Genomic DNA, 57,671 nt, shown 5'->3' with positions numbered 1-57,671 from the left:
GTACAGCCGCGGATCGGGCACATTGTCGCCGAAGCCGGGAACGGGTTTGACCCACAGCAGCACCACCGGCCGCGCGATGAACGACAGCGACCAGTGCGCGGTCTGCGCGATGAGGAACACCCGGGCCACCCCGGGCAGGAACATCGCGGCCACAACGATTGTCGCCAGCGCGGCGGCGACCAGGAATACGGCGAACTGAGCGGAGGCCATCACTCTCCCATCACCCCCTTATGTCCGCCGGTCGGCCCGCGGCGTTACCCGGTTCATGCCAGGGCGTCGACGATCTCGCGGGCGCGGTCGGCGTAGCTGTGCGCGCCCGCGACGATCCGGTGATGCCCGGCCTCGGCGACCTTGGCGGCCTGCTCGGGATACTTGGTGCAGCGCCGCAGGATCTCGCGCAGTTCGGCGGGGCCGGAGAAGAGGTAGCACTCGGCGTCGTCCTGGAGCAGTTCGGCGTGCTCGTCGGTGCGCTCGCCGACGAAAAGCCCACCGGCGGCCGGGACTTCGAAGGTGCGGCAGGTGTGGGTGTCGCGGTTGTCGGAGTTCAGCAGCACCAGGTTGGCGGTGACGGCGGCGACGGCCGCGGAAAAGTGCTCGCCGTAGACCGCGCCGCCGACGTCCGCCCCGGTCTGCCACAGCGCGCGCACCCGCCGCCAGCCGGGGCCGCGCAGCAGCATGTCCCCGTGGTGTTCACGGGCCAGCGAGACCAGGAGGTCTTCGCGATCGGGCCGGACCGCGCCGATGAACCCGAGCAGGAATCGGCGCACCGTGCGGCGGGCGGTGACGTGGTGCAGCGCCGGATCATATGCACTACGAACGAATTTCACGTGCTGCGCCCCACGGGCGGTGAGCTCGGGCACGTTGTGCCACTTGGTGGTGACGATGAGGTCCCATGCGGACTCGTGTGCCAGGTATTCCGGGCTGGTGTTGTACGGATTGGAAACGTCATCGGGGCTGTAGTGCACATGCAGACCGGCGCGGGCGCCCAGCAGCCGCTGCTGATCCAGGTGCACGGACTTGAACGCGAACAGCATGTCCGGCGCGAATGCCTGTGCGGCGCTGTCGATCTCGCGGTGCAGGGCCTCCACATCCCAGGGCGCGCGGCGGTGCGCGAACTTCGAGTACACCCACGGCGGCGACAGGCGTGCGGGCAGCGTCACCGCGGTGGTGTCGATGACGACCACCTCGTGCCCGGCCTGCCGGAATCCGTCGGCGAGCGAGCGCGCGTTGCTGCCCACCCAGTCATCCCCGACGAAGAGCACCTTCACGCCACATCCCCTTTGGTCAGCAGTGGGGTGGCCGGTTCGACCGGCCCGTCCCGCCGGGTCCGTTCCCGGACCATGAGCCAGCGCACCCGGATGATGTACCACAGCGCGACACCGAATTCCGCGGAAACGGTGCCATAGACCAGGCTCCACACCGAGCCGGTGCGCATGGCCACCACCAAGGCCGTCGCCGCGACGCAGGTGCCGATGATCGCGCCGATCAGCACGCCCATGGTGTCCTGCTTGACCGGCAGGACGGCGGTGGTCACATACGAGGTGATGGTGGTGGCGGGCAGAATCAGGATCTCCACGCGCAGCAGCGAGATCGCGCCGGTGAAATCGTCGGTGTAGATCAGGTGGATCAGGGTCGGCGCCATGATCCAGACCGCCACCACCGCCAGGCAGGCCAGGGTCACGCAGCCGACGATCATCTGAATCTGATTGCGCCAGAACTGATCGTCGCCGCTGCGCCGGGCCATGCGCGGCAACAGCGCGAAACCGATCGGGTCCAGGGTGGACTGGATGGCGCGGACCAGGCGGTCGCCTGCGGAGTACAGGCCCAGCGACGCCGCCTCGAGCACCGCGCCGTAGACCGCGGCCGAACCCTGGCCGTAGCCGGTGACCAGCAGCCGGGAGGTGAAAATCGGTGCGGCCATCCGCAGTACGGCCGTCACGCCGTAGGGCCGGGCGGGCGGGCCGAACCGGCGGAAGGAATCCCACCAGGTCAGCGAGACGGTGGCGATCGAGGAGATGAGCAGGCACAGCACGGCCATGGACGCGCTCGGGAAACGGGGTAGCAGCCCGACCAGCAGCGCCAGATAGCCGATCCGGCCCACGCCCTGATACATGGTGGAGGTCCCGAACCTGCCCTGGCCGATCAGCAGCCAGTCCTCCGAGACCGACCAGAAGCCGCCGGCGAACAGCCCCAGCAGCACCATGTGCAGTTTGGGGGAGACCCCGACGGTCATGGTGGCCAGCAGGGCCGCGCCGATGATGGTCAGGGTGGTGGCGCGGATGGCGAGATAGGTGCCGCGCAGGCGGTTCACCTCGCGGTGGCCCGGATCGTCCTCGGGGACCTTGGCGGCCAGGAACGAGGTGACGCCGAGGTCGACCACCAGCGAGCCGATGAAGTACGAGGATATGCCGATGGCCAGCAGGCCGGTGCCGTGCGGGCCGAGCATGCGCGCCAGCAGCGGGACCGTCACCAGGGTGATGACGTATTGACCGTACTTGCCGAAGGTCACCAGACCGATGTCGCGGATGATGCCGCCGATGCCGCCCAAGCCCGAGGACTGTTGTTTCCGGTGTTTCCCGGTGTCGGTGGAATGATCCGCGGCGGAATCGGATTCGCCGTCGGCGGGGCGGTACGCGCCCGAGGCGTCGCGCTGCGGGACGATGACGGGCAGCCGGACGGTCGGCGGTTCGACCGGGTCGCCGTAGAAGGTGGGGAGCACCGGTCCCCGCGAGGGGGCCGCGTAGCGGGCGGCGCGGGTCTCCTCGAACGACGCCCGGCCGAACGCGGGCCCGCGGTCGAATCCGCCCGGGCCGCGACCGGTTCCGCTCTCGTACCCGGGCGCGCCGGCGCGGGCGGGCCGGTGCGCGGCCGGCCCGTGGTCGCGGCGTGATTCGTCATGTTCGAAGGCGGTGGCCTGGTGATCGACCTCGGGGATGCGGTGGCGCAGGTGGCGGCGCTGCCGCAACCGGCCCAGCGTGCCGAGACCCTCGATCTGCACGGTGGGCGGGTCGTAGGGGAACGGGTCGGTCGGATCATCCACGACGCCACCGCTTTCCGGGCAGGCCGTTGAGGAAGTCGGTGACGGTCCGGGCCGAGGCGGCCACGTCGAAGTCCCGCGACCGCAGTCGCGCGGCGTCGGCCAGCGTGGTGCGCAGTTCCCGATCGGCGATCAGGCGGTCCAGGGCGCGGGTCAGTTCGGCGCGGTTCCCGGCGGTCACCAGCAGGCCGTTCACGCCCGGGTCGACGATCTCCTCCGGGCCGCCCGGCCGGGTCGCGATGACGGCGCAGCCCGCCCGCATGCCCTCGACCACGACCTGCCCGAACGGCTCGGGCAGCACCGAGCAGTGCACGAGGATATCGGCGTGGCGCAGATAGGATTCCGGGTCGTCCACGTGGCCGGTGAAGGTCACCGGCAAGCCGAGAGCGGTGGCGTGCGTCTCGAGTTCGGCGCGGTAGGACTGCTCGTCGAAGAAGGTGCCGCCGACCAGGAACACTTCGCGCGGAAGGGTTTTCGCATCGGCGAGGGCGCGCAGGAACAGGTCTTGGCCCTTCCACGGGGCGAGGCGGCCGACCACGGCGATGACGGTCTCGGTGGCGGGACGCTGACCCTGCGGGCGCGCGTCGCCGGCGATCCCGGAATCGGCAGCGAATTGCGCTGATTCGTCGCCGACGGGAAATTCGACGCCTGGGTAGGCGACCACGGCCCGGCGGCGCCAGGTGTAGAGCGAGGCCAGGGTGCCGCGGCTGTTGGCGATGACGCCGCGGGCCACCACCCAGCCCAGCACCCGGATGATCAGTGCCAGCGCGCGGCCGAAGTAGTCGCGGGAGATCCGGTCGTGCACATGCCACACCAGCGGCACCCCCGCCCGGCGCGCGGCCACCGCGCCCATGAGCATCGCCTTGGTGCTGCCCGCGACCAGGACCGTGGCCTCCAGTTCGCGCACGGTCGCGCCCAGGGTCCAGCCCAGGCGCAGCAGGCCCGTCGCGCCGACCAGCAGGCTGCGCACCCCGGCCTTGTCGATGGTCATGGCGCGGGAGTCGAAACCATTGCGCACGACGCGGGTTTCGATACCGCGCTCGGCCATCAGCCGCAGCATCGGACCGTCCTCGGTGTACACCACGGCGGTGCGACCGGCCGGCATGGCCGAGACCAGGCGCAGGGTCGCCAGTTCGGCCCCGGACGGGGCCGCGGTGTGTGCCAGGAAGACGGCCGGCGCGTTCATCGAGCGGTGAGCTCCGTATACAGGTCACGGTGTCGCCGAGCCGCGACGGCCCAGGAGAACGTCTCGGCATGGGCGCGGCACTGTTTCGGATCCGGCCGCACACCGTCCAGGGCCGCGACCAGCCGGGCGGCGAGCGCTTCGGCATCGCCCGGCGGGACGATGAGCGAGGGATCCAGGCTCCGGACCGAATCCGGCAGGCCGCCACAGTCGGAGACGACGGGCGGGCGTCCGGCGGCGAGGGATTCGAGGGCGATGAGGCCGAAGCCCTCCAGGGCCAGCGACGGCACCACGGTGAGATCGGCCCGGGTGTAGAGGTCGGTGAGCTCCGCGTCCGACACCGTGCCGGTGAACCGGACGGGGGAGTGCGCGTCGTCACCGAACAGGCGCGTCGCCAGTTCCCGCAATTCGGCCTCGGCGGTACCGGTTCCGACGATCACCAGCCGCGCGTCCGGCTGCCGGGCGGCGACCGCGGACCAGGCGCGGATCAGGACGTCGATGCCCATGCGCCGCTCCAGCCGCCGCACGCACAGCACGATCCCGGAGTTCGCCTCCGGCTCGGTGGCGGTGAAGCGGTCCAGATCGACGCCCGGCGGAATCACCCGGACCCGGTCCGCGCGGATACCGTAGTCGCCGACCAGTAGACGCCGGAAATGGTCGGACAGCACGATGAATCGGTCGGCGCGGGCGTAGCGCAAACGCTCGACGAGATACTTGGCCCGGACCGCGCGCGGACCCTCGCCCGCCATGCGACTCTCGGCGGCCCACGGTCCGTGGAAATGGACCACCAGCGGGTTCCGCACCGCGGCCGGACCGTACAGGCAGAAGTGCCGGTCGATCACGGTGTCGCGGGTGAGCGCGTCCCGATCCAGGAACGCGGTGCGGGCGCGATCGAGGGTGGAGCCGCCCGTCGGTCCCCAGGATCCCGCCCCGGCGGGAGCGTCGCCGAAAGCTCGTGCGCTGAGCGCTATTCCGCGGTCGCGGGCGAGCGCCTCGGCGAGATCGGTGAAGTACCGGTTCAGTCCCCCGTGAGCGGCCGTGAACCACTCCGACCCCGTCATGAACACCCGAATGGGCCGTGTCAAAACCCTCACCCCCGGGTCCGTCACCACCATTCGGACCGACATCCCGATCCGAACGCCCTTGCAGCGCAAGTGTATGCCAATCCGAGGGTGGAGGAGGGCTAACGGACGGCAATCATGCGACTGACCAGTCTAATAGGCAGGAAAGATCAAATCCTGCCGGGGTGGACCGGAACGAATTCCGAATTACGTTGTGACAGAAAATAAGTAATTCGCTTCCATTCGGAAAAGCATCCCGGGTGATTGACGTCCGCGTCGCCGAACGGGATCTGGGTTACGGTGATCGGCGGGAATGATGTGGTCGGAGAGGGCAGGCAGGCTGTGGGGCGCACACTCGCGCAAGGGCAGGTATTCGCGGGGTACACCATCGAACGGCTGCTCGGCGTCGGCGGGATGGGCGAGGTGTACCTCGCCAAGGACCGCGATCTGCCCCGATCGGTCGCACTGAAACTGCTGGCCGCGGGCAAGGCCGACGATCCCGAGGTGCGGGCCCGCTTCCTGCGGGAAGCCGATACCGCCGCGCGGCTGTCGCATCCGAACATCGTCGCGGTGTACGCGCGTGGCAATGACGATCACCGGCTCTGGATGGCCATGCAGTACGTCGAGGGCACCGACGCGGCGGCGATCCTGCGCGACGGCCCGGTGCGCCCGGACCACGCGGTGCGGATCATCGGCGAGACCGCGCGGGCGCTGGACCACGCGCACCGGTCCGGCGTGCTGCACCGCGATGTGAAGCCGGCCAACATCCTGCTGGCCTGGGGGACCGAACAGCAGGTCTTCCTGGCCGATTTCGGGATCGCGAAAGCGGTCGACCACACCAGCACGCTCACCCGCACCGGTGAGATGTACGCCAGCTTCCAGTACGCCGCCCCCGAACAGTTCGAGCTGCGCGGCGACACCGACCACCGCGCGGACGTGTACGCGTTGGGCTGCACGCTGTTCCACATGCTCACCGGGCAGCTGCCGTATCCGGGGGAGAGCACGGCGCAGCTGGTCGCGGCCCACCTGGGCGCGCCGATTCCGCGGCCGAGCCAGGTGCACGGCACCGTGCCCCCGGCCTTCGACGCGGTCATCGAGCGCGCGCTGGCGAAGAACCGCGACCACCGCTTCGGCAGCTGCGGCGAACTGGCCGCGGCGGCCGAGGCGGCGCTCACCGCCACCGACCGGGGGCACGGGCCGTGGGTGCGGCAGGAGGTCCCCGTCACCTTCACCGGGGCGACGACCCAGCCGAGCCCGGCCGGGCAGCCCGGGTCGACGCGGGAGCGGTTCGAGCAGATGCCGACCCAGCTCGGTGCGCGGTCGGGACCGCGCTATCCGGTCGTGGGCGGCAGTGGACCGCACGAAATGGATGGCGCCGCACATCGGTTCGCGACGGGTGCGCCCGCCTCCGGTCGCGGTCGCAAGCGGCTGATCGCGGCCTTCGCGGTCGCGCTCGTGGTGGCCGGTGGCGTCGGCCTCGGATTCGGCACCGGCGCGTTCCGTGCCGTGGTCACCGGCGGTGGCACCTCGATCGGCCGGACGCCGGTGCCCGCGGCCGCGGCCGAGGAGGCCGCGGTCCAAGCCGCCTGTGACTACGGCAAGCTCATGAGCTCCTACGACTACAGCAATGGCGACGGCTGGCAGGCCAAGGTGATCGCCGGGGCGACCGGCCAGTGGAAGTCGCAGGCCCAGACGCTGTTGCCGACCATCCGGCTGCTGCTCGAGAACGACGCCGAGCACACCTGGTCCGACACCGCGGCGTGCACGGTGACCTCCGGCGGCGGAACCCATTACGAGCTGGCGGTGGACATCACCGAGCTGACCGCCGCCACCAAGAACACCCCCGACAAGGCCAAGCATCAGAACATCACCATGTCGATGGATTACGTCGACGGAAAGTGGCTGTGCAGCAAGTGGGTCAGCCCCTTGTTTCCGAGCTGACCGAAATGGTCGTGTGCCCAGTTATGATCTTGCGGGCGAATCGATTTCGCGCTGCGCGGGCCCTTCGTTCGTGTAGCGCGAAGAGCTGGTCGTGCGATAGATTCGCACCGGATTCGTGCTCGGAACGAGCGTCGGAAGGAATCGCGTGGGGAACTCTGGCGCGGGGGATGGTGCCGGGACGTTGAAGGTGCTCGTCGACAACGGCGAGTACTGGCTCCGCAATCGCGGTGACATCGCCATGATGGTGATGACCGTGGAACGACTGCGGGAACAGTGGCCGCACGCCCGCATCGGCATGCTGACCGACGAGCCGCACATCCTGCGCGGGGTGCTGCCGCACGCCGAGCCGGTGGTGGCGCACGCGGGCGGGCCGTGGGGACGCGACGGGCTCGCGGGACGGCTCGAGGAGACCGCCGGGGTGCACGTACTCGGCCCGGCGGCGCTGCGCTGGCGATCGGCCACCGAGGTGCCCAAACACTATCTGCGCGGCGTGAAGAACTGGGCGCGCAAGGAAGTTCACGCGCTCGCCACCGGAACACCCGAGCCCGAACCGGCCGGCATTCCGGAACTACCGCCGGTTCCGGCGGCGCTCGCCGGGGCGGACCTGGTCATCGCCCAGGGCGGCGGGTACATGACCGATGTCGACCTGTATCAGGCGCATCGCACCCTCAACCTGCTCGAAGCCGCTCAGCGCCACGGCATTCCGAATGTCATGATCGGGCAGGGACTGGGCCCCATGCGCGATGCCGACCTGCTGCGCCGCGCGGCCGAGGTGCTGCCGGGAGCGGACCTCATCGCCCTGCGCGAGGGTCGGCGCGGGCCCAAACTGCTGGCCGAGCTCGGTGTGCCCGAGGACAAGATCCTCGTCACCGGCGACGACGCGGTGGAGTTCTCCTACCGGCTGCGCCGCCCGGGCATCGGCACCGATCTGGGCCTGTGCCTGCGGATCTCGGACTACTCCAAGGTGACCGACTCGGCCCGCGACACCCTCGGCGAGGTGTTGCGTCGCGAGGCCGCCGCCCTGAACACCGCGCTCGCCCCGCTCATCATCTCCGAATACGACGACGAGGACCGCCGCCACACGCTGCCGCTGCTCGAGGGCGCCGCCCGGACCCGGCCCGTCATCGGCCGCGCGGGCACCGCCCAGGACGTGGCGCGACAGGTCTCGCGCTGCCGGGTCCTGGTGACCAGCGCCTACCACCTCGCGGTTTTCGCGCTCTCCCAGGGTATTCCGGCCGTGGCTGTAACGGCCTCGCAGTACTACGACGACAAATTCTATGGGTTGGCCGACATGTTCGACGCCGGCACCGACGCCGGGCTGCGCATCGTGCACCTGGACGTGGACAATCTCGACGCCGAATTGACTCGTGCGATTCGCCAGTTGTGGGAGTCCGCGCCCGAGCTGCGGGATACTCTGCAGCAGAAAGCAGTTGAGCAGATCGACGCCGGCCGTGCGGGCCTGGATCGGGTGTTCCGGCTCGTGGCGGGAGGTGAGGGCTCACCCGGCGAACCGGCCGAACCAATTCAGGGGGAATGATGAAGAACCTTTCGGTGTGCGTCCCGGCCTACAACTCCGGCCGCACCCTGGAGACCACGCTGCGCTCGATTCTGGACCAGGACACCGACATCGAGGTCGTCGTCCTGGACAATGCCAGCACCGACGACACCGGCGCCATCGCGAAGTCCTTCGACGACCCGCGGGTGGTCATCCACCGCAATCAGGAAACCCTGCCCATCGGCGAGAACTGGAACAAGGCCGTCTCGCTGACCTCGGGCCGCTTCGTCAAGGTCGTCTGCGCCGACGACATCCTGCTGCCCGGCGCGCTGGACAGGCAACTGGAGATCATGGGCGACAACGGCATCGCCATCTGCTCCTCGAAATTCCAGGTCATCGACGAGCACGGCCTCGTGGAGGAGAGCGATTTGGGCCTGCCCGACCTGCTGGGCCGCCGCGACGCCCGCGCCCTCATGCGCACCATCGTGCACCGCGGCCCCGCCGACTTCGGACCCACCGCCGCCGCCGTCTTCCGCCGCCAGGACTTCGACCGGGTGGGCGGCTTCCGCGGCGACCTGGTCTTCCCCATGGACGTGGACCTGTTCGCCCGCGTCTGCGCCTTCGGCGACTTCATCGGCATGCCGGAAATCCTGGCGGCCTGGCGCAATTCGAGCTTCAACCTGTGCAGCCGGACCTCGACGGTCAGCAAGCTCACCGAGATGCTGCGCTTCCATCACCGGCTGGGGTCGGAGTACCCCGAATACGTCGGCCGCGGCGCGGTGCTCGGTGGGGACTGGCGGCTGGCCCGCGCCGCCGCCGAACGCGTCCGCGTGCGCACCGTCGCCACCGCGCTGCGCCGCCCCGATCTCCTGCACTGAGCGGGGCGAGGCACGCGGACAACGCTGCGCCGCATCATGATCCGATCCGCGGGCCCGGGCGGTCGCGAGGTGCGAGACCGCCCGGACCCGGGGCATCAGATGCGGGCCAGCGGGCCGTAGGCCACCACGGTGTCACCGGCACTGCTCACCAGGCGTACGAACGGGCGGATGGTGGTGGTGCCCAGCACGCCGGTCACGGTGCCGTGGAAGCCGGACATCATGATGCAGCCGTCGGCGCCGGAGACATCGCCGCCCGCCACGTCGACCGACTGGATGCCCGGGCCGAAACCGACGTCGAGCTGCACGCCCAGCGTCGGGATCAGGTTGTAGATGTCGACCTTGGGGCCGTCCCCGCCGATCTCGAGCTCGAGGCCCGGGGTCTGGTACTGGAACGAGATCTTGCCCGACAGCGTGGCCGGGTAGCCCACCTGGTAGCCCATGGTGAGGTGACCGCTCCACGGATCACCGGCGGGCAGGGCCACCGTGAAACAGGCCTTGCCGCTGTGGAACCACTCGCGGGTGAGCGGATTGCCGTCGAGGGGCGGCACGAAATCGATACGGGTGTCCGCCGACAGGGCCTCGACGGTCCGGCCCCGCTGATCGACGATGGAGTTGCTGCCGTCGACGGCCGCGTCGGACGCGCCGCCGCTCAGGACGACGCCGATGGTGCCGGCGATCGCGACGGCCGCCGTGCGCGAGAGCACGGTCTTGGTGTTGCGCATGATAATTCCCATTCCCTCATCAGGTGTTGCTGCGTAATTGCGTACGCTCGCTTGATGATTCCCCTGTGTACTCAGGGCACGGATGAACGTCCACCCGTCCCCCTCGACCGGTGATCTACCCCACGCTGAGACTATCCCACTCGATTACCCTGCGTGTGGCCGCAATCGCATGATCGCGCTCACCGGCCGACGAGTCGCGTGCCCGGCGCCGTCATGCCGCCGCCGGACGAGAGTTGCTGGGTTTCATAGCGATTCCCGCACGTCGATCACCCACTTCCCGTCGAGTTCGGGCCACCGGGAGGAAACCTCGGGGAACAGGTCCGGTAGCGTCAGCAGAACCCGATCCGGCTGCGCCGCAACGAGTTCCGCGGGCGAGATGATCGGGATGTCGGTTCCGGGCATGCGGCGGCCCTGCTTGCCCGGGGAGGCGTCGGCCACCCCGGCCAGCAGCCCGCGGTGCGCGCCCGCGAGATGGAGCAGGGCGACCGCGCGGGAGGCCGCTCCGTAGGCGTAAACGGTGCTGCCGGAAGCATTCTCGGAATCCAGCCAGGCACGCAGGGTGTGCGCCTGGTGGTCGGCGGCCGACTGGAGTCCGCGTACCACGGCCGGGTCCGCGACAGCCGCCTCCGCGACGCGAATTCGGGCGATGGCCGGATCGGCGTCGGCGGGGGCGTGGACCGCGGCCACCAGGACGGTGCCGCCGTAGAGCTCGAAATCCCACGCCGTGACCGCGGCCAAGCCCGCCGACCGCAGCAGGGTACGCAGCGAGTCCATCGAGTAGTAGGCGAAATGCCCGTGCCGCAACGCGTTCCACTGCCCCTGCTCGACGATCGCGCGCAGCGAGTGGAACTGCACCAGCAGCACCCCGCCCGGCGCCGTGGCCGCCGCCCGCCGCGCGAAGGCCGCGCGCTGATCGGGTTCGTGCATGATGCCGAAGCAGTCGATCACCACGTCGGCGGGGTCCGCGGTGACGGAGTAGCCGCGGTCGGTCAGCAGCGGCAGCCAGCTGCCGCCGTGCGGGCTGCCGAACTCGCGCACGGTGCCGCCGCCGGGCAGCCAGCCCCCGGCGGCCACCCGGGACACCGCGTCCGCGGCCTGATCCCGTAGCGCCTGGGGTTCCACGCCGCGCGGTTCGGCGGTGACCGTGTCGTCCTCGGCCAGCTGCGCCAGCCCGCAGCCGGCGCACAGGTCCATGGCCAGCGGATACGCCGCCTCGTCGCCGCCGGACATCGAGTCCAGACTCGGAAAGTCGTCCGCCGCAGGCATTTTCCCGAGATCGAGCACCCGGACCAGTGGGCCGTGCCCGCAGCCGCGGCATCCCCGGGCCGGATCCGTCCGCACGGCCTCCTCCTCCGCCCCGCTCATGGCAGCATGGCCTGGTGCGTATCGAAGCGACCGACCTCGCCGACGTCCTGCTGCTGATCCCGCAACCCTTCCGCGACGATCGCGGCCTGTTCACCCGCACCTTCGACGCCGAGGAGTTCGACGAGCACCTGGGCCGGCCGGGCTCGGCCGCGAGCTTCGTGCAGGACTCGCAGTCGCGCTCGCGCCGGGGCGTGGTGCGCGGAATGCACGGGCGCTCCGGCCGCGGCGAGGCCAAGCTGGTGCGGTGTGCGCACGGCGCCGTGCACGACGTGCTCGTCGATATCCGGCCCGAGTCGCCGACCTTCGGTGTGCGGCAGGCCTTCTTGCTGGACGACGACGACTTCCGGCACCTCTACGTGCCGCCGGGCTTCCTGCACGGCTTCCAGGCCCTCACCGAGGTCGCCGACGTCTGCTACCGGATCGACCGCCCGCACGACCCGGCCGAGGACCTGGGTGTCGCCTATGACGATCCCGACCTGGCCATCGCCTGGCCGCAGCCGGTCACGGTGGTGTCGGAGCGGGACGCGGGTGCGGGATCGTGGCGCGAGCTGCTCGCCGCCCATCACCTCACACCCCGGTCCTGATCCGGCGCAGTTCGTCGTCGAGCACCCCGGCCTCCTTGAGCGACGTCAGGTGCGCCAGGCGGGTGAAGCGCTGGAAGAAGCCCTCCGAGGTGAGCCCGCGCGCGGTGTACTCGCGATACAGCTCGGCCGCGCCGTCGGGAATGCTCCACGCGGCCTCGAAGCCCAGTTCCCTACGGGCGTAACCGAAATCGACGCGGTAGGAACGCGGATCCGCGCCGCTCTCGCCGGTGATGGCCAGCGTGGACTCCGGGACCACGTCGACCACCGCCCGCGCGATCTCCGCGACCGTCAGATTGTTCGTCTCGGCGCCCACGTTGTAGGCACGGCAGTGCACGGCCTCGATCGGGGCGTCCAGGCAGGTGGCGAAGGCGAGCGCGATGTCCTGCGCGTGCACCAGCGGCCGCCACGGCGTGCCGTCGGAGAGGACCTTGACTTCGCCGGTCAGCACCGCGTACCCGACCAGGTTGTTGAGCACGATGTCGGCCCGCAGTCGTGGCGAGAAGCCGAAGGCGGTGGCATTGCGCAGGAACACCGGGGAGAAGCCGGAGTCGGCGATGGCGGCCACATCGTCCTCGACCCGCACCTTGGACTCCGCGTACGGGGTGAGCGGACGCAGCGGCGCGTCCTCGGTCACCAGGCCGTCACCGGCCGCGCCGTACACCGAACACGTCGAGGCGTAGAGGAACCGGCGCACCCCGGCCTCCTTGGCCAGCCGGGCCAGCCGCACCGAGGCGTGATGGTTGATGTCGTAGGTGATCCGGGGCGCCAGCGCGCCCAGCGGATCGTTCGACAGCGCCGCCAGATGCACCACCGCGTCGAACCCGGCGAGCTGATCGACGGTCACCTCGCGCAGATCCACCTCGATGGCGGGCGGCGGGGGCGGAGCGTCGCCCAGCACGCAGTCCGCGAAATAGCCGGTGTCCAAACCGGTTACCTCGTGCCCGGCCTGCTGCAGGAACGGCACCATGACCGTCCCCAGATACCCCTGATGTCCGGTGACGAGCACCCGCATGACTACGCACCTCCGAAAGTGATGACGGCCTTCTCGAGCAGAAACGCCTCGGCGTGCCGGGCGCGGCACTGCACCCCGCGCAGCCGCGAAAGGGCCAGGAAGGACTGCTCATCGAACCAGTCCCGATTGTGTTGCGAGGGATAGTGTTTCAGCAACAGGGCGGCCTTGGTCTCGGCCAGCCCCTCGGCGAGCGGATGGAACACCGCGGGCTGCGGAGTGTCGGTCTCCCACTTGAGTATTTCGTAGCCGAGCACCAGATGGTCGCGAAATTCCCCGGGGGCCAGCTCGGCCAGCAGCCGGTGGTCCTGGTGGGCGTCGCCGCGATGTGGGGCGAAGACCACCTGCGCCGCGCCGTGGCGGGCCAGCGCGGCGACCGCCTGCTTGGCCCGCGCCCAATGCGCGGGGGCGTAGCCGTCGGGGATGTCGAGAATGGTGAGATCGAGTTCCGCTCCCGGACAGAAGGATTCGAGCGCCGCGTGCTCCTCGTCGGCCCGCTCGGTGCCCGCGCCGGTCAGCACCAGCGCCCGCACCCGCAGACCGGGGCGCGCCCGCGCCAGCGTCAGCAGGGTGCCACCCATTCCGATGGCCAGATCATCGCAATGGGCGGCCAGTAGCGCGATCTCGGTGATCGCGCCGGTGTCGAAACCGATCATGCGCCGGGACGCTCCCACACCATCCACGGGCGATCGCCCTGCTGATAGCCGGTGTCGAGCTCGGCGCGCTCCTTGAAGGTGTCGGCGGGCTTCCAGAAGCCGTGATGCTGATACCCGAACAGCCGGCCCTGTCCGGCCAGCGCGCCGCAGGCGTCCTCCACCAGGTCCCCGCCGGGCGGCAGGTGGTCGAAGATCTCCTGGGTCAGCACGAAGTAGCCGCCGTTCTCCCAGATCGGCAGCTGCGAGACCGGGGTGATGTTCTTGACCTCGCCCGCGGAGTTCACGTCCACACAGTGGAAGGAGGACTGCGGCGGCACGATCATCATCGACGCCGCCGCCCCGGAATCCTGGAACTGTTCGATCATCTCGTCCAGTGGGGCATCGGTCAGCACATCGGCGTAGTTGGCCAGGAAGTACGGTTCGCCCTCGAGGTGGCCGCGCACCCGGCGCAGCCGCTCACCGATCGGCGACTCCACCCCGGTGTCGACGAAGGTGATGGTCCAGTCGCTGATGTCGGACTGCAGCAGCTCCACCGTGCCGCCGCGGATGACGAAGTCGTTGGACACCGACTCCTGATAGGTGAGGAAGAAGTTCTTGATGTGGGTGGCCCCGTAGCCCAGGCACAGGACGAAGTCCTTGTGCCCGAAGTGCGCGTAGTAGCGCATCACGTGCCAGATCAGCGGGCGCGGGCCCACCATCTGCATGGGCTTGGGGATGACGTCCTCGGTTCCGTTGCGCATGCGCATGCCGTAACCGCCGCAGAACAGTACGACCTTCACGAGCTTTACCTTTCGGCAGGTGTGGATGCGGCGGCGTCGTCGAGCGTCGCATGATGGAGATGGGGGAGCGGGTAGACGATCTCGCCGCCCCGCTCGAGGACGTGACGCAGTTGCGCGGTGATCTCGCGCTCGAGATTCCACGGCAGCACCAGCACCACCTCGGGGCGATCGGCGTCGATCCGCTCCGGTTCGTGTATCGGGATGCGGGTGCCGGGCGTGAACCGCCCGTGCTTGTAGGGGTTGCGGTCGACCGTGTACTCCAGCAGGTCGGTCCGGATGCCGCAGTAGTTGAGGAGGGTGTTGCCTTTTCCGGGGGCGCCGTAGCCGACCACCCGCTTGCCGGAGGCCTTGGCGTCCAACAGGAATCGCAGCAGATCCTGGCGCACCCGCTCGGTGTCGGGGCGCAGCTCCAGGTAGCCGGCGACCTCGTGCAGCCCGGCGTCGGCCTCGAGGCGCAGGACCTCGGCGACCCGATCGGTGGGGGTGCCCACGCCCTGCGGTCGAGCCCAGATGCGCAGGGAGCCACCGTGTGTGCCGATCAGCTCGCAGTCGACCACCTCGAGTCCCGCGGTGGCCAGGGCGCGCTGGGCGGACAGCAGTGTGTAGTACTGGAAGTGCTCGTGATAGATGGTGTCGAACTGTGCCAGCGCCACCAGGTTCAGGGCATGGTGCACCTCGATCGACAGCCAGCCGTCGTCGGCCATGAGCGCGCGCAGCGAGCGGGTGAAGCCGAGCAGATCCGGGATATGGGCATAGACATTATTGGCTACCACCAGATTTGCCGGTCCGCGCTCGGCCGCCACCCGGGCGGCCAGCTCCTCGTCGAGGAAGCCCGTTTCGGTTGGTACGCCTTTGTTCCGTGCTGCCGCACCGACATTCACCGACGGCTCGATACCCAGGCAGGGGATACCGGCGGCCACCGCGTGCTGCAGGAGATAGCCGTCGTTGCTCGCCACCTCAATTATGAAACAATTGTCGTTCAGTTTTAGCTGTTCGATTGCTTGGTCGACGAAGAGTTTTGCGTGCCGGACCCAGCTGTCCGAGAATGACGAAAAGTAGGCATATTCGGTGAATGTCTCTTCCGGAGTGATCAGAGCCGGAATCTGTAGCAGCAGACAGTTTTCGCAGAGCCGCAGGTGCAGCGGATATGTCGCTTCTGGCAGATCCAGCTCGTCGGCGGTGAGAAACTTCTCGCAGGGCGGCGTGGCGCCTAGATCAAGAACGCTGAGCAATCGATTCGAATCGCAAAGACGGCATTGCACGAAGTTTCCCCACCTTTCACCGAGCCCGGGCTGCCCGCGCAGCGCCGGGTGACCAGTGGGTCGGCTCGGTTCGGCCATACGTTACAACAGGATTGCGCGGCGCTCCGGGGGCCCGACGACGGACCGATAGTGCCAAAACAACTGTAAATTTGCGACCCGCAGAACCCGGCGTCCGGGCGGCAACCCGTCGAGCCTTGCGCCGCAAGGGTTTCGACCAGCTCACACGGTGTGGCTTGCGTAGTTCAACCTGCGATTTTGCGAATAGGGGAAATAGGGGGATCGGTGGGGGGAACCGGTCAGGTTCCTATCCGTTACTTTCCGGAAACGTTGAGGCCGTACGAGATTGGGGGTGTATGACATCCGGGGTGTGTAACATTCGCCTTCTGGCCGCCGAAAGACTCGGCGGCATCATCGGTTGTCATGGTCTGAAAGCCCTTGGGAAACCGGCGTCAGCCTGGTCGTGGAACTGATCAGCGGGGATCGGAACCGAGTTCTCCCGTGGGGGAGGTGCGTTCGTTTCATGTCGTATGAAATTTCTGCCGGTCGCGCCGTGCGCGTGCACCGGCCACCGCGTCCCGAGCCGCGCTCGGATCGTGAACGCTGGCAAGCGGATTACGCCAGTCGGCTATTTATCAGCGACCTGTGCGTACTAATCCTATCCGTCGGTTTCGCCCAGTGGATTCGTTTCGGCGGATCCGGCGCCGAGCCCCCGTTGGCGTCCCAACTTCCACTCGAGGTTCGCTACACGATGGTGTCCGCCGTGCTGGCGCTGGCATGGTCGGTGACGCTGGCCCTCAGCGGCACCCGCTCGCCGCGCGTGATCGGTAGTGGCACAGAGGAATACCGGCGCGTGGTGTCCGCGTCGCTCAAGCTCTTCGGCGGAATAGCTATTGCTTCGCTACTGCTGCGCGTGGATATCGCTCGCGGGTACCTCGCGATCGCCCTGCCGCTCGGCATGGTGTTGCTCATGGTGGAACGGCGGATCTGGCGGCGCTGGGTCGCGGGCCGGCGCGCCCGCGGCGCCTACCGCACCGCCATGCTGGTGGTCGGCAGTCCCGAGGCGGCGCGAGCGATGGTGTCGGCCTTCTCGCTGGACCGCGACTCCGGCTATCAGGTGATCGGGGTCTGCACCCGCGCCGAGGGAGCGCTGGCGGAATCGGTGCTCGAGGTCGGCGGCCGGGAAGTCCCGGTGGTCGCAGGCGATCACGATGTCATCGACGCCGTGCGGCGCACCGGGGCGGACACCGTCGCGGTGACCGCTACGGACAATCTCGGGCCCGCCGACTTCCGCCGCATGGCGTGGGAACTCGACGAACTCGGGGCCGAGCTGATCGTGACGCCCGGCCTGGTCGACATCGCGGGCACCCGGCTCACCCACCGGGTCGTCGCGTCCATGCCGATGCTGCACGTGGAGAAGCCGCAATACGACCGGGCGAAGTCGATTCGCAAGGGCGTGTTCGACTTCTGCTTCGCCGTCACCGCCCTGCTGGCCATCGCGCCCGCGCTGGCCATGATCGCGCTCGCGGTGAAGCTGTCCAGCCGCGGCCCGATCTTCTACCTGTCCGAGCGGATCGGCCGGGACGGGCAACCGTTCCGGATGATCAAGTTCCGCAGCATGTACGCCGACGCCGAATCACACATCACCGCCCTCATCGACAGCAATGGCGGCAACCCGCTGTTCTTCAAGGTCCGCGACGATCCGCGCGTCACCGCCGTCGGCAAGGTGATCCGCAAGTACTCCCTCGACGAACTGCCGCAGTTCTTCAATGTGCTGCGCGGTGAGATGAGCATCGTCGGCCCCCGGCCCCAGGTGCAGCGGGAGGTCGACTCCTACGACGGCGTCATGCGACGGCGTCTGCTGGTGAAGCCGGGCGTCACCGGGCTGTGGCAGGTGAGCGGTCGCTCCGACCTCACGCCCGAGGACGCCATGCGCCTGGATCTGTCCTATGTCGAGAACTGGTCCATGGTGCTGGATCTCCTGCTGATCGCGAAGACGATCGGCGCGGTGACCCGCGGCGAGGGCGCGTACTGAGGCAAGCGACCAATACGTAAGGCGCGCATCGCATCCAGCGGTGCGCGCCTTTCGATTCGTCCCATGGCAGACTCTCTGGAACAGTGACGTACGGGGGAAGGACACGGGAGGATGACGCTTCCAGATCCGGAAGCCGCGCGCGCGATCCTCATCGGAACCGCGCGCTACGCCCCGGATTCCGGCTTCGAATCCTTCCCCGCGGTGGAGCGCAGTCTGCTCGACTTCGCCGAATTCCTGCGTGGCGAAACGGGACTGCCGGCGGATCACATCGATGTGGTTCTCGACCCCGGCGACAGCACGACCATCGCGGCCCGGGTCACCGCCGCCGCTCGCGCCGCGACCGGGCTGCTGCTCGTCTACTACGTCGGCCACGGCGTCGCGGTCGACAACCAGTTGCATCTGACCCACACGGGTTCCCGCTCGGCCGACGCCGATGTCACCGCGCTGCCGTATCCGGTGCTGCGGTCGCGGATCAAGTCCCACGCGCGCGGCCCCGTCGTCGTGATTCTCGACTGCTGCCACAGCGGAAGAGCCTTCGGCCGCGACGTTCTCGCCGGTGAGGGCGAGCCGTTGCGGGAGGCCACCGATATCGACGGCGCGTTCGTCCTCACCGCCACCGACGAGAAGACCAAGTTCGCGCGGGCCACCGGGGGCGGCGGCCGCACCGCCTTCACCGGCATGATGCTCGACACCCTGCGCGCCGGGGTGCCGACGGCCGACCGGTACCTCACCATGACCGTCCTGTTTCGCGAACTTCGCACTCGGCTGCCGGCTGCGAGCATGCCGAAACCGAAGGCGCTGGAACGAGGCACGGCGGGACGAATCGCGCTGGTCGCCAATGCCGGATGGACCGGCCGCACCGAACCCGCCACTCTGCCCGGCATCGGCGATACCCCGTATCGGGCCACCATCCGCGACATCGCGCCCGCGGAGGGCCTGTCCGATCGCGACGCGGAGTTGGCCGAACTCGCCGACTTCTGCGCCGGCGACGAGGCCTACCTGTGGTGGCGGGCCGGACCGTGGGCGGGCAAGACGGCCCTGATGTCCTGGTTCGCCCTGAATCCGCCGCCGGGGGTGCGGGTGGTGGCCTTCTTCATCACCTCGCGCATGGCAGATCAGGACGATCATCGGGCGTTCACCGACGCTGTGCTGGAACAGCTCTCGGCACTGCTGCCGGATCAGGCCGCCACCGTGGCCAGCGCGACCGGGAGCCGGGACGGGCTGCGCCGCCACATGCTCGCGCTGGCCGGCGAACGGGCGGCGGAGGTCGGGCATCGGATCGTGCTGCTGGTCGACGGGCTCGACGAGGATCGCGGCCGGACCAGCATCGCCTCGCTGCTACCGAAGAATCCCGGACCCGGACTCCGGGTCCTCGTCTCCGGGCGGCCCAATCCCGCACTCCCGCTGGATGTTCCCGCTACCCATCCGCTCCGGCACTGCCGCCGCCGCGAACTCGGACCCTCGGCCAAAGCCTTCGACATCCGTGACGCCGCGCAGCTGGAACTGCGGGGGATTCTCGAACGCTCCGACGCCGACCAGCAGATTCTCGGACTGGTGACCGCGGCGCGCGGACTGACCCGCGCCGAGCTCGAGGATCTGACCGGGTGGCCGCCGTTCCGTATCGAGACCATCCTGTCGGGCGTGACCGGGCGCACCTTCCGGGTCCGGTCCAGCCGGTTCGGGTCCGACCACGTGTACCTGCTCGCGCACGAGACCTTGCAACGCGAGGCCGAAGCGACGCTGGGCCGCGCGCTCCTCGCGGACTATCGAAACCGGTTCCACGCCTGGGCCGACCGCTTCCGCGACCGCGGGTGGCCGGTGGAGACGCCGACGTATCTGCTGACGCGATACTTCTCGATGCTGCGCAGGCACGGCGATATGGTGCGGATGACCGAACTCGCCCTCGACACCGCCCGCCACGATCGGCTCCTGCTGCTGTCCGGCAGCGACCAGATCGCGCGGACCGAGATCGCGACCGTGTCGGGTGTCTGGCTCGAACAGCGGGATCCGGACCTGGTCGCGGTCGGCGAACTCGCCCTGCGGCGGCACCGGCTGACTCGGCGCGGGCGCGACATTCCCGCGAAATTGCCTGCCGCACTGGCCGGCATGGGTGAAGTCGTCCGCGCGCGGAGCCTGGCGGACGGCCTGCTGGACCCGCACCGCCGCCTGCGCGCCCGGATCGGCGTCGCCTCGACTCGGTTTCGCCGGGACGATCCGCCGCACAATCGGGCCGTGATCGACTCGCTGCGGGAGTCGGAGACCGCTGTGGTGCGAGACGCGGATCTCGCTCGCCTCGTCGACGCCCTGATCGCCGTCCCCGATATCGAGAGCGCCGAACTACTGGCCGACGAGATCACCACTCCCGTGGAACGGGTTCGGATACTCGCGCAACTGATTCCGGCCTGGCGAGCACTGGGCCGTGAGGACGCGATCTCGGCGGCGAAGACCGAGATCGACCGCCACGTGGTGTGGGCGCGCACCGCGGAACGCGACGAGGTGCTGCGGCCCGCGGTGCGCGCCTACGCGGCGCTGGACGAGCACGACCGCGTCGAGGAGCTGAGCGGAGCCACCGAATCCGTCGGGGTGCGGGTGGTCGCCCTGGCGGCGATCACGCGTTCCCTCGTCTCGCAGGGCGACGCCGAATCCGCTGCCCGCCACATGCGGTCGATCCGGTCCGAGCTTGCGCCGATCAGCAGCAAAGTGGTCCGGTCGCACACGCTGGCCGCCATCGCCGAGGATCTCGTCGCGGCCGGATTCGCCGAAGTGCTGCGTGCGGAGGCCGATGCCGTGCTGATCGACATCGAGGCCTGGCAGGCCCAGCTGGAGGCGTCGGACACCGGGTTCGACGCCGCGTTCAACGACGCGATCAGCGGAATCGCCGACTATCCCTGGGGTCATATCGAGGCCGCGGTCGTGCAGCTGGCCGAGTGCCTCGTCGCGCTCGGGAACGCCGACCGCGTGCTCGCGCTGGCGCGTCGATTCACCCGGGGGACAGGCGGACTCGAGGTGGCGGTCCGAGCGGTGACCGCCCTGCTCGCGGCGGATCGGACGGCCGACGCCCGGCGGCTGGCCGCGGAGATCGAACTCCGCGCGTACCAGAGCATCGACCCGCGCGAGCGTGACCTGGTCCTGTACACGATGGTGCGGGCGCTGGCGGTCGCCGGGGAATGGACGCGCGCTGTCGCGGTGGCCGATCGGATCGATGGCGACGACCACCGGATCCTGGCCTTCACCTATCTCGGGACGCGGTCCGCCGAATCCGCGCCCAGCGGAGGCGTTTTCCTCGAACGAGCGATGAGTGCGATGCGCGTCGGGACCGCGTTGCCGAACGGCGGCTACCTGAGGACCGACCGGTCATTTCTCACCGTGCTCTTCGCCACCGACTGGCTCGGCTCGGCGGCGCCGGAGTCGAGCACCCCGCTGGCCGACGTGGTCCGCGCGCTGCTGGCCGGGGCGGCGGTCGAGCGGGTGCGCGAGCTGACCGACCACCTCATCCTGATGTACCACGGCTCGCTCGATCCGGTGGACGGGCTGGCTCCGGGGCTGGGCCGCCTCGCGGTGCTGCTGGCCGAGACCGGTCAGCTCGCCATGGCCCGCGAGCTGATCGACGGAATCACCCTGCTCCCGGTGTGGTTGACCTCGCGGATGAGCGCGGGCGCGGGCATCTGGAGCGAACCCGCCACCGTCGCGGAGCTGATCGACGATGCCGAGCAGATCGCGGTGGCGCTGCGGATCATGGTCGAGGAAGGCGGCAGCGAACTCGCCGCCCTGGTCGCCGCGCTGGTGCGCCAGGACGCCGACCGGGCCGCGGCCGCACGCGATTCACCGGACCTGCTGACAAATCGTGTGGTGAGCGCTCTGTTCTCGGCGGCGCTCAGCGATGCCGACGCCGTGACCAGACTGCTGACGAGCCGATGGATGACCCCCCTCGGCGAACAACGCGTGCTGTCGATGCTCGCGAGCTCGACTGCCCGCGCCGGCGCGGTGGACCGGGCGCTGGCGGTCGCCGAACAACTCACCGACGACCTCGCCCGATCCGTCGCGTACCGGGAGATCCTGGCCGCGCAGGTGAAGGCGGGACGCGAGCCCAACGTGCTGACCCGCCGCCATTCGATTCCGGTGATCGGAGAACGCATTCATGCCATGGCGCAGGTGATTCCGGCGCTGACCGACGGTGGCCGATCGGAGCGCTCGAAGACGGCGCTGGCCGCCGCCACCCAGCTGCTCGCGCAGCTGCCCCCGGACGAGGTACGGGACCGCGCGGCCGCCCGGCTGGTCGATGCCGCGCTCGCCATCGGCGAACTCGACCAGGCCGTCGAACTCGCCCGGGGCACCACCCGCGATCTGCGCGGCGAACTCCTCACCCGGATCGCCGACGGTCTGGTCCGCGCCTACCCCGACGTGCCGCCCGCCGACCAGGGCTTCGCCCGTCGCCGTATCCGCCGCCTCCTCGCCGAGGCGTGGAGCGTGGCCCCCTGGTCCTCGGTGCTGGACACCGTGGCCCGGTTCGATCCGGTCCTGCTGGTCGGCATCACCGACGAGGCGCTGCGACTGGACTCGCTGGAACGCATGACCACTCGGTGAACGGCGATCAGTATCCGGCGCGCGGGGTCAGTTCGACGACGGGAATCACTCGGGCCGTGCGCTTCTGGTAGGTGGCGTACCCGGGGTAGGCCTCCAGGATCTGGGGCCAGCGGGCCTCGCGTTCGGCGGCGGACAGGACACGAGCCGTCATGGACTGCGAAGGACCGTGCTGGAAGGACACTTCCACCGACGGGTTGGCGGACAGGTTGTGGAACCAGGCCGGCGAGATGTCGTCGCCGCCGCGTGAGGCCACGAGCAGGTAGCGGGGTCCGTCCACGATCGGGACGGTCAGCACGACGGTGTGCGAGCGGCCGGTGCGCCGGCCGGTGGTGGTGAGGGTCAGGGTGGGCATGTTCTTGAAGCGGGTGCCGAACCGGCCGCCGCTGAGGTCGAGCAGGCGGCGGTGCAGCGTGGTCGAGGTCTTCAGGAACAGTTCGGTGGCGGTGCGGTGGAGGTCGGGCACGGCGGGCTCCTCGGTCGGTGGGACGGTCGGGAACAACGATCGAGCCACCCACTAGTAGACGACCAGTGACCGGTCAGTGGCCGAGGCGCGCCCGGGCGACGGTCATCCACCCGGGGTTTCCGCACGCCTGCGCGATTGCGAGGGCGGCGCGGTGGTGCTCGGCGGCCAGGGCGGCCTCGCCGCGCCGCGCCGCCAGATCGCCGAGCACGGTATCGACAGGACCGACGACATACGCGCCGGTGTCGGCGCCGCCCAGTCGACCCCGGTAGACCAGCAGGTCGGTGTAGGTCTCCGCCACCTCGCGCGGCGTGCCCAACTCCGCGACCACCATGCCGCGCAAGGTGAGGAAGAACGAGCGGAACCGGTCGTGGCGGACCGGTTGCGCTCGGCGCCACATCGATTCGGCGGCCGAGCGCTCACCGGCGGCGAGCAGCACGAGCACATGGAAATCCACGACGGCGTCCAACGACACCGCGTCGGCCTGCTCGATGAACGTCGTGATCGCCGGCGCCAGCTCACCCAGCCGCCCGCGGCCCAGATAGACCGTGAAAATGGCCATCAGCACGATGCCGTCCGCATTGAGAATGCCCGCGCCGGTGAGCAATTCACCGGCACGGAAATACTGGCGCTCGGCGTCGTCGGGGTCACCGGCGGCCAGCGCCAACAGCCCGCGGGCCATCGTGTTGGCCAGCTGGGCCTGCCGCCATTGATAGCGGTCGGCCGTCACCGTGGTCGCCCCGAGATGCTCGCGGGCCGCGGCCAGGTCTCCGACGGAGGCGGCGGCTTGCAGCGCGATGGTGTGGCCCAGCAGCTGATACGTGTGGTCGCCGGTGCGCTGCCCGACCTCGATCAGCTCGGCGCCCAGCGCGCCGCGATCCGGGGTGTCGTACAACGAGGCCCGGGCCTGAAGCACCGGTGCGAGCAGGGTGTCGTCGCCCAGTTCACGGGCGATCGCCTCGGCCTCGGCCGCCGCCGGGCTCGCCTGTTCGCCTGCCTCGCCACCGATCTCGTCGACCAGCGCCACCAGCAATCGGCAGCGGTCGGCCGGGGACAGGCCGGGTAGACGCAGCGCGTTCTCCAACCTGGCGACGATCGGGTGCTCGACCACGCCGTATTGCCGGTTCATCCACGGGGTCGGCGCGTCCCAGGCGGTGAAGGCCCGCACCACCAGGTCCGGACGATCGGCATCCTCGGCCAGGCGCACCGCGTGGTCACGGGCGGCGCGCGCGGCGAGCGCGGACCCGGCGGAGAGGTGATCGTGACCGGCTCTGCCCAGCAAGGCGATTCGCTCGTCGACGGTCTCGTGGCGGGGGAGTCGCTCCAGCGCGGCGACCGCGCGTTCGTAACCGGTCGCGGCGACGTCGTAGGCGAAACGCCGCTCGGCTCGTTCGGCGGCGGCCACCGCGTAGCGGGCGGCCCGCCGCGCCGTCTCCGGGGTCACCGATTCGCCGAAGTGGTGGGCCAGGGCGGTCAGATCGTCCGGGGCGATCTCCTCGAGGGCGGCCCCGATCCGGCGATGCCAGCGGTCGCGGCGTACCCGCGACAGGTCCCCGAGCAGGGTGTCGCGGACCAGGACGTGGGTGAAACGGGCACGGCCACTGGCGGGTTCGTCGAGCAGACCGGCCACGCTGCCCGCCTCGACCGCGTTGAGCACGTCCTCCTCACCCACCTCCGCGGCCCGCAACAGCACCGCGAGATCGAACTCCCGGCCGATCACCGCGGCCAGGCGCAGCAGCGCCACATCGGTCTCCGGTAGGCGGGACAGTCTGCGGCGCAGCACATCTCGCACGCCCTCGGGCACCTCGGACGCGGCGACCAGTTCGCCTTCGCTGCGCAGCAGGCGTGCCGTCTCGGTGAGGTAGAACGGGTTGCCGCCGGTGCGTTCGTGCAGCGTCGCCAGCACCGAGTCCGCCGGGGCGCTGCCGGTCAGCGCGGTGACGAGCCGGGCGCTGTCCGCGATATCCAGGCCGCGCAGCTGGATTCGCGCACGGATCGTGGTCGCGAGACCGGCCAGGGCCTGCGTCAGCGCGGGCGGCGCCTCGTCGGGCCGGTAGCCGATCACGACGAACACCGGCGCGCGGGTGGCCGCCGCGGCGAGCAGGGCCGCGGTCTCGGCATCACAGCGGTGGACGTCGTCGAAGAGAATCGCCAGCGGTCCCTCGGCCGCGACGGCGGTCAGGTAGTCGCACACCGCACGGTGCAGCAGGAACCGGCCGTGCGCGCGGTCGGCCTCGGGTGCGCCCGCGGCGTCGGTGAGCAGGGGAGCCAGAGCGGGCGCGAGCCCGGCCGGGTCGTGCTCGGCGGCCAGGGCGCGCAGGATCTCGACCCAGGGCCACGCCGAAGGCGCGGCCTCGTCCTCGGGGCAATGACCCAGCACCACGCGATAACCCCCGTCCCGCAGGTCGTCGCGCAGCCGGCGCAGCAGCGAGGACTTGCCGCTGCCCGCCTCACCCACCACGGTCGCCGTCCGCGGACCGGGAGACCCGGCGGCCGCGTGCAGTGTCGCGAGTTCGGTTGCCCGACCGAGGAACTCGGGGGCGACCGGACCCGGAACCGGATCGCGCGGCGGCGCGGGGACAGCGATCACCTGCTCCTGCACGGGGATTCGCTGGGCGAGGATGTCGGATTCGAGCCGGGCCAGCGCCGGTCCCGGATCGATGCCCAATTCCTCGGCGAGCACCTCGCGGGCCTGCCGCAGCGCCGCGAGCGCGTCGGCTTGGCGGCCCGCGCGATACCGGGCCAGCGCGGTGAGCCGCCACGCCTCCTCCCGCAACGGATGCTCCCGGCACAGCACCTCGGCCTCGGCCGCCGCCAGCGCCGGTTCGTCCTGTTCGAGCAGTGCCACGGCGAGCTGTTCCCGCGCGCTCAACCGCAGCTCCTCGAGTCGCACGGCCTCCGCGTTCGCCCAGGATTCCTGCGCGAACGCGCCGTACGCCGGACCCTGCCACGCTGCCAGCGCCCGTTCGAGCGCGCGCCGGCGTTCGCGCGGATCGTCCAGTCGCGCAGCCGCGTTCAGGTCGGCGCCGAACGCCCAGGCGTCCACCTCGGCGGTGTCGAGTCGCAGCGCGTACCCGGGAGCGCGGCTGATCAGCACCGTCGCCGGTGTCCGCGGTGCGCGATTCGGTTCCAGCAGTCGCCGCAGATTGGAGACGTACGCCTGGAGTGAGCCCAGCGCCCGCGGCGGCGGCTCGCCGCGCCACAGGTCATCGATCAACCGATCGACCGGCACCACGTCGCCCCCGGCGACCAGCAGTCGCGCCAGCACCCCGCGTTGCCGCGGCCCGCCGAGATCGAGTTCCCCGCGCTCGCCGGTCGCGGTCAGTGCACCGAGTACCCGAATACGAACCATGATCGCGTAAGTCTAGGACGGCCGCCCCTGGTCCGCCTCGAGTCGATTCCAAGCGCGCCGAAGCATTCTCGGCGCAGTCACCGACCTCGACAGGAGCAGCCATGAGCACCGACCTCGCGCAGACCCGGCCCGACACCTACGACATGGTGGTCGTGCACAACGCCTTTCGCCGCCACTTCCGCGCCCTGCCCGCCCTGGCGGCCGGCGTCGCCCCGGGCGATGTCGAGCGCGCCCGCGTCCTGGCCGACTTCCTGGCCGAACTCGGCACCGGGCTGCACAGCCATCACACCGGCGAGGACGAACTGATGTGGCCGCTGCTGCTCGAACGCGCCCCGATGGCCGCCGCGCTGATCCTGCGCCTCGAGGAACAGCACGAACGCATCGCCGAACTCTCGACCCGCGCGCAGCGCGACGCCGCCGAGTTCGCCGCGGCCGCCGAGCCCGCCGCGCGAGATCGGTTCGCCGCCACCGCCGCCGCGCTCGCGGCCGCGTTGGACGAGCACCTCGCCGAGGAGGAGACTCACATCCTGTCGGTCGTCGAGCAGGTCATGACCGTGCCGGAGTGGCGGGCGCTCGGCGAACGCGGGCGCGCGCACATGCCCAAGGATCGCCAGCTGGTCTTCCTCGGCTTCCTCCTGCACGCCGCTTCGGCGCCCGATCGGCGCAAGGTTCTCGCGGAGCTCCCGCGCACCGCGCGCCTGGCGTGGCGGCTGCTCGGCCGCCGCACCTTCGATCGGGAGTATCGCCAGGTCTACGGCACCGAGCCGAACTGGTGACAGATCAAATGAACGCTATTTAGTAATACGTGTTCACAAACCGGCCTGTGGTGTGGTTCACTCGACGTCGAACGTGTTCCAAAGGAGGTTCCGTGTCCGCGCCGTCCATTCCCAACGGTTTCGACTTCACCAACCCCGACCTGCTGGCCGAGCGCCTGCCGGTCGAGGAGTTCGCAGCTCTTCGCAAGCAAGCCGCTCCGTTCTGGGTGCCGCAGGCCGATGGCCTGACCGGCTTCGACGACGGCGGCTACTGGGCCATCTCCCAGATGGATGACATCAAGGAGATCTCCAAGAACCCCGAGCAGTTCTCCTCCGAGGAGAACACCGCGGTCATCCGCTTCTACGGCGACATCGCCCGCGAAGAGATCGAGGTGCAGCGCTACCTGCTGCTGAACATGGACCCGCCCAAGCACACCAAGCTGCGCCGCATCATCTCCAAGGGCTTCACCCCGCGCGCCATCGAGTCGCTGCGCAACGCCCTGCGCGAGCGCGCCGAGCGAATCGTGCACGAGGCCAAGAAGAACGGCTCGGGCAACTTCGTCGAGCAGGTCGCCTGTGAGCTGCCGCTGCAGGCCATCGCCGAGCTGATCGGCATCCCGCAGGAAGACCGCGGCAAGATCTTCGACTGGTCGAACCAGATGATCGGTTACGACGACCCGGAGTTCAACGGTGACCACAAGGTCGCCACCGCCGAGGTCATGGGCTACACCTACAACCTCGCCGAGCAGCGTCGCGCCTGCCCGATGGACGACATCGCCTCCACGCTGCTGCACGCCGACCTCGACGGCGAGTCGATGGCCTCGGACGAGTTCGCCTGGTTCATGATCCTGCTGTCGGTGGCCGGCAACGAGACCACCCGCAACGCCACCACGCACGGCATGAAGGCGTTCGTGGACAACCCGGACCAGTGGGAGATCTACAAGGAGCAGCGTCCGCGCACCGCTCCCGACGAGATCGTCCGCTGGGCCACCCCGGTCATCGCCTTCCAGCGCACCGCGACCGAGGACCTGGAGCTGTCGGGCGCCTCGATCAAGAAGGGGCAACGCATCGGAATGTTCTACAGCGCGGCCAACTTCGACGAGAACCACTTCGAGGACCCGTACAAGTTCAACGTGCTGCGCAACCCGAACCCGCACGTCGGCTTCGGCGGCACCGGCACCCACTACTGCGTGGGCGCCAACCTGGCCCGGCTGCAGCTGGATCTGATCTTCAACGCGATCGCCGACGTGATGCCGAACATCCGCCAGATCTCCGAGCCGGTCCGCCTGCGCTCCAGCTGGCTCAACGGCATCAAGAGCTGGGAAGTCGCCTACGAGTGAGCGATCAGGCCCCGGACGCGGTAACTTTTGATACCCCATCCGGGGCCCTGCTCGTTTCAACATTGGAGTCAACCATGAGTGAACCTCGCCGACGCGGACGAGCGCCGGCGGTCAGCGACGCCGATATCCGGCGCGTCGCGCGGTCACTACTGGTCGACCACGGCCCGGACGCGATCACGCTCCGGGCCATCGCCCGTGAACTGGGCATCACCGCCCCCGCGCTGTACCGCTATTACGAATCGCGCGACGACCTGGTCGCCGCCGTCCGCACCGACGTCTGCCTCGACCTGGCCAAGGACCTCGAGGCGTCGGTGGAGGGCCTGCCCGACGATGCCGGGGTCCGCTTCTTCGCCATCTGCCGCGGTTTCCGCCGCTGGGCGCTGGCCCACTCGCGTGAATTCACCCTGGTCTTCGCTTCCCCGGTCGCCGCCGGAATCACCAGCGCCATGCAGCAATTCGGCGAACCGGTCGGCCGTATCTTCCTCGGGGCCGCGGGTCGTTTGCTCACCGACTACCAGGTCGTGACCACCCCCACCGAGCTGATCCCGCCGGAACTGCGCGACGACCTGATCACCTTCCAGACGGAACTGCTTCGCGTGCTGGCGGATTCGGGCCAGAAGTTCCCCGCCGAGAAACTCGACCTCGGCGTCAGCTACGTCATGATCCAGTTCTGGGCCCGCCTCTACGGCCACGTCACCCTCGAGGTCTTCGGCAACTACCCGATCCAGATCTCGCACCCCGACGTGCTGTTCGACTCCACCCTGGCCGATATCGGCCGCGGCATCGGCCTCGTCGCGCGCTGACCCGGCGTCGCGAACCGTGGTGGCCCGCAACCGATCCGGTGACGGGCCGCCGGGGCGATCGCGGCTCGATCAGGCCAGCATCTTGGCTTTTAGCGCGGCGATGTCGGCCGCGGTCAGCTCGAGGCCGTTGCTCACGTAGTTGGCGAAGCTGCCGTAGGACTTGTTCGCCTGGTCGAAGGCCGAGTCGAGCTCGGCGGCGGTCACGCCATTGTTCACGTCGCCGGGGGCGGCGTTGCGGTAGAAGCTCGACAGCATGAAGTCGTAGTACACGGTGTCCTTGTCGACACCCAGCAGGGTCAGCAACACCGCGCCCGCCCAGCCGGTGCGGTCCTTGCCCGCCGTGCAGTGGAACAGGACGCCGCCGTTGTTGTACGCGATATCGCGGAGGACGTCGGCGAAGCCGGCGTTCGCGCCCGGCGAGGTGATGAACTGCGGGTACGCGTTCGCGGCCGACGACGCCGTGCTCAACCCCGCCAGCGGCGAGGCCCCGCCCATGATGTCGTCGTGGTGTTCGGCCGCCCCGGCGGGGATCTTGTCCGCGCCGTTGAGCAGCTGTTCGTAGTTGGTGCGCAGATCGTGCACCGAGACCACATTGTGCGCGGCCAGCGCGGCCACATCGGCGGTGGTCGCCGAACCCAGTGCGGCGGTGCGGAACACCAGATTGGTGCGGACGGTGTGACCGTCCGCAGTCCGATAACCGCCCACGTCGCGGGCATTCTGCACACCGGAGAGGTTCAACGAGCGCGCGACCGGATCGAGCAGCACATTGGCGGTCGCCACCGGCGGATCGACCGCGAGCGCCAGACCCGGCGAGACCCCGAAGGTCAAGGCGGCGGCCAAAATCGCGGTCACACCGAGCATGCGAGGTCGAATCATGAGGTATTCCCTTCGATAGAACGTCCCGGCACCCGCCGGTGCGTACAACACCGGGCCAGGACAGCCGGGAGCTTAGCTGACGCTGTGTCTATCGAATGGATACTTCGTTAGCGAATATCGGGTGTGGCTGAAAAGGTCAGACGCTGAGGCGCGAACCTCCCGCCGCGCCGACCATTTCGGCCACCGGGGGCTCGGCGGGGGTCGGTTCGTCCTCCAGGATCGGTTCGCTCAAGCCGATGCGCTGCTGGATGCGCTTCATCCAGGCTGGGGCCCACCAGCAGCGGTCGCCCAGCAGCTTCATCACCGCCGGGACCAGCATCATGCGCAGGACCGTGGCGTCGATGACGAGGGCCGCGATCATGCCGTAGGCGATGTACTGCATGAGGACCAGGTCGGAGAAGGCGAAGGCGCCGGTCACGACCAACAGGATCAGCGCCGCCGCGGTGATGATGCGGCCGGTGTGGGCGGTGCCGGAGCGGATCGCCTCCTCGGTGCTCGCGCCGCGGGCGCGGGCCTCGACCATCCGCGACAGGAGGAAGACCTCGTAGTCGGTTGAGAGGCCGTAGATGATGGCGATGATCAGGAACAGGATGTTCGCCTGAATCGGCTGCGGAGTGAAGTTGAGCAGCGTCGCGCCGTGGCCCTCGGTGAAGATCCAGGTCAGGATGCCGAGGGTCGAGCCCAGGCCCAGCACGCTCATCAGGGCGGCCTTGAGGGGCAGCACCAGGGAGCCGAAGGTCAGGAACATCAGGATCGTGGTCGCGGCCAGGACCAGGGCGATCATCAGGGGGAGACGGTCGAGCAGCGCGGCGATGGTGTCGTGCTGGACCGTGGGGACGCCGGTCACCATGAGGGTGGTGCCGTCGGCGGTCTCCAGATTGCGCAGGAAGTCGATCGTCTTGTCGTACTTGCTGGAATCGACCAGATACGCCTGGGTCCTGTAGATCGTCGGATCGGTCTGGGACCGGGTCGGGATCTCGAAACCCGAGGGCAGCAGGCCGGGAGCGAAGCTCGCGCGCTCCACCAGCGGACCCACCTCGGTGCTGTCACCGGTGACGATGATCAGTTCGATCGGGTCGGATTTGCGCAGCGGGAAATAGGTGTCGATCTCGTGCTGGGCCACCCGCACCGCATTGTCCGGCGGCAGATACTTCTCGCTGAAACCGCCGAACGCGATATTGCGCACCGGCAGGATCAGCACCAGCAGGCCGAGGATCAACAAGGCGGTGATCTTGCGCGGATGCCGCATCACCCAGGCGGTGCAGCGGCCCCAGAAACTCTGCTCCACATCGCGGGCCGCGTCGGCGCGCCGGAATCGCTCGATCCCCAGGGCGTTCACCCGCGGGCCCAGGATCGCCAGCATCGCGGGCAGAATCGTGACGGCCGTGAACGCTGCCAGGCTGACCGTGGCGATCGCGCCGTAGGCGATGGACTTCAGGAAGCCCTGCGGGAACAACAGCATCCCGGCCAGACTCGCGACGATCATGGTCGCCGAGAACACCACCGTGCGGCCCGCCGTCGTCACCGAACGCCGCACCGCGGTCGGGGTGTCGTACCCGGCGGCCACTTCCTCCCGGAAACGGCTCACTATGAACAACGCGTAGTCGATGGCCAGGCCCAGCCCGATCATCGAAACGACCGGAGCGACGAACGAATTCACCTCGGCGACATTGGTGATCCCTCGCACGATGCCATTGGCGCCCAGAATCGTCAGCACACCGATCATGAGCGGCAGCGCCGCCGCGACCACGCCGCCGAAGATGAAGAACAACAGGATCGCGACGGCCGGGATCGCCAGCAATTCCATGCGATGGGTGTCGGCCGAGATGGTGTCGGTCAGCGCTGTCCCGATGGGTTGCAGCCCGCCGACCTTCACATCGATGCCCGGCACCGCGAACGCGTTCTTCACCTGCACGTAGTGCGCCGACAGCACGTCACCGGTCTCACCCTTGAGGGCGATGGAGGCGACCGCGCGCGTCTTGTCCTTGGTGGCGAGGCCCGATTGCGAGCCCAGGGTCGTGGTCACCCCGGGCCAGTAGGTGGCGTTGACCGCCTGCACCGCGTCGGGGAACCGCGTGGTGAGGTTGTTGAGACTGTCCACCACCGGCTGATTCACGGTGGGGTCGTCGACAGTCGTCCCGTCCGGAAAGTGATAGATGATGACCATGTCCGCGGCGTGATTCGGCCCGAACGCGCCCGCGGCCAGCTCCGCGGCCTGCACCGATTCCGAATTCGGGTCGTCCAGACCACCCGCGCTGAGGCGACCCTCGAACCCCAGCGAGTACGCGCCGAGGGCCAGCAGGGCGGCCGCGACCGCGGCCAATACGAGGAAGCGATAGCGGGCGACGAGTTGTCCCCATAGCGCGAAGACATCGCGTTCGCGCGGGCGGCGGCTCGTGGTCATACTGCACGGTAACAGGCATGATCAGAATTAATTAAAAGCCTTGTCTGGCAATACAATTAGAATTACGAGAAACGTGATTTCATGATAGATGAAAGGTATTTATCGAGGTCGCGAATCAACCGGCCGCGAGCCGGGGGCGGCGCAACGCGCCCATGCGGCGGATGATGCGCGGACGCCGCAGGTCACGGGCCATCCATTCGCCCAGGGTGACGCCCGCGGCCAGCGCCAGACCGACCGCGAACGCGCTGAACAATTGGTTCAGCCCGATCAGTAGTTCGTCATTGAGCAGCGCGTAGAGCCCGCGATAGACCTTCAGGCCCGGCAGCAGGGGAGTGATGCCCGCGACCGCCACCACCAGCGGGGGCGTCAGCGCGCGCCGGGCGAGCAGGCCACCGGCCAGACCCACCACGGTGGCGGCCACACCCGAGGACACGACCGGCCCGAATCCGAAATGCTGGGCCAGCAGATAGACCACGGTGGCCGCGCCACCGCTGAACGCGGCCGCCGCCAGCGCCCGCTGCTCGGCGTAACAGGCCAGGGCGAAAGCCCCGGAGGTCACCGCACCCGCGAACAGCTTGAGCGGCAGATTGGTCAGATCGCGGGTGGAGACCATCTCGACCGTCGGCACCGTCGCCTCGAACACCTCCGCCACCCGCAGTGTGAGCGCGATCCCGGCGATGATCCCGACGGTCATCATGATCACTTCCAACATGCGCGCCGACGCTGTCACCGGCGCCCCGGTGATCGCGTCCTCCACCGCGCCCACCAGTTGTAAACCGGCCAGCAACACCGCGATTCCGGCCGCGATGATCAACGCCGGATCCAGTCGCAGCCCGGCCGCGAAGGTGGACACCAAGACCGCGGGCGCGGCGGCGATGACGCCGCCCATCATGTGCTGGAAGAAGAACGGCAGCCCGCGCCGGTTCAACAGCCGGTTGGTGCGGTCGATGAGCATGGTGGTCACGAAACTCAGCAGCCCGATCAGCCAGCCGCCATTGAGCAACAGCGCCACGGCGGCGGCCATCAGCGCCCAGCCCAGCGTCGCCGACCAGCGCGGGTACGGATGCGGCGCGGAGGTGATCTCGTCGAGGGCGGCGAGCGCGTCCTGCGGCGGCACCAGTTCGCGGCGGATGCGCCGGGTCAACCGGTCCACCGCGGCGAGCCGGGTGAAGTCCAGCGACCGGTAGTGCACGACCCGCATGGTGGTGGCGGGCGGCAGCCGGGTGCCGCGGTCGGCGGAGATACGGATCGAGTTGTAGGTGACGTCGATATCACAGTGGGACAGCCCGTAGGTGGCGGCGATGAACTCGATCTGGGTGGTGGTGTCCATCACCGCCGTGCCCGATGCCAGCACGACTTCCCCGACCCGCTCGGCCAGATCCAGCACCTCGGTCACGGTCGCGTCGTCGGTGAGATCGATCGGCTGGACCGGGGCGGGCGCCTCCACGACGGTGTCCACGGTGGCGCGCTGATCAGCGACGACGTGATCGGAGACGGTGGTGAGCAGGCGGCGCCACCACCGGGTGCGCAGCCCCGCGGGCAGACCCGGCGACTCGACGGCCACCTCATTGCTCACAGTAAGAAACGTACACGGGCGATCGAGATCACCAGGATGAGCACAGCCGTGGCAGTAGTGTTTTGGGCATGGCGACGAGCGGCGTTTCGATCTCCGAAGAGCTACGCACGGCACTCGACGGCCCCTGGCGGGAGGTTCGCCAACGGGCCCGGGCAGTCCTCGACGACGACCGCCTCTTCGGCGATCCGAGTCTCGATCTGAAGGCCGCGCGGGCACGCGTGCTGGACCAGATGGGGCTGGTCTCCTCCTTCGGCTGGGTCGAATCCGGCTTCCGCCACCCCGACGGCACCCCCGGCGACGCGGGCGCGGTCGTCACCGCGCTCGAGATGCTCGCCTACACCGACCTGTCGCTGTGGGTGAAAAGCGGTGTGCAGTGGGGACTTTTCGGCGGTGCGGTCGAGAACCTGGGCACCGAGCGGCACCGCGAGTACCTCGACGAGTTGATCCCGCTGCGCCTGCTCGGCTGCTTCGCCATGACCGAGACCGGTCACGGCAGCGATGTCGCCAACCTGGAGACCACCGCTACCTACGACCCGGCCACGCGGGAGTTCGTGGTGCACAGCCCGACTCCCTCGGCCCGCAAGGACTACATCGGCGGCGCGGCCGAACATGCCCGCATGGCAGCGGTTTTCGCGCAGCTGATCACCGGCGGGCAGAGCCAGGGCGTGCACTGCTTCCTGGTCCCCATCCGCGACGAGGCGGGCGGTGACCTGCCCGGCGTGACCACCTCCGACTGCGGCTACAAGGGCGGCCTGCCCGGTGTCGACAATGGCCGAATCCTGTTCGACCAGGTCCGGATTCCGCGCGAGAACCTGCTCAACCGGTATGCCGACGTGGCCGAGGACGGCACCTACAGCTCCGAGATCGAGAACCCCAGCCGCCGCTTCTTCACCACCCTGGGCACCCTGGTGCGCGGGCGGGTCAGCGTCGGCGGCGCGGCGGCCGCCGCGGCCCGGGTCGCGCTGAGCATCGCGGTCCGCTACGGCGAGCAGCGGCGGCAGTTCGCCGACCCCGACACCGGGGAGGAGACGGTGCTGATGGACTACCGCAGCCATCAGCGCCGCCTGCTGCCGCTGGTAGCCCGCTCCTACGCACTGGCTTTCGCGCAGAACGATCTCGTGTACCGCATGCATCTGGTGCAGACCGGGCAGGAGACCGACCCGCAAGCCCGGCGCGCGCTGGAGAACCGGGCCGCCGGACTCAAGGTGGCGCAGACCCGCTTCGCCACCGCCGCCATTCAGGAATGTCGCGAAGCCTGCGGCGGCGCGGGCTATCTCACCGAGAACCGTCTGGTCAGTCTCAAAGCCGATACCGACGTCTTCACGACCTTCGAAGGCGACAATGTCGTCTTGACCCAGCTGGTCGCCAAGGATCTGCTGACCGCCTACGCCGACGAGGTCCGCGATCTCGACGCGCTCGGCTGGGTGAAGTTCGCCGCCACCATGGCCCGCGACGTGGTGCGTGAGCGATCCGGTGTGCGGCAGATGATTCAGCGCCTGCGCGACCGCGGCGACGACACCGTCGACGAGGGCGACCTGTCACGGCGCTCGATCCAGTTGCAGCTGTTCGCCGATCGCGAGGACTACCTGGTCCGTACGGCCGGACACCGGTTGCGCGCCCGCGCGAAGGAGACCGGTCCGTTCGAGGCCTTCAACAACGCACAGGACCACATCCTGGCCGCGGGGTCGGCGCATATCGAGCGCTTGGTGCTGGAGGCCTTCATCGACGGTATCGCCGGTATCGAGGATCCGGAGGCGCGGGCGCTGGCCGACACGGTCTGCGATCTGTTCGTGTATTCGACCATCGAGCAGCATCAGGCCTGGTACATCATGCACCGGTTCATGTCGGTGGAGCGGGCCAAGTCGGTGCGGCGCGGGGTGAACGAACTCGTGGACCGGCTCCGGCCCCAGGCGCTCACCCTGATCGAGGGCCTGGGCGTGCCGGAAAACCTGCTGCGCGCCGCCATGCTGGGCTGAATCCTCGCACCGCACCGACCCTCACACACTGTCGTCATTCAGGATTTGATCGGAACCGTCCACCCGAATCGCAACGCCGCGAGGGGAAATCGTGATCCTGGGAAATCCACGGCCGCACACCGAGCGGGCCACACGATGATCGACACGTTGATCGCACCGGCACTGCGCAGGCCGAAATTGGTACTGGCCCTGGTCGCCATCGCGTTCGTGCTGTGCGGGGCGCTCGGCACACAGGCCGGCGCACGACTGTCCAACGGTGGCTTCGTCTCCACCCACTCCGAGTCCGCGCAGGTGGCCCGGGTTCTGGAACGCGACTACGGCAGGTCCGGCATGCAGCTGGTGCTCACCGTCGAATCGCCGCGCGGCGCACAGGATCCCGCGGCCGCGGCCCTCGGCAAGACCATCGCGCAACGGCTCCGGGGCGACTCGCGCGTCTCCGCGGTGCTCTCGCCCTGGACCGATCCGACGCTGACCAAGACGCTGCTCAGCAGGGACGGCACGATCGGGCTGATCGTCGCCGATGTGCGCGGCGACGAGAACACCTCGCCCGGCGCGGCCCGCGACCTGGCCGATGAGTTCACCGGCGCCCACGGCGACATCACCGTCCAGGCCGGGGGACAGGCCATGATCTGGAACGAGACGAGCGAGCAGACCCAGAAGGACCTGGGCCTGGCCGAGGCCATCGCGCTGCCGCTGACCTTCCTGCTGCTCGTGTGGTACCTCAGAAGCCTGGTGGCCGCGGCCATTCCGTTCGCCACCGGCGTGGTCGCCATCGCCGGGGCCAGCGCGGTGCTGTACCTGCTGACCTTCGCGATCGAGCTGTCGGTGTTCGCGCTCAACATCATCACCGCCCTCGGGCTGGCGCTGGCCGTGGACTACTCGCTGCTGATCATCGGCCGCTATCGGGAGGAGATCGCCGCCGGCCGCGACCGCACCGCGGCGCTCACCGTCGCCATGCGCCGCGGCGGCCGCGCGGTCGCCTTCTCCGGGATCACCGTGGGCATCGCCCTGGTCGGAATGGTGTTCTTCCCCATGGGCTTCCTGCGGTCGATGGCCGCGGCCGGGCTGGCCGTGGTGGCGCTGTCCATCGTGCTGGCGCTGACCCTGGTGCCCGCCCTGCTGATGGTGCTCGGCGACCGCATCAACCGGAAACCGTTGCGCGAGGCCGCACCCGTCGAGGGCAGCGTGCTGTACCGGGTGGCGCGCGGCGTGCAGCGCCGCCCCGCCCTGTGCGCGCTGCCGGTGCTCGCGCTGCTGCTGATCCTGGGCGCGCCGATCGCGGATCTGAAGCTCGGGCTGCCCGACGACCGTGTGCTGCCCGCGACGCTGTCATCGCACCGGGTCGGTGATCTGCTGCGAAATCGGTTCGACGACAACGCGACCGGCGCGGTGCACATCATCGTGCGCGCGCCGGGCAACGACGTGAGCGCCTACGCGTCGGCGCTGTCGCGGGTGCCCGGCGTGGAAGCCGTCATCGCCCCGTCGGGCACCTACGCCCACGAGCGGATGATCGCTCCCGGCGCCGCCGCCGCGACCGGACCGGACTCCGTCCACCTCACCGTCGCCACCCGCCTGGACCCGTACTCCGACCGCGCCCAGCGCCAGCTCGACGCGTTGCGCGCGATCGACGCCCCCGCGTCGGCGCTGTTCGGCGGCGCGGCCCAGCAGACCGCGGACGCGGCCCACGGTGTCGCGCAAGGCGTCCCGAAGGCGCTGGCCTGGATCGGCATCGTCACCTTCGTGCTGCTGCTGTTGCTCACCGGTAGCGTGGTGCTGCCGCTGAAAGCCCTCGTCCTCAATGTGCTGTCGCTCTCGGCCACCTTCGGCGCGCTGGTCTGGATCTTCCAGGACGGCCATCTGGGCGGGCTCGGCACCGAGGCCACCGGATACACCATCGCCACCATGCCGGTGCTGCTGTTCTGCGTGGCCTTCGGACTGTCCATGGACTACGAGGTCTTCCTGCTGGCCCGCTTCACCGAGGAGTGGCGCCGTTCGGCGAAGACCCGCGCGGACAACGACACCGCGGTCGCGCTGGGCATCGCCCGCTCCGGCCGCATCGTGACCGCGGCGGCCCTGCTCATGGCCGTGGTCTTCGCCGGGATCGCCGCCAGCCAGGTCACCATGAACCGGATGCTGGGCGTGGGACTGGCGCTGGCGGTACTGCTGGACGCCACGCTGGTGCGCATGGTGCTGGTCCCGGCGTTCATGCGGGTCATGGGCACCGCGAACTGGTGGGCCCCGCCCCGGTCGCGGCGGCTGCTGGAACGGGCCGCGCTGCGGGACTGAGCGCGGCCGCTATCGTGCAGACGTGAGCAGACCGATCACCCCTGTCCCCGAGCTTCCGGCGGCCCGGCCCCATCCGGCCACGCTGCCCGCCGTGATCCTGGCGGGGGTGATCGTCACCCTGCTCGTGCCGCTGACCTTTCCGTCCGGTGGCGGCTCGACGAGCGCGGACCTGACCCTGGAGAACGGCATCCACTCGGCGCTCGACGCCCACACCTGGATTTACCGAGTGCTGGTGTTCCCCAGTAACAGTCCCGTCGTGCTGACCCTGCTGGCCCTGTCCGCCGCGTGGCTGGCCTACCGGCGGCTGTGGTGGCAGGCGGGTTTCGCGCTGATCGCCCCGGAACTGGTGGTGGCGGTCAATACCTATGCGCTCAAACCGTTCTGGGAACGCAAGCTCGAGCACTATCTGGCCTACCCCAGCGGGCACACCGTGCAGTTGGTCGCCGTGGTGACCGCGTTCGCGCTCGTGACCGAATCGGCGCGGGTGCTCCGGGGCACGGTGATCGTCATGGCGGTGGTGCTACCCGCCGTCATGATCGGCATGGTCGGTCTCGGATACCACCATCCGACCGATGTGGTCGGCGGCACCGCGGCCGCCGTGGCGCTCGTGACAGCCCTCTACCTGCCGTGCCGCTACCTCTCGGCAACCACCGCGGGGCGGGTGGCTAATACAGCGACGCCGCCCCCGCCAGAATGAACCACACCACCCACAGGGCCGCGATGATGAAGCCCAGGGTGAGCATCACCCGCATTGCCCCGCGCCCCACCTCGATCCGGTCGCTGCGGCGCGGATAGAGCTTCCACGGGCTGAACCACGGCGAGGGCATGACGAAACCCCGGCCCGCCGCGGCGTGCTCCTGCTCCAAGCGGGCCTGCTCCAAGGCGTACGCCTCGGCCTGCGCCTGCTGGGGGCCACCGTGCCACAGGGTCGGATCCACCGGGCCCAGGAAGCCCTCGTTCAGCAGATCCTGCGGTGCGGGCAGGTACGGCAGGATCCCCAGGCCGCGGAACGCCCACGCCACGTCATTGGCCGACCACTGCGGGCGCCCCCGCGACAGCAGACCCGTGAAATGGTCGCGCAGCCGCCGCTCGTCGCCCAGCAGCACCTGGAAACTCGGATCGTTCCACAGCTGGGTGACCTTCAGATCCGACTCCGGCGGCGGCACCACCAGCACGATGCCGTGGATGACCCGCTGCCCGAGTCCCCGCTCGGCCAGCCAGGTCTGCAACGCGAAGGTGTGATCGCGGGACTTGTCCAGGGGGCTGCGCTTGTCGCCGCCCTCGAAGGTCACGATTCGGTCCCCGACCCGCCACGGGCCGTTGACCGGCACCTGCAGCTCGCCGTCGAGCCGCTCGGCCAGGGCCTCGGCCTCGATCACCACGCAGCTGGTCGGCGTCCACACCACCGCGTCGAAGGGATGCAGCTTGTCGCCGTGGAACAGAGTGCAATTGACGGTCGCGACACCCTGGGGGTCGGTGCTGCCCTTCCAGGTTCGCAGCCAGTCGATCAGCACTCTTTCGGCGTGCGTGCCGGCGGCGTTCTGCACTCGGACGAGCATCGGCTCTCACCTTCCTCGTCGGATCGGTACCGCGAATGGTACGGGCACAACAGCCCAAACTACCGCCGGGCGCGCCGCCGCGCTCAATTCCGGTGGTCCGCCGGGAAAATCGGCAGCCGCAACGCGCCCGGAGCGAACTCCGGCACCGCCGCGGACATCGGTGCGACCGGGCTGATCCGACGGTACGCGGCGCCCAGCGGGGGCCGCGGATCGACCTCGTTTCGGTTGGGCCAGAACGCCATTGCGCGCTCGGCCTGCGCGGTGATGGTCAGCGACGGGTTCACGCCCAGGTTCGCCGTCACCGCCGAACCGTCGGCCACGTGCAGACCCGGATGGCCGTACACGCGCTGATACGGGTCCACCACACCGCTTTCCGGCCCCTCGCCGATGACGCAGCCGCCGATGTAGTGCGCGGTGGCGGGAATGTTGAACACGTCCATTGCCAGCATCTGCACATCGCCGTCGACGCGCTCGCCGAAGCGGCGGCCGACCTCGTGGGCCAGGGGGATCCAGGTCGGATTCGGCTTGCCCATGCCCTGTTTCGTCTTCAGCTGCCCCCAGCGCCGGAACGAGGTCAGCGAATTGTCCAGCGACTGCATCACCAGCAGGATGACCGAGCGCTCCGAGGCCCGCCGCGCGTTGAGGCTGCGCGCGAACACCACCGGATGCAGCACCATGGCCAGCAGGAAGCGCAGGAACCGGAACGCGCCGCCGTCGACGATCGGCACCGACAGCGGGAACAGGCCGTTCTGTCCCTTGCCGTAGTGACAGACCTCGACGTGGGTGTCGGGCTCGGGGTGGATGGAGGAGGTGATCGCGATGCCCTCGGCGAAATCGTCGCGGGATTTGCTCACCACATTGAGAATCGCCTCGGAGTTGGAGCGGGTCAGCTCACCCAGCCGCGGTGACAGGTTCGGCAGCACGCCCTCGTCGCGCATCTTGTGCAGCAGCTTCTGGGTGCCCAGCGCGGCCGCCGCGAACACCACCTGCTCGGCGGTGAACACCTTGCGGCCCTTGCGGACCCAGCGGTCCGACCGCTGCGTCTCGATGGCGTAGCCGCCGCCGGTCATCGGCCGCACCTTGGTGGCCGTGGTGAGTTCGAAGACGTGCGCGCCGGCCTGCTCGGCCAGGTACAGGTAGTTCTTGGGGGTGGTGTTCTTGGCGTTGTGCGGGCAGCCGGTGAAGCAGCGCGCGCAGTGGATGCAGCCGTTGCGCCGCGGGCCCGCGCCGCCGAAGTAGGGGTCCTCGACCTCCTCGCCGGGGGCGGCCTCGTTGAAGAACACGCCGACCCGGGTGGGGTGGAAGGTGTCGCTCACGCCCAGATCGGCTGCCACCGAACGGATCACCTCGTCCGCCGGGGTCATGCGCGGGTTCTCGGTCACGCCGAGCATGCGCTGGGCCTGGTCGTAGTAGGGCGCGAGCTCGGAGCGCCAGTCGGTGATGTGGGCCCACTGGCGGTCGGTGTAGAAGGCCGGGAGCGGCTCGTAGAGGGTATTGCCGTAGATCAGCGACCCGCCGCCCACGCCCGCCGCGGAGAACACCGCGCACTTGCCCAGCACGCTGATCCGCTGGGTGCCGGTCAGGCCCAGGCGCGGGGCCCAGATCGCCTTGCGCACATTCCAGTTCGTCTTGGGGATGTCCTCGGCGTTCCAGCGGCGGCCGGACTCCAGCACCGCCACCCGGTAGCCCTTCTCGCTCAGGCGCAGCGCGCTCACGCTCCCCCCGAACCCGGAGCCGATAACGACGACGTCATAGTCGAAGTCGGGCATGGTCATTCCTCTCGCGGTCCCAACCAGATGTGAGAAGGATTGCACACAACTCTCTCACGGAGTAGGTCCGCGCCCGGCGCGGCGGCGTGCCCGGATGGTGATGGCGCGCCGATTGGGGTAGGACGGGGACTGTGACAACCGAGCGGAACGCCGAACCGGTGTACAGCGACCGCATCCTGACCGTGCCCAATGTGCTCAGCTTGGTGCGGCTGATCGGCGTGCCGGTGTTCCTGTGGCTGCTGCTGGTCGAGAAGGCCGACGGCTGGGCCTTCGCGCTGCTGGTCGCCAGCGGTTTCACCGACTTCCTCGACGGCAAGCTGGCCCGACTGTTGGATCAGTCGTCCAAATTGGGCGCGATCCTGGATCCGCTGGTCGACCGGCTCTACCTGCTGGCGACGCTGGGCGGCTTCCTGATTCGCGGCATCCTGCCCTGGTGGGTGGTGCTGATCCTGGTTGCCCGCGACGGCATCCTGACCCTCACCCTGGGCATTTACAAGCGCCGCGACCTGCCCCCGCCCGAGGTCATCTACCTGGGCAAGGCCGCCACCTTCGCGCTCATGTCGGCGCTGCCCTGGCTGCTGGCCGGGCAGATGGACTGGGCCGCCGCGGGTTTCGGCCGTGCCTTCGGTGGGGCATTCTTGATCTGGGGCACGGCGGTCTACGTCTGGACCGGAATCCTGTACCTCGGCAAAGCCCGCGCCGTGGCCCGAGCGATACCGCCCGTGCCACACCATGATCACTCCCGATAGGGTGTGCGACGGACGGATCGACGACGATCCCGAGAGGAACCGCCCGTTGAAAGGACACTGCCAGTGACCGCAGTACCCGAGGATTTGCGCTACTCCGAGGAGCACGAGTGGGTGAGCAAGGTGGGTCCGACCCGGGTGCGGGTGGGCATCACCGATTACGCGCAGTCGCAGTTGGGTGACGTCGTGTTCGTGCAGCTGCCCGCGGTGGACTCCGAGGCGCCGGCCGGTGAGAGCATCGCCGAGATCGAATCCACCAAGAGCGTGTCCGACATCTACGCCCCGCTGGCCGGGAAAGTCGTTGCGGTGAACGATCTTCTGGATGCCGAGCCAGAGACCGTCAACTCCGACGCTTACGGCGACGGGTGGCTGTTCGAGCTCGAGGTCGACTCCGCCGAGGCGCTCGAGGCGGGCCTGGGCAAGCTGCTCGATGCCGCAGGTTATCAAGGAGTTATCGGAGGCTGAAGCAGCCTTCACAGTTCTACCTGCACGGGTACGCCCTGGCAGGGTACGGTCAATGCCAACAGAAGTGCGCGCAACCGGTGCCCGGAATTTCCGGAACCCACCCGAGGCGGGGAGCGGCCGGAGCGCCGCATCGCTGAGGGCATCAATTGCTTGCATGGATTATTCGGTTCGAGGAGGAGAGCAAGGGTGAGCGAGAACAAGGACCCGGGTTACCAGGAAACGGCAGCAGAGACCACTTCGGTGTTCCGTGCCGACTTCCTGAACGAGGTCGACACGTCGCGCACCGAGCAGACCGGCGAGCAGCCGGTGCAGGGGGTGGAGGGTCTGCCCGCGGGCGCGGCCCTGCTGGTGGTCAAGCGTGGTCCGAATGCCGGTTCGCGCTTCCTGCTCGACCAGCCGACCACCTCGGCGGGACGCCATCCCGACAGCGACATCTTCCTGGACGATGTCACGGTCAGCCGTCGCCACGCGGAGTTCCGCCAGGACGACGACACCTTCCAGGTCGTCGACGTGGGCAGCCTCAACGGCACCTACGTCAACCGTGAGCCGGTGGACTCCTCGGAGCTGCAGAACGGCGACGAGGTCCAGATCGGCAAGTTCCGTCTGGTCTTCCTGACTGGTCCGCGACCGGCGACGAGCGACTCGGCGCTATAGGGCCGAGCGGAATGACTGGCGCAGCGCAGTGGACGCGCGGAGGCATGTCGATCGGCTCCGTGCTGGATCTCCTGCGTCCGGATTTTCCGGACATCACCATCTCCAAGATCCGATTCCTGGAATCGGAGGGCCTGATCAGCCCGGAGCGCACGCCCTCGGGATACCGCCGCTTCCATGTGGCGGATGTCGAGCGCCTGCGCTTCGTGCTGACCGCGCAGCGGGACCAGTACCTGCCATTGAAGGTGATCAAGGAACAGCTCGAAGCGATCGACAGTGGGGCGGCGACGCTCGGAGTCCGGGAAGCGCGGGCCCGGGCGAACGCCGTGGGAGGCATCGTGCCCGAATCCCGAGGCATTCCGGAAACCCCGGATGCCTTGTCCGCCAACGGGAGCGGCCGGCTGCGCCGGTTGAACGCCGTGCCCGGTGAGGTGTCGCCCGAGGAACTCCGGTTCGATCACGAAATCCGGATCACCCGGGCGGATCTGCTCGATCAGGCCGGCATCGACGAGAAGTTCCTCACCGAACTGATCCGGGCCAACCTGATCACCCCCGGCGCCGCCGGGTACTTCGACGGCGACGCCGTCACTCTCGCTCGCACCGCCAAGGCGCTGAGCGAATTCGGTTTGGAGGCAAGGCATCTGCGCGCCTTCAAGCTGGCCGCGGATCGTGAGGCCGCCATGGTGGCCCAGATCGCCGCGCCCATCGCCAAGAGCCGCGACGCCGACGCCCGCGCTCGCGCCGAGGAGACGGTCCGGGAATTGGCCGCACTGTCGCTGACGCTGCACACCTGCCTCGTGAAGACCTCGGTGCGCGCTTCCCTCGGAGGCTGAAATCTTCGCCTAGACTCGGTAATACAGCCGGGTTGGGCGGCCTGGTGAGGATCTGGGAGGCAGTGCCGTGAGTGAGCGAAGCGAGCGAACCAATAAACACAGCGCGCCTTCGCGCATGGTCGTGGCGAGCGCTAGCGAGGCACGGCCATGAGCGAAATGCGTGTGATCGGCATCCGTGTCGAACAGCCACAGAATCAGCCCGTGCTGCTGCTGCGTGAGGTGTCCGGGGACCGGTACCTACCGATCTGGATCGGGCAGGCCGAGGCCACCGCGATCGTGCTGGAACAGGAGGGCGTCACGCCCATCCGCCCGCTCACCCACGACCTGATCAAGATCCTGATCAAGGAGCTGGGCCACACCCTCAAAGAGGTGCGGATCGTGGATCTGCAGGAGGGCACCTTCTACGCCGACCTGGTCTTCGAGAACGATCTGCGCATCTCCGCGCGGCCCTCGGACTCGGTCGCCATCGCGTTGCGGGTGGGCTGCCCGATCTATGCCGAGGAGCCGGTGCTCGAGGAGGCCGGGCTGGTCATGCCCGACGAGCGCGAGGACGAAGTCGAGAAGTTCAAGGAGTTTCTCGAATCGGTATCTCCGGATGACTTCAAGGCCACGGACAGCTGACCAACTGCTGACCGGGCAAAGCATCCGAAATGAGACATTTCCTTGTCTCTACCTCAGGTTTAGGGTGAGAAACACGCACTCGGCCATGCTTTAACGGTGCCGATTTTGCGGCCACAATCAGGGGAGTAGCCTCGATTGTTAGGCCAACGCTCCAGAGTCGATGACGAGCCCAGCCCTGATAGGCACGCAGTAAGGGAGTAAGTCAGTGGGAGATCAACCGCAACCTCGGGATGTGGTGCAGCCAGGGCTGTTCCCCGATGACACGGTGCCCGACGAACTCGTCGGTTACCGTGTGCCCAGCGCGTGCCAGGTGGCCGGAATCACTTACCGGCAGCTCGACTACTGGGCCCGCACCGGACTGGTCGTCCCCTCCATCCGCAGCGCCACCGGATCCGGCAGCCAGCGGCTGTACTCGTTCAAGGACATCCTGGTCCTCAAGATCGTCAAGCGGCTGCTCGACGCGGGCATCTCGCTACAGAACATCCGCATCGCCGTGGACCACCTGCGCAGCCGCGGTGTCGAGGATCTCGCCGGAATCACCCTGTTCAGCGACGGGACCACGGTCTACGAATGCTCCTCCGCCGAAGAGGTGGTCGATTTACTGCAGGGTGGCCAGGGCGTGTTCGGCATCGCCGTCAGCGGCGCCATGCGCGAGCTCACCGGAGCAATCGCCAACTTCCCGGCCGAGCGCGCGGAGACCGCGTCCGCCACGGATCGCCCCGAGGACGAGCTTTCGTTCCGGCGCAAGGCGCGGATGAGCAAGACCGGTTAGTCCGGTCGGCAACATTCTTGTAACCTGCGGCCGCTTAGACTGGCAGTGCGTCGCAGCCGTGCGGGAGAGTTCCGGGGATAGTCTCGGACGCCGAAGGAGCAGCACCTCCCCGTCAATCTCTCAGGCACAAGGGACCGTGCGGAGTTTCGACGCCTCTGGAAAGTGATGGCCGCGTGCCGTCCGCCCATGGTGAAAGGTCACCGGTCGCCGGACCGGGGTCCGAATCTCTCAGGCATCGAGGACAGAGGGGGAGGGCAGACGACACGTCGACCCCGTGGTCGACCCCCGCCCACCCCTTGGAGCAGCCGTGATCTGGACTCGATCCTTCGCCGACCGCCACATCGGCCCCGACAGCGGCGAAACCGGCCGCATCCTCGAGACCGTGGGCGTCGAGTCGCTGGACGAACTCGCGACCAGGGCCGTACCCGCCAGCATCCTGGACGCCCCCGAGGGCAATGGCCTCACCGTGCTGCCCGACGCCGTCTCCGAACACGACGCGCTGGCCGAGCTTGCGGCACTGGCCAATTCGAACACCGTCGCCACCTCCATGATCGGGCTCGGGTACTACGACACCCTCACCCCGCCGGTACTGCTGCGCAACCTCGTCGAGAACCCGGCCTGGTACACCGCCTACACGCCGTACCAGCCCGAGATCAGCCAGGGCCGCCTCGAAGCGCTGCTCAACTTCCAGACCATGGTCGGCGATCTCACCGGCATGGAGGTCGCCAACGCGTCCATGCTCGACGAGGCCACCGCCGCCGCCGAGGCCATGACCCTGCTGCAGCGGGCCAACCGCAAGTCCACGTCGCAGCGGCTGCTCATCGACACCGACCTGTTCCCGCAGACCCGCACCCTGCTCTACACCCGCGCCGAGCCGCTGGGCATCGAGATCGTGGAGGCCGACCTGGCCGACGGCGGGCTGCCCGACGGCGACTTCTTCGGCGTGATCGTGCAGCAGCCGGGCGCGTCCGGCCGGATCGTGGACTGGGCTCCGGTCATCGAGGCCGCCCACGAGCGCGGTGCGCTGGTCGCGGTGGGTGCGGACCTGCTCGCGCTGACCCTCATCACCCCGCCGGGCGAGCTAGGCGCGGACGCCTGTTTCGGCACCACGCAGCGCTTCGGCGTGCCGCTGGGCTTCGGCGGGCCGCACGCGGGCTACCTCGCCGTGCACACCGCGCACGCGCGGCAGCTACCCGGCCGTCTGGTCGGCGTGTCCGTCGACGCCGACGGCAACCTCGCCTACCGGCTCGCGCTGCAGACCCGTGAGCAGCACATCCGCCGTGAGAAGGCGACCTCGAACATCTGCACCGCGCAGGTGCTGCTGGCCATCCTGGCCGGCATGTACGCCTCCTACCACGGCGCCGACGGGCTGCGGTCGATCGCGCGCCGCGTGCACGGGCACGCGCAGTGGCTGGCCGCCGGCCTCGGCGACGCGGTCGTGCACCAGACCTACTTCGACACCGTCCTGGTGAACGTGCCCGGCGGCGCGGAATCCATCGTGGCCAAGGCGAAGGGTGAGGGCATCAACCTGCGTCTCGTCGACGCCGACCACGTGGCCATCGCCTGCGACGAGGTCACCACCGACACCCACGTGGTCGCCGTGCTCGACTGCTTCGGCGCGGAGGTCCCGGTCGGCCCCGAGGGCGCGCTCTTCCACGGCAGGCAGCGCCCGCACATCGAGGTCCGCACCTCCGAGTACCTGACCGCGCCCGCGTTCACCAAGTACCGCACCGAGACCGCCATGCTGCGCTACCTGCGCGCGCTCTCGGACAAGGACATCGCGTTGGACCGCAGCATGATTCCGCTCGGCTCCTGCACCATGAAGCTCAACGCGGCCGCCGAGATGGAAGCCATCACCTGGCCCGGCTTCAACCGGGTGCACCCGTACGCGCCGGTCGAGGACGCGCCCGGCCTGATCAAGCTGATCGAGGACCTCGAGGGCTGGCTGTGCGCGGTCACCGGCTACGACCGGGTTTCCTTGCAGCCCAATGCCGGTAGCCAGGGCGAGTACGCGGGCTTGCTGGCGATCCGCCGCTACCACCTGGATCGCGGTGACTCCCACCGGGATACGTGCCTGATCCCGTCCAGCGCGCACGGCACCAACGCCGCCTCCGCGGCCATGGTCGGCATGCGGGTGGAGATCGTGAAGACCAGCCCCAACGGCGATATCGACCTCGACGACCTGCGCGCCAAGATCGCCGATCACGCCGAGCGGCTGGCCTGCATCATGATCACCTACCCGTCCACGCACGGCGTGTACGAGCACGAGGTGGCCGAACTGTGCGGCCTGGTGCACGAGGCGGGCGGCCAGGTGTACGTCGACGGCGCGAACCTCAACGCCCTGGTCGGCCTGGCCCGTCCGGGCAAGTTCGGCGGCGACGTCAGCCACCTGAACCTGCACAAGACCTTCTGCATCCCGCACGGCGGCGGCGGTCCCGGCGTCGGCCCGGTCGCGGTGCGCGAGCACCTGGCCCAGTACCTGCCCGGCGACCCGCTGGTGAAGGGCTCGCACGCGGTGTCGGCGGCCATGTACGGGTCGGCGTCGATTCTCCCGATCACCTGGGCCTACATCCGCATGATGGGCGCCGACGGCCTGCGCCGCGCCACCCTCACCGCCATCGCCTCCGCCAATTACATTGCGCGCAAGCTGGACCCGCACTTCCCGGTCCTCTACACCGGTGACAACGGCATGGTCGCCCACGAGTGCATCCTGGACCTGCGCGAGATCACCAAGCGCACCGGCGTCACCGTCGACGACGTCGCCAAGCGCCTGGCGGACTACGGCTTCCACGCCCCCACCATGAGCTTCCCCGTCGCCGGCACCCTCATGGTGGAGCCCACCGAGAGCGAGAACCTCGAAGAGCTCGATGCTTTCATCGCGGCCATGATCGCCATCAAGGGCGAGATCGACCAGGTCGAAGCCGGTGTCTGGCCCGTCGAGGACAATCCCCTCCGCGGCGCCCCCCACACCGCCGAATGCCTGGTCGGCGACTGGAACCACCCCTACACCCGCGAAACCGCCGTCTACCCGATGGGCGTCAAGCACACCCGCGCCAAGGTCTGGCCGTCCGTCCGCCGCATCGACGGCGCCTACGGCGACCGCAACCTGGTGTGCTCCTGCCCGCCGATGGACTCCTACACCGACGCGGAGTGATTCGCCGTAGCTGAACTGGCAAGCGCCCCATCGGTTTCCGGAAACCGATGGGGCGCTCGTCGTGGTGGCGCGGGTGATTCGTGGTGGCACAGGGAGATACGGGTCAGGCGTGGACCGGCTTGTAGGTGGAGATCGCCCAGATCACCACGACGTCGAGGGCGATGATGAGCAGCGACCAGGCCGGGTAGTAGGGGATCCAGAGGAAGTTCTCCACAATGGACAGGGCCGCCAGCACGAGGGCGGCGGTGCGGCCCCAGGTGGAGCCTTTCAGCAGGCCGATCGACACGATGATCTGGATGATGCCGACGCCGATGTGGATCCAGCCCCAGCCGGTGGTGTTCAGCTTGTAGATGTAGTCGTAGCCGACGACCAGCAGGTCGTCCGACGCCACCGCGGAAATGCCCTGCAGGACCGAGAGCACGCCGATGACGAGCAGCAGAATGCCGGCACCGATGGTCGTTCCGGCGGCCAGGCCCTGCTTCAATGTGGGTTCGGGACCCGTACTGTGTGTCATCCGCCGAATATGCCACGAGTTAGCTGGTGGATCCGGACATGACGGCCATGTGTTGCCGGGCTGTTGCCCGGCCCGGATCCGCCCGCTGGGTCAGGGTGTCGTCAGCGCCTGCGAGACTGCCGTGCCGAACGGCAGATCCGCGGTGGTGCCGACCTTCGTGTAGGTGCCGCCGGTGCGCTGGGCGAGCGTTTGCAGGGTCTGGGTGCCCGCTCCGCCGACCACGATCACGTCGATGCGCACCGGATGCGCCGGATCGGTCGCGGCGGCGATATCGGCGAGCAGCTGGTCACCGGTGACGGGGGAGTCGTCCTCGGGGCCGTCGGTGATGAGCAGGATCGAATTGGTGCGGGCGGCGGCGTAGTTGGCGAGCACGCTCTTGTAGGCCGCCTCCAGGGCGGGGTAGGTGCGGTCCTGCTTGGACTGGCTCGCGGTCACCGTGGTCAGGCCCTGGGCGAGGGCGTTGCGCTGGGCGTCGGTCAGCGGTGCGGTCGGGGTCAGCACCTTGTGCGCGTTCGCGCCGTCGAGGTTCTTGGAGTACTCCCATACGCCGAGCCCGAACTCCGGCGGCATCACGGTCATCGTGGACGACAGCGCGGCCACGGCATTGCCGAGCCGGGTGCCGAAGCCCTCGGCGGTGGACATGGAGGAGGAGACGTCGAGCAGGACGGTCGCCTGCACGCCGAGCACCGGGTGCGCGAGGATCTGATTCACCTTGTCCAGGACGGGCTTCGACGGCGCCTTCGTGGTCGCGGGGGCGGCCGCGCCGAAACCGTTGTCGGTGAACAGTTTCGACTGGTCGGGGGCGCGCAGGAAGTCGGAGAACAGGCCGGCGATGAGGTTCTGGGTCTGGTCGACCCAGGGGCCGGTGAGCTGTGCGGCCGGGAAATCGGCGACCGGGCCCGCGTCGTCGGGCCGGAAGGCGACCAGTCCCGCGTGGGCGCGAATCTGCTGTTCGGTCGCGGGCACGGCGTGCACCGGCCCGGCGGCATCGGGCGCACCGGCGAGATCGGCGAGCGCGCTCGCGGTGTCCTTCACGGCGGGCGCGCTCGCGGCCAGGCCGGAGATCGCGGAGACGACCTGTCCGGTGGCGACCGCCTTCTCGTCGAGCGGATCGGTGCCGGAGACACCCGAACCGACCGCGGCCGCGACAGCCACCGTGGCGTCACCGCCGGGCATGGCCAGGCGCAGTTTGCCCCACGCGGGCAGCCCGGCATCGGCCAGCGAACCGGTCTGCAGCTTGGCCAGATCCGCCCAGTGGGCCTTCGAGGTATCGAGGGCGTGGCGCAGTTCCTCGGGCACGGCCAGCACGACCGGGCTCACCGCGACCGGGGCCGGAGTGCCCGCGATCAAACCCGGCACCCGCATCTGCTCGACCGATCGCGAGGACTGCGGAATCCAGAGCGCGGGCTGCGGCCCCAACGCCGGGTCCCACTTGTTCGCGACGAACGCCGCCACCATCGCCGCCGACGGCTGCGCGGTCACCGCCACCTGCGCGCAGTGATCGCGCACATGCGGCGCGGTGGTGTTGAACCGATCCGCGGCGGCCTTCACCGGCGTCAGAATGTCCGGATCGACGGTCACCGCCAGCGTGGCGGTCCCCTCCACACACGACGACGCGGCCCGGCTGTCCTTCTGCTTCGACCGATCCGACAACCATGCCCAGCCGACGACCGCCAGCCCTAGCACAAGCACCGCGACGACTGCGATAACCGGTCCTTTGCTGACACCTCGTGACCCGCCCGCGGCGCGATGAGTACCCACGAGCGCCCATCCTATGTTGACGCCCACCACCCCACCTGTTCCAGCCGGTAACGCCCATCCCGCGACCGGCACGAAAACGGGCGGCCACCTCGGATCACCGAGATGACCGCCCGAGACTCGGGTCAGTCGCGGATCATCTTGCCGCGGTCGTACTCGTGCCCGCCCCAGACGCCGGACTGGCCGGTGCGGGCCGCGAAGTCACCGCATTCGCGGCGGATCGGGCAGCCCGCGCAGATGCCGCGGGCGTAGTCGAAGTCCTGCGACGGGTACGGGAACCACGCCTCGTGGTTCGGGTCACCCTTGCAGGCGGCGCGCGCCCAGTAGTCCTTCGAGTCGGAGATGGGGAGCAGATCCGCCAGGGTCTGCTCCTGCAGTGCGGTGTTCGTCATCGGATCTTGCTCCTTTCCTGTCCGATCACGCGTGATGGGTGTTTCGTGCGTCGAGTCAGGACGCGGCCAGTTCCTTCCAGATCTGGCGCTGGGCCCGTTCTCTGTCATTGGGGGCCTTGGGCTCCCACAGCAGGCGCATGCCGGCCTCCGCGGGAGTCCGGTCCGCCTTGTACGTATTGCAGGGACCGCACGCGGCGATGAGGTTGGCCCAGGTATTGGGCCCGCCCCTCGAGCGCGGGCGGATGTGGTCCACGGTGCGGGCCCAGCCGGAGCAGTACCCGCAGCGGTATCGGTCGCGGCGCAGCACCGCGGGGAGGGTGGCGCGGCTGTCGTCGTCGTGCGTCAGGATCCGGTGCTCGAGGTAGATGTAGCGGGTGAGCCGGATGGTCTCCGGCAGCGCCAGCTCCAGGTGCCGCGAGCGGATCGGGAAGTGCGGCTGCCGTTCGGCGACGGTCTCGGCGGCCCCGCCGAGCAGCAGCACCACCGCGCGCTCGGCGCGGATCGTGGTCAGCGCCTCGTAGGAGGCGTTGAGCAGCAGCACTCCGGCGTGTATCCAATTGTCGGTGGTTATCTCCGGGTCTTCGGCATGACGGAACAGCATGGGGGTCACCATGTTTCGTGAAAGGGATCGAACAGGGAAAGGGTGTCGGCCGGTTACGAATGGGCCCGGAGACGGCCGAAGCCCCGGTACTGTTCGTCGATACTCGGATTCAAAGCCGTCTCCCCCTTCCTGCTGGTCACGACCGTGTCGGTCGGCTGATCTTCGATGAATCACATGGTGGCACAACGACGCTGCGTTGTCGGCTGATTATTTCCGCCCCTGGTGCATGGAGAACGATCCGCGACGGCCGTTTGTTCCCCACACTGGAAAGGTGACGATCGACGCCTGGGCTCAGCATCCGACGGAGCGTTTTCTCGCGCGTGACATCTTCGATTCGCTGCGGCGGTGGACCGGGGGAGCGATCCCCACCGGCGAGATCCCGTTGCGGGCGACGCTGACGGCGATGGACGCGGGCGGCATCGACCGGGCGCTCATCTCGGCGTGGTGCGCGCCGGAGGGCACGCTCATCTCCAATGACGAGGTCGCCGCGTGGGTGGCCGAGGCCCCGGATCGCTTGACCGCCGTGGCCTCGGTGGACCTGCGGAGGCCCATGGAATCGGTGCGCGAGCTGCGGCATCGGGTCCGTGACGAGGGCTTCGTGGGAGTCCGCGTGCTGCCGTGGTTGTGGGAGGTGCCGCCGACCGATGCCCGCTTCTATCCGCTCTACGCCGCCTGCGTGGACCTCGGGATCCCGTTCTGCACGCAGGTCGGGCACACCGGTCCGCTGCGGCCCTCGGAGCCGGGCCGCCCGATTCCGTATATCGACCGCGTGGCCCTGGACTTCCCGGAGCTGACCATCGTGTGCGGGCACGTCGGCTATCCGTGGACCGAGGAGATGATCGCGGTGGCCCGCAAACACGAGAACGTGGTGATCGACACCTCGGCCTACACCACGAAAAGGCTGCCGCCCGAACTCGTCTCGTATCTGAAGTCCGCGAGCGGGCGGCGCAAGGTGCTGTTCGGCACCAACTATCCGATGATCCTGCCCCAGCACGCCCTCGATGGTGTGGACGCTCTGGGCCTGGACGACGAGACCCGCGAGCTGTACCTGGACGGCAACGCGCGCCGCGTCTTCGGGCTCTGACGCGGCGCGCGGGGGTCGTGCGATATCAGGCGGCGGGTGCGGGACCGGCCACCGAGCCGTGGGTCCCGGTGTGCTCGACGGGCAGCTCGTCGTCGAGTGGAATCCAGTCTTCCCGCCGCTGCGCGATCCGCCCGCCGGAGACGGCGATGGCCGTGGCCGCGAGATCGACGGCGAGTGCGGCGTCGTCCTCGGCCATGGCGAGGATCGACAGGCTCAGCAATTGCGCGGTCCGGCTCGGTCCCGGCGTGGGGGCGAGCTGGTCGATGGTCGCGGCGGCCGGGCAGCCCGTGGACAGCATGATCGCGGCGGCCAGGAACTCGACCGGGGTGGACGCTGCCAGATGTGCGCCCCGAGCCGCCGCGCTGATCAGGGTGTGCGGCGTCGGGAGGCCTTGGGGCAGTGGCAGACTGGGGACCGCGCCCCAGCGGTGCAGCGGCGGGAACATCTCGAAGTCGGAGCGGCCCAGCCAGCGGCGATGGCACAGCTGGGCGAGCCGCTGGGCGGTGTCGCGCAATCGGGTCTGCTCGGCCTGGAAGCTGAGCGTGATCTGCCTGCAGGGCAGCAGCGCGATCGGGCGGTTGACGGAAGGAACAACGACTACGGTCATGAGGCAGCTCGTTCTCTTCGCGGCGGGATCAACCCTGCACGTCGGCCGGCATCGGGGTAGTGCGGGTGCGGCGCCAAGCCGCGCCGAGGACTAAAGACAGCAAACCAATAGCAATTAATGTGGCTGTCGACGGGGACCGTTTGACTGCATCGAACCACTCAGCTAAGCGCTGGCTTTCTCTCACCGGCGTTGCTGTCCCGACCATTCTTGCGACACCTCCACATCGTCCGAAAATGCGGTCCCACCAGTACGGCCTGAGTGACGTTAACGCATCGAACGGTTTAGGAAGGTGAACTTTTATCGAAAGGTGACCACTCGGTTTGTTCTGTCTAGGACGTTTGACGGCGTTTTCTCAGCTTGCCTTGGTATTCGCCACTCATTAACTCTGGTCGACCGACCAGTTTTGTGACGCACGTCGCTATCGCAATGGGCGAGTCGTGGCACATCCCGACGCCGGGCCTGCTGTGCGCTAGAGCTGGACGGGAAGCTCCTTCAGGCCGTGCATGAGGGTGCTCGGATGCCATTCCAGCTCCTGCGCCGGGCGCGCCAGACGCAGATCCGGGAATCGAGAGAGCAAGGCCGAGAAGGCGACTCGCGCTTCCAGGCGGGCCAGGGGGGCTCCGACGCAGAAGTGGATGCCGTGGCCGAAGGCCAGATGGCCACCGGTGTCACGTGCCGGGTCCAGGGCGTCGGGCTCCTGGTAGCGCTCCGGGTCGCGGTTGGCGGCGGGGAGTGCGACGAAGACGAATTCTCCTGCGGGAATGTCGGTTCCGGCGATGGTGACCGGTTCGGCGGTGTGGCGGACGGTGCTCATGTTCACCGGCCCGTCGAAGCGCAGGAACTCCTCGATGGCGGCGGGAATCGCCTCCGGATCGGTCTGCAAGGCGCGCAACTGTTCCGGATTGCGCAGCAGCGCCAGGGTCCCGTTGGCGATCAGGTTCACGGTGGTGTCGTGCCCCGCGATCAACAGCAGCGTGGCCATCCCGACCAGTTCGGTCTCGGTCAGGGTGTCGCCGTCATCGGCCGGCAGCACCAGTGCCGACAGCAGATCCGATTCGGGCTGTTCCCGTTTCGCCCGCACCAGCCCGGTCAGGTAGTCCGCCATGGCCGCCGCGGCACCGGCCCGATTCTCCTCCAGCCCCGCCACCGCGACGAGCGCCCGAGTCCACTCCTGGAAATCGTCGCGATCCCCGAGCGGCACCCCGAGCAGCTCGCAGATCACCGTGATCGGCAGCGGTTCCGCGAACTCGTGCAGCAGATCCACCTCATCCCGGCCCGCCAGCGCGTCCAGCAGCCCGTCGGTGATCTCCTCGATCCGAGGCGCCAACTCGGCGACCCGCCGCGGCGTGAACGCCCGGGTCACCAGCTTCCGCAGGCGCGTATGCCCCGGCGGATCGGTGCTCAGCATATGGGTCAGCACCGCCAGCTGCTTCGGATCCGACGGCGGCGCACCGCGTTTGCGGCTGAGCAACTCATCGTTGACCGCCGCCGCCTTGCGCAACCGCGGATCGTTCAACGCGGCCCGCCCCGCCGCGTAGTCCAGCACGACCCACCGCACGATCCCGTCCGGGAATCGCACCTGTCGCACCGGGCCGTCCTCGCGCCAGCGACGGTAGTGGGCGTGCGGGTCGGCGAAGAATTCCGGACCGAGCGATTCGATACGGTCCAGGGCTTCGAGATCGGCCATGGTTCCGACACTAGCGGATGGAATCGGTTGGGACGACGGCTGTTTCGCGGCTATGTAAAGAATTATGTACATGTTGTCGTGTTTTCTTTACACTGATCGCATGCCTTACGAGGAGAAGCGAACCTGGATTCTGGGTGTCGTGGCCGTCGTCTCGTACGCGGTCTACCTGATCGTCGTGCTGGTGCGGGCGCGGCACACGGCGCTGGTCGAGGTCGCCTATGTCGCGCCGATGCTGTGGGCGATCGGGGGTTCCATCGCGGCCTCGATCGTGGCTGCCGTCGCCGTCGCCATCGGGTCCCGCGATCGCGACCGGCGCGATCAGCGCGACCGTGAAATCGACCTGCGCGGAACGCATGTCGGCCAAGCATTCATCGTTCTCGGCGCCGTCGCGGCGCTGGTGCTGGCCCTGGCCGACGGTGACACCTTCTGGATCGCCAATGTCATCTACCTCGGATTCACGCTGTCGGCGGTCGTCGGCGCGGCCGCCAAGCTGGAGGCCTATCGGCGGGGGATGGCGCCATGGTGAAACCCACGAAGGTCACCAACAACATTCGCGCCCTGCGGTTCTCGCACGGCGAGATGACCCAGGCCGAGCTGGCCGACCGGCTCGGCGTGACCCGGCAGACCGTCAACGCCATCGAACAGGGCAAATACTCGCCGTCGCTGGAGATGGCGTTCCAGATCGCCCGGGTGTTCTGCGCACCGCTGGACGAGATCTTCGAATATCCGGAAGAGGATGAGTCGTGAAAGCTATCACCCAGGACGTCTACGGCACCGTTGATGTGTTGTCCTACAGTGACATTCCCACCCCGCAGGCGGGTCCGGACGGGGTTCTCGTCCGGGTCCGGGCCGCGGGTGTGGACCCCAGCGTCTGGCACATGATGACCGGCGAACCGCTGGTCGCCCGGCTCGCACTGGGCCCTCGCAAACCCCGCGAGCGGGTGCGCGGCTGGGATGTCGCGGGCATCGTCGAAGCGGTCGGCCCGCAGGTCACCGCATTCGAGCCCGGAGACGAGGTCTTCGGGACGGTCCCCGGTTCGTTCGCCGAATTCGCCGCCGCCCCCGCGACCAAGCTGCAACGCAAGCCCGCGAACCTGAGCTTCGAACAGGCTGCGGCGCTGCCGATCTCGGGTACGACCGCGCTCACCGGCTTGCGTGACGCGGGCCGCATCGAAGCCGGTCAGCGCGTCCTGATCATCGGCGCCTCCGGCGGTGTCGGTCATCTGGCGGTCCAGCTGGCCAAGCACTACGGCGCAGAGGTGACCGGTGTGTGCTCGGGCGCGTCCGCGGCCTTCGTCACCGGGCTCGGCGCGGATCACGTCATCGACTACCGGACCGAAAAGCTCAGCGGCCGTTACGACCTCATCCTCGATATGGCCGGAAACCGCCCGCTGGCGTTGTTGCGCTCCCTGCTGACCGAGACCGGCACCCTGGTCCTCGGCGGTGGTGAGGGCGGCGGCCGCTTCTTCGGCGGCCTGGGCCGTTCGGTGCGCGCCGAGTTGCTCTCGCCCTTCGCGCGACAGCGTCTGCGCGCCCTGCTGGCTCTGCCCAAGCCCGAAGCCCTGGTCACGCTCGCCGAACTCGCGACCGCGGGTGCGGTCGTCCCGCACATCGACCGCACCTACGCCCTGTCCGAAGCGCCCGCCGCCATCACCCACCTGGCCGCCGGCCACTCGCGCGGCAAATCGGTCATCGTGGTCAGCTGACTCGGAAAATGTCCGATCGGCTCCGGCCATGGCACTGCCCGGCGCACAGGTGAATCAGCAAGGTCGGCGGGCAGGCGCGGGGCCGTGGTCCCGATAGATGCCATACGGGGCAGCTATCGGCACGGTCAGTCCAGTCGGCCGTAGATCAGGCGCAGGATCGCTTCGGTGAGGTCGTCGAGGCCGCGAGTCACTTCGTTCGGGGGCGCCGCGGACAACTGTGACAGCCGGCCGTCGCGCATCAGGGTGACGAGAGTCGCCAGCGTTGCCGAGTCGATGCCCTCGGGAGCGAGGCCGGCCGCGCGATCGCGCTCGATCTTGGCGGCCAGCGCGCTGGTG

48 protein-coding genes and 1 riboswitch (2 of these 49 only partly in view) are annotated in these 57,671 nt (G+C 68.9%); of the genes, 23 read left to right on the top strand and 25 right to left on the bottom strand.

Annotated features, from left to right (window positions below):
- From ACFRAQ_RS26215 to ACFRAQ_RS26195, 5 genes are all read right to left on the bottom strand, one after another.
- Nucleotides 1-210 carry the start of a hypothetical protein gene (locus ACFRAQ_RS26215; protein ID WP_379104123.1) on the bottom strand. The gene continues 1,167 nt to the left of window position 1, outside the view, so the window shows 210 of its 1,377 coding nt (coding positions 1-210); the start codon lies at nt 208-210; its stop codon lies beyond the left edge, outside the window.
- A gap of 53 nt (nt 211-263) precedes the next feature.
- On the bottom strand, nt 264-1,268 hold the full coding sequence (locus ACFRAQ_RS26210) for a glycosyltransferase (RefSeq protein ID WP_379104121.1): 1,005 nt from the start codon (nt 1,266-1,268) through the stop codon (nt 264-266).
- Nucleotides 1,265-2,548, bottom strand: coding sequence for a lipopolysaccharide biosynthesis protein (locus ACFRAQ_RS26205; RefSeq protein WP_379104945.1), 1,284 nt, complete (start codon nt 2,546-2,548; stop codon nt 1,265-1,267). Before ACFRAQ_RS26205 ends, ACFRAQ_RS26210 begins: the two co-directional genes overlap by 4 nt.
- Before the next feature lie 484 nt (nt 2,549-3,032).
- Nucleotides 3,033-4,223, bottom strand: coding sequence for a glycosyltransferase family 4 protein (locus tag ACFRAQ_RS26200; RefSeq protein WP_379104120.1), 1,191 nt, complete (start codon nt 4,221-4,223; stop codon nt 3,033-3,035).
- The gene (locus ACFRAQ_RS26195; RefSeq protein WP_379104118.1) at nt 4,220-5,281 is read right to left on the bottom strand and encodes a glycosyltransferase family 4 protein; all 1,062 of its coding nucleotides are present in this window, start codon (nt 5,279-5,281) and stop codon (nt 4,220-4,222) included. The genes ACFRAQ_RS26200 and ACFRAQ_RS26195 overlap by 4 nt, the downstream gene beginning before the upstream one ends.
- 342 nt (nt 5,282-5,623) lie before the next feature.
- On the opposite strand from ACFRAQ_RS26195, the gene ACFRAQ_RS26190 reads away from it, so the two are divergent.
- The 3 genes from ACFRAQ_RS26190 to ACFRAQ_RS26180 all read left to right on the top strand — a co-directional run bounded on the left by ACFRAQ_RS26190 (nt 5,624) and on the right by ACFRAQ_RS26180 (nt 9,595).
- Nucleotides 5,624-7,222: a serine/threonine-protein kinase gene (locus ACFRAQ_RS26190; RefSeq protein ID WP_379104116.1), complete on the top strand. Its 1,599-nt coding sequence runs from the start codon at nt 5,624-5,626 to the stop codon at nt 7,220-7,222.
- Between the two features lie 145 nt (nt 7,223-7,367).
- Nucleotides 7,368-8,759, top strand: coding sequence for a polysaccharide pyruvyl transferase family protein (locus ACFRAQ_RS26185; RefSeq protein WP_379104114.1), 1,392 nt, complete (start codon nt 7,368-7,370; stop codon nt 8,757-8,759).
- Nucleotides 8,756-9,595, top strand: a complete 840-nt coding sequence (locus tag ACFRAQ_RS26180) for a glycosyltransferase family 2 protein (protein WP_379104112.1) — start codon at nt 8,756-8,758, stop codon at nt 9,593-9,595. Before ACFRAQ_RS26185 ends, ACFRAQ_RS26180 begins: the two co-directional genes overlap by 4 nt.
- A 95-nt stretch (nt 9,596-9,690) precedes the next feature.
- On the opposite strand, the gene ACFRAQ_RS26175 is transcribed toward ACFRAQ_RS26180, so the two are convergent.
- Together ACFRAQ_RS26175 and ACFRAQ_RS26170 are read right to left on the bottom strand one after the other, a co-directional pair.
- A complete protein-coding gene (locus ACFRAQ_RS26175; protein ID WP_379104110.1) occupies nt 9,691-10,317 on the bottom strand; it encodes an MspA family porin in 627 nt (208 codons plus the stop codon).
- Nucleotides 10,318-10,560: 243 nt separating this feature from the next.
- Nucleotides 10,561-11,658 (bottom strand): class I SAM-dependent methyltransferase, encoded by a 1,098-nt coding sequence (locus ACFRAQ_RS26170; RefSeq protein ID WP_379104108.1) that lies wholly within the window; start codon nt 11,656-11,658, stop codon nt 10,561-10,563.
- A gap of 38 nt (nt 11,659-11,696) precedes the next feature.
- Here ACFRAQ_RS26170 and rfbC point away from each other — a divergent pair, with 38 nt between their 5' ends.
- Complete coding sequence (rfbC, locus tag ACFRAQ_RS26165) at nt 11,697-12,266, top strand: dTDP-4-dehydrorhamnose 3,5-epimerase (RefSeq protein ID WP_379104106.1); 570 nt, start codon at nt 11,697-11,699, stop codon at nt 12,264-12,266.
- Here rfbC and ACFRAQ_RS26160 read toward each other — a convergent pair.
- Genes ACFRAQ_RS26160 through ACFRAQ_RS26145 form a run of 4 tightly spaced genes read right to left on the bottom strand, consistent with a single transcriptional unit; the run spans nt 12,250 to nt 15,972 of the window.
- Complete coding sequence (locus ACFRAQ_RS26160) at nt 12,250-13,278, bottom strand: NAD-dependent epimerase/dehydratase family protein (RefSeq protein WP_379104103.1); 1,029 nt, start codon at nt 13,276-13,278, stop codon at nt 12,250-12,252. The two genes, rfbC and ACFRAQ_RS26160, sit on opposite strands and share 17 nt — an antisense overlap.
- Before the next feature lie 2 nt (nt 13,279-13,280).
- Nucleotides 13,281-13,931, bottom strand: a complete 651-nt coding sequence (locus ACFRAQ_RS26155) for a PIG-L deacetylase family protein (RefSeq protein WP_379104101.1) — start codon at nt 13,929-13,931, stop codon at nt 13,281-13,283.
- Nucleotides 13,928-14,710, bottom strand: coding sequence for a sugar phosphate nucleotidyltransferase (locus ACFRAQ_RS26150; RefSeq protein ID WP_379104099.1), 783 nt, complete (start codon nt 14,708-14,710; stop codon nt 13,928-13,930). Before ACFRAQ_RS26150 ends, ACFRAQ_RS26155 begins: the two co-directional genes overlap by 4 nt.
- A 5-nt stretch (nt 14,711-14,715) precedes the next feature.
- Nucleotides 14,716-15,972 (bottom strand): methyltransferase domain-containing protein, encoded by a 1,257-nt coding sequence (locus tag ACFRAQ_RS26145; RefSeq protein WP_379104943.1) that lies wholly within the window; start codon nt 15,970-15,972, stop codon nt 14,716-14,718.
- A 520-nt stretch (nt 15,973-16,492) separates the two neighbouring features.
- Here ACFRAQ_RS26145 and ACFRAQ_RS26140 point away from each other — a divergent pair.
- Nucleotides 16,493-18,004 carry a sugar transferase gene (locus ACFRAQ_RS26140; protein WP_379104097.1) on the top strand — a complete coding sequence of 504 codons (1,512 nt, stop codon included), beginning with the start codon at nt 16,493-16,495 and terminating at the stop codon, nt 18,002-18,004.
- Between the two features lie 111 nt (nt 18,005-18,115).
- Nucleotides 18,116-22,588, top strand: a complete 4,473-nt coding sequence (locus tag ACFRAQ_RS26135) for a hypothetical protein (RefSeq protein ID WP_379104095.1) — start codon at nt 18,116-18,118, stop codon at nt 22,586-22,588.
- A 7-nt stretch (nt 22,589-22,595) separates the two neighbouring features.
- Here ACFRAQ_RS26135 and ACFRAQ_RS26130 read toward each other — a convergent pair whose 3' ends face one another.
- Both ACFRAQ_RS26130 and ACFRAQ_RS26125 read right to left on the bottom strand, forming a co-directional pair.
- Nucleotides 22,596-23,051 carry a nitroreductase/quinone reductase family protein gene (locus ACFRAQ_RS26130; RefSeq protein ID WP_379104093.1) on the bottom strand — a complete coding sequence of 152 codons (456 nt, stop codon included), beginning with the start codon at nt 23,049-23,051 and terminating at the stop codon, nt 22,596-22,598.
- Nucleotides 23,052-23,124: 73 nt separating this feature from the next.
- Complete coding sequence (locus ACFRAQ_RS26125; RefSeq protein WP_379104091.1) at nt 23,125-26,400, bottom strand: BTAD domain-containing putative transcriptional regulator; 3,276 nt, start codon at nt 26,398-26,400, stop codon at nt 23,125-23,127.
- Nucleotides 26,401-26,501: 101 nt separating this feature from the next.
- Between ACFRAQ_RS26125 and ACFRAQ_RS26120 the strand changes: the two genes are divergently transcribed.
- The 3 genes from ACFRAQ_RS26120 to ACFRAQ_RS26110 all read left to right on the top strand — a co-directional run bounded on the left by ACFRAQ_RS26120 (nt 26,502) and on the right by ACFRAQ_RS26110 (nt 29,298).
- Nucleotides 26,502-27,176: a hemerythrin domain-containing protein gene (locus ACFRAQ_RS26120; RefSeq protein ID WP_379104089.1), complete on the top strand. Its 675-nt coding sequence runs from the start codon at nt 26,502-26,504 to the stop codon at nt 27,174-27,176.
- 92 nt (nt 27,177-27,268) lie between these two features.
- Entirely contained in the window at nt 27,269-28,495 is a 1,227-nt protein-coding gene (locus ACFRAQ_RS26115) for a cytochrome P450 (RefSeq protein WP_379104087.1), read from the top strand.
- 74 nt (nt 28,496-28,569) lie between these two features.
- Nucleotides 28,570-29,298, top strand: a complete 729-nt coding sequence (locus ACFRAQ_RS26110; protein ID WP_379104085.1) for a TetR/AcrR family transcriptional regulator — start codon at nt 28,570-28,572, stop codon at nt 29,296-29,298.
- Between the two features lie 69 nt (nt 29,299-29,367).
- Here ACFRAQ_RS26110 and ACFRAQ_RS26105 read toward each other — a convergent pair whose 3' ends face one another.
- The 3 genes from ACFRAQ_RS26105 to ACFRAQ_RS26095 form a co-directional block, all read right to left on the bottom strand.
- Nucleotides 29,368-30,159: a tyrosine-protein phosphatase gene (locus ACFRAQ_RS26105; RefSeq protein ID WP_379104941.1), complete on the bottom strand. Its 792-nt coding sequence runs from the start codon at nt 30,157-30,159 to the stop codon at nt 29,368-29,370.
- Between the two features lie 151 nt (nt 30,160-30,310).
- Entirely contained in the window at nt 30,311-32,578 is a 2,268-nt protein-coding gene (locus ACFRAQ_RS26100; RefSeq protein WP_379104083.1) for an MMPL family transporter, read from the bottom strand.
- 115 nt (nt 32,579-32,693) lie between these two features.
- On the bottom strand, nt 32,694-34,085 hold the full coding sequence (locus ACFRAQ_RS26095) for a threonine/serine exporter ThrE family protein (RefSeq protein WP_379104939.1): 1,392 nt from the start codon (nt 34,083-34,085) through the stop codon (nt 32,694-32,696).
- A 137-nt stretch (nt 34,086-34,222) separates the two neighbouring features.
- Between ACFRAQ_RS26095 and ACFRAQ_RS26090 the strand changes: the two genes are divergently transcribed.
- The 3 genes from ACFRAQ_RS26090 to ACFRAQ_RS26080 all read left to right on the top strand — a co-directional run bounded on the left by ACFRAQ_RS26090 (nt 34,223) and on the right by ACFRAQ_RS26080 (nt 39,113).
- A complete protein-coding gene (locus tag ACFRAQ_RS26090; RefSeq protein ID WP_379104080.1) occupies nt 34,223-36,130 on the top strand; it encodes an acyl-CoA dehydrogenase in 1,908 nt (635 codons plus the stop codon).
- 135 nt (nt 36,131-36,265) lie between these two features.
- Nucleotides 36,266-38,416, top strand: coding sequence for an MMPL family transporter (locus ACFRAQ_RS26085; RefSeq protein ID WP_379104078.1), 2,151 nt, complete (start codon nt 36,266-36,268; stop codon nt 38,414-38,416).
- 22 nt (nt 38,417-38,438) lie between these two features.
- Nucleotides 38,439-39,113, top strand: a complete 675-nt coding sequence (locus ACFRAQ_RS26080; protein ID WP_379104075.1) for a phosphatase PAP2 family protein — start codon at nt 38,439-38,441, stop codon at nt 39,111-39,113.
- Here ACFRAQ_RS26080 and ACFRAQ_RS26075 read toward each other — a convergent pair.
- Nucleotides 39,082-39,975 (bottom strand): nuclease-related domain-containing protein, encoded by an 894-nt coding sequence (locus tag ACFRAQ_RS26075; RefSeq protein WP_379104072.1) that lies wholly within the window; start codon nt 39,973-39,975, stop codon nt 39,082-39,084. The two genes, ACFRAQ_RS26080 and ACFRAQ_RS26075, sit on opposite strands and share 32 nt — an antisense overlap.
- Nucleotides 39,976-40,058: 83 nt before the next feature.
- On the bottom strand, nt 40,059-41,744 hold the full coding sequence (locus tag ACFRAQ_RS26070) for a GMC oxidoreductase (RefSeq protein WP_379104069.1): 1,686 nt from the start codon (nt 41,742-41,744) through the stop codon (nt 40,059-40,061).
- Between the two features lie 131 nt (nt 41,745-41,875).
- On the opposite strand from ACFRAQ_RS26070, the gene ACFRAQ_RS26065 reads away from it, so the two are divergent.
- From ACFRAQ_RS26065 to gcvP, 7 genes are all read left to right on the top strand, one after another.
- Nucleotides 41,876-42,493 (top strand): CDP-alcohol phosphatidyltransferase family protein, encoded by a 618-nt coding sequence (locus ACFRAQ_RS26065; protein WP_379104067.1) that lies wholly within the window; start codon nt 41,876-41,878, stop codon nt 42,491-42,493.
- Nucleotides 42,494-42,550: 57 nt separating this feature from the next.
- Complete coding sequence (gene gcvH, locus ACFRAQ_RS26060; RefSeq protein ID WP_357278132.1) at nt 42,551-42,955, top strand: glycine cleavage system protein GcvH; 405 nt, start codon at nt 42,551-42,553, stop codon at nt 42,953-42,955.
- Between the two features lie 186 nt (nt 42,956-43,141).
- Nucleotides 43,142-43,609: a glycogen accumulation regulator GarA gene (garA, locus tag ACFRAQ_RS26055; RefSeq protein ID WP_213555026.1), complete on the top strand. Its 468-nt coding sequence runs from the start codon at nt 43,142-43,144 to the stop codon at nt 43,607-43,609.
- 44 nt (nt 43,610-43,653) lie between these two features.
- A complete protein-coding gene (locus ACFRAQ_RS26050; protein ID WP_379104064.1) occupies nt 43,654-44,439 on the top strand; it encodes a MerR family transcriptional regulator in 786 nt (261 codons plus the stop codon).
- A 147-nt stretch (nt 44,440-44,586) separates the two neighbouring features.
- Nucleotides 44,587-45,060, top strand: coding sequence for a bifunctional nuclease family protein (locus ACFRAQ_RS26045; protein ID WP_040807814.1), 474 nt, complete (start codon nt 44,587-44,589; stop codon nt 45,058-45,060).
- 205 nt (nt 45,061-45,265) lie between these two features.
- Complete coding sequence (locus tag ACFRAQ_RS26040; protein ID WP_357200843.1) at nt 45,266-45,832, top strand: MerR family transcriptional regulator; 567 nt, start codon at nt 45,266-45,268, stop codon at nt 45,830-45,832.
- Between the two features lie 51 nt (nt 45,833-45,883).
- Nucleotides 45,884-45,979: riboswitch (glycine riboswitch) on the top strand.
- Between the two features lie 160 nt (nt 45,980-46,139).
- Nucleotides 46,140-48,986 carry an aminomethyl-transferring glycine dehydrogenase gene (gene gcvP, locus ACFRAQ_RS26035; RefSeq protein WP_379104061.1) on the top strand — a complete coding sequence of 949 codons (2,847 nt, stop codon included), beginning with the start codon at nt 46,140-46,142 and terminating at the stop codon, nt 48,984-48,986.
- A 103-nt stretch (nt 48,987-49,089) separates the two neighbouring features.
- On the opposite strand, the gene ACFRAQ_RS26030 is transcribed toward gcvP, so the two are convergent.
- From ACFRAQ_RS26030 to ACFRAQ_RS26015, 4 genes are all read right to left on the bottom strand, one after another.
- On the bottom strand, nt 49,090-49,500 hold the full coding sequence (locus ACFRAQ_RS26030; RefSeq protein ID WP_379104058.1) for a hypothetical protein: 411 nt from the start codon (nt 49,498-49,500) through the stop codon (nt 49,090-49,092).
- A gap of 90 nt (nt 49,501-49,590) precedes the next feature.
- Complete coding sequence (locus ACFRAQ_RS26025; protein ID WP_379104056.1) at nt 49,591-51,192, bottom strand: VWA domain-containing protein; 1,602 nt, start codon at nt 51,190-51,192, stop codon at nt 49,591-49,593.
- Nucleotides 51,193-51,383: 191 nt separating this feature from the next.
- Nucleotides 51,384-51,650 (bottom strand): WhiB family transcriptional regulator, encoded by a 267-nt coding sequence (locus ACFRAQ_RS26020; RefSeq protein ID WP_357277419.1) that lies wholly within the window; start codon nt 51,648-51,650, stop codon nt 51,384-51,386.
- A gap of 55 nt (nt 51,651-51,705) precedes the next feature.
- Nucleotides 51,706-52,251 carry an HNH endonuclease gene (locus tag ACFRAQ_RS26015; RefSeq protein ID WP_379104052.1) on the bottom strand — a complete coding sequence of 182 codons (546 nt, stop codon included), beginning with the start codon at nt 52,249-52,251 and terminating at the stop codon, nt 51,706-51,708.
- A 271-nt stretch (nt 52,252-52,522) separates the two neighbouring features.
- Between ACFRAQ_RS26015 and ACFRAQ_RS26010 the strand changes: the two genes are divergently transcribed.
- On the top strand, nt 52,523-53,335 hold the full coding sequence (locus tag ACFRAQ_RS26010; protein ID WP_379104050.1) for an amidohydrolase family protein: 813 nt from the start codon (nt 52,523-52,525) through the stop codon (nt 53,333-53,335).
- A gap of 25 nt (nt 53,336-53,360) precedes the next feature.
- Here the strand turns inward: ACFRAQ_RS26010 and ACFRAQ_RS26005 are convergent, their stop codons facing one another.
- Both ACFRAQ_RS26005 and ACFRAQ_RS26000 read right to left on the bottom strand, forming a co-directional pair.
- Nucleotides 53,361-53,942 (bottom strand): hypothetical protein, encoded by a 582-nt coding sequence (locus tag ACFRAQ_RS26005; RefSeq protein WP_379104048.1) that lies wholly within the window; start codon nt 53,940-53,942, stop codon nt 53,361-53,363.
- Between the two features lie 469 nt (nt 53,943-54,411).
- Nucleotides 54,412-55,629, bottom strand: a complete 1,218-nt coding sequence (locus ACFRAQ_RS26000) for a cytochrome P450 (RefSeq protein WP_379104045.1) — start codon at nt 55,627-55,629, stop codon at nt 54,412-54,414.
- A 100-nt stretch (nt 55,630-55,729) separates the two neighbouring features.
- Here ACFRAQ_RS26000 and ACFRAQ_RS25995 point away from each other — a divergent pair, with 100 nt between their 5' ends.
- The 3 genes from ACFRAQ_RS25995 to ACFRAQ_RS25985 are packed head-to-tail and all read left to right on the top strand — an operon-like array spanning nt 55,730 to nt 57,335.
- Entirely contained in the window at nt 55,730-56,155 is a 426-nt protein-coding gene (locus tag ACFRAQ_RS25995) for a hypothetical protein (RefSeq protein ID WP_379104043.1), read from the top strand.
- Entirely contained in the window at nt 56,149-56,376 is a 228-nt protein-coding gene (locus ACFRAQ_RS25990) for a helix-turn-helix transcriptional regulator (protein WP_357277401.1), read from the top strand. Before ACFRAQ_RS25995 ends, ACFRAQ_RS25990 begins: the two co-directional genes overlap by 7 nt.
- Complete coding sequence (locus ACFRAQ_RS25985) at nt 56,373-57,335, top strand: NAD(P)-dependent alcohol dehydrogenase (RefSeq protein ID WP_379104041.1); 963 nt, start codon at nt 56,373-56,375, stop codon at nt 57,333-57,335. The genes ACFRAQ_RS25990 and ACFRAQ_RS25985 overlap by 4 nt, the downstream gene beginning before the upstream one ends.
- 125 nt (nt 57,336-57,460) lie before the next feature.
- Here ACFRAQ_RS25985 and ACFRAQ_RS25980 read toward each other — a convergent pair whose 3' ends face one another.
- A protein-coding gene (locus tag ACFRAQ_RS25980) for a TetR/AcrR family transcriptional regulator (protein ID WP_379104038.1) crosses the window boundary here: on the bottom strand, nt 57,461-57,671 show its 3' end. 446 nt of this gene lie beyond the right edge of the window; the window shows 211 of its 657 coding nt (coding positions 447-657); its start codon lies beyond the right edge, outside the window — the gene reads right to left on this strand; its stop codon occupies nt 57,461-57,463.

It is taken from the genome of Nocardia sp. NPDC056611 (genome assembly GCF_042792755.1).
In the GTDB taxonomy this organism is placed as follows: Bacteria; Actinomycetota; Actinomycetes; order Mycobacteriales; family Mycobacteriaceae; genus Nocardia.
This window is presented reverse-complemented; position numbering and strand designations above follow the sequence as displayed.

What these genes read in the sequence shown, in the direction of transcription:
- ACFRAQ_RS26195 (WP_379104118.1), bottom strand. Translation starts at nt 5,281, where the DNA reads ATGACGGGGTCGGAGTGGTTCACGGCCGCTCACGGGGGACTGAACCGG.
- ACFRAQ_RS26070 (WP_379104069.1), bottom strand. Translation starts at nt 41,744, where the DNA reads ATGCCCGACTTCGACTATGACGTCGTCGTTATCGGCTCCGGGTTCGGG.
- ACFRAQ_RS26105 (WP_379104941.1), bottom strand. Translation starts at nt 30,159, where the DNA reads ATGCTCGGTGTGACCGCGATTTTGGCCGCCGCCTTGACCTTCGGGGTC.
- ACFRAQ_RS26045 (WP_040807814.1), top strand. Translation starts at nt 44,587, where the DNA reads ATGAGCGAAATGCGTGTGATCGGCATCCGTGTCGAACAGCCACAGAAT.
- ACFRAQ_RS25995 (WP_379104043.1), top strand. Translation starts at nt 55,730, where the DNA reads ATGCCTTACGAGGAGAAGCGAACCTGGATTCTGGGTGTCGTGGCCGTC.
- ACFRAQ_RS26005 (WP_379104048.1), bottom strand. Translation starts at nt 53,942, where the DNA reads ATGACCGTAGTCGTTGTTCCTTCCGTCAACCGCCCGATCGCGCTGCTG.
- ACFRAQ_RS26075 (WP_379104072.1), bottom strand. Translation starts at nt 39,975, where the DNA reads ATGCTCGTCCGAGTGCAGAACGCCGCCGGCACGCACGCCGAAAGAGTG.
- ACFRAQ_RS26015 (WP_379104052.1), bottom strand. Translation starts at nt 52,251, where the DNA reads ATGCTGTTCCGTCATGCCGAAGACCCGGAGATAACCACCGACAATTGG.
- ACFRAQ_RS26100 (WP_379104083.1), bottom strand. Translation starts at nt 32,578, where the DNA reads ATGACCACGAGCCGCCGCCCGCGCGAACGCGATGTCTTCGCGCTATGG.
- ACFRAQ_RS26200 (WP_379104120.1), bottom strand. Translation starts at nt 4,223, where the DNA reads ATGAACGCGCCGGCCGTCTTCCTGGCACACACCGCGGCCCCGTCCGGG.
- ACFRAQ_RS26030 (WP_379104058.1), bottom strand. Translation starts at nt 49,500, where the DNA reads ATGACACACAGTACGGGTCCCGAACCCACATTGAAGCAGGGCCTGGCC.
- ACFRAQ_RS25990 (WP_357277401.1), top strand. Translation starts at nt 56,149, where the DNA reads ATGGTGAAACCCACGAAGGTCACCAACAACATTCGCGCCCTGCGGTTC.
- ACFRAQ_RS26090 (WP_379104080.1), top strand. Translation starts at nt 34,223, where the DNA reads ATGGCGACGAGCGGCGTTTCGATCTCCGAAGAGCTACGCACGGCACTC.
- ACFRAQ_RS26175 (WP_379104110.1), bottom strand. Translation starts at nt 10,317, where the DNA reads ATGCGCAACACCAAGACCGTGCTCTCGCGCACGGCGGCCGTCGCGATC.
- ACFRAQ_RS26000 (WP_379104045.1), bottom strand. Translation starts at nt 55,629, where the DNA reads ATGGCCGATCTCGAAGCCCTGGACCGTATCGAATCGCTCGGTCCGGAA.
- ACFRAQ_RS26020 (WP_357277419.1), bottom strand. Translation starts at nt 51,650, where the DNA reads ATGACGAACACCGCACTGCAGGAGCAGACCCTGGCGGATCTGCTCCCC.
- ACFRAQ_RS26155 (WP_379104101.1), bottom strand. Translation starts at nt 13,931, where the DNA reads ATGATCGGTTTCGACACCGGCGCGATCACCGAGATCGCGCTACTGGCC.
- ACFRAQ_RS26160 (WP_379104103.1), bottom strand. Translation starts at nt 13,278, where the DNA reads ATGCGGGTGCTCGTCACCGGACATCAGGGGTATCTGGGGACGGTCATG.
- ACFRAQ_RS26125 (WP_379104091.1), bottom strand. Translation starts at nt 26,400, where the DNA reads ATGGTTCGTATTCGGGTACTCGGTGCACTGACCGCGACCGGCGAGCGC.
- ACFRAQ_RS26135 (WP_379104095.1), top strand. Translation starts at nt 18,116, where the DNA reads ATGACGCTTCCAGATCCGGAAGCCGCGCGCGCGATCCTCATCGGAACC.
- ACFRAQ_RS26180 (WP_379104112.1), top strand. Translation starts at nt 8,756, where the DNA reads ATGATGAAGAACCTTTCGGTGTGCGTCCCGGCCTACAACTCCGGCCGC.
- ACFRAQ_RS26140 (WP_379104097.1), top strand. Translation starts at nt 16,493, where the DNA reads ATGTCGTATGAAATTTCTGCCGGTCGCGCCGTGCGCGTGCACCGGCCA.
- ACFRAQ_RS26050 (WP_379104064.1), top strand. Translation starts at nt 43,654, where the DNA reads ATGTCGATCGGCTCCGTGCTGGATCTCCTGCGTCCGGATTTTCCGGAC.
- ACFRAQ_RS26120 (WP_379104089.1), top strand. Translation starts at nt 26,502, where the DNA reads ATGAGCACCGACCTCGCGCAGACCCGGCCCGACACCTACGACATGGTG.
- ACFRAQ_RS26110 (WP_379104085.1), top strand. Translation starts at nt 28,570, where the DNA reads ATGAGTGAACCTCGCCGACGCGGACGAGCGCCGGCGGTCAGCGACGCC.
- ACFRAQ_RS26085 (WP_379104078.1), top strand. Translation starts at nt 36,266, where the DNA reads ATGATCGACACGTTGATCGCACCGGCACTGCGCAGGCCGAAATTGGTA.